Below are 57,671 nucleotides of genomic sequence, written 5' to 3'. Positions count from 1 at the left end.
CGACAGAAACTTTCACGACTAGTATTTCTTGGAAGGAAATCCGTTTCAGAGTAAGTGACTTTACAGGTGATAGTTTCCGCTTCAACCTTGAGTTAGGCTTCCAGCCTGGTGTCACTTATTTTTTAGATATCAATAATTTGTATGTCTATGATTTGGAAGGTGATCCAGTCATCAATAACCTGATTTCAGGTGGTGACTTTGAGTCAGGCATTGCTTGGGGTGGATGGGGTAATAACTCTGTTCGTGGTGTTACAGAAGAAGGTATGGGGGTTGGGAATAGCGGCCGTGCTTTCTTTGTGACTAACCCTTCCCTTACCGGGGGATTCTGGGAAGTGCAAACCCTTTATCAATTAGCAGCTCCTGTTACAGAAGGTGATACCTATCGCTTGAGTTTCTGGGTAAGAGGTGATGCTGAAGGTGTGATTCGTCCTGAATTGCAAAGCCCGAACTTTTCTTCCAATGGCTTTGGGCAAGTATTTGTTACCCGTGATTGGAGATTTGTTTCCATTACTACCACAGCAACAGCTGCTGATAGAAATAGGTTTATCATCAGTTACGGAGAGTTTGCAGGTACGGTATACATAGATCAAGTTGTACTAGCTAGTGAATCATTTACAGGTGGGTCTACTACCATCGTGGAGAAAACAGCAACTGAAAAGACCTCCATAATTGGCACCCAAATGCAGCGTTGGATCAGTGAATTTGTTTCTCAAACCAAAAATGATATTAAGGTAAGAGAGGTTGTTTCTGAACCAATTCATCCATCCAATAATGGACTGATTCGTACAGGCCAAGGACTTACCCTTGCAGACGGAGAGTTCTACTGGCAAGACTTCATTGGTAAAGACTATGCTGTCGATGCTTTCAAATTGGCAAGACAGCATGGGAATCCAGATGATATTTTGTTCATCAGTGAGAGTGGTATGGAGTCCAATCTAAGCAAGGCTGAGGCACTTATTGATTATGTTTCCTACATAGAAGAGAATGGTGGCAAAGTCGATGGAATTGCAGCCAAGATGGTTTTGAATCTAAACTCCAACATGCAAAACGTATCCGAGTTGTTGAGAATGTTGGCTGCTACAGGTAAGAAGATTAAAATCTCTGATTTGGAGATCCGTCTGAATGATTCCCAGCCATCATTGGTAGCTTTGATTACACAGGGAGACATGTATAAGCAAGTGGTAGACCTTTATTTATCCTTGATTCCTATGAATCAGCAATATGGGATTTCACTTGCTGCGCCTATCGACGGTACTGATTCTGCTAGATCGGGTCTTTGGAATTCTGCATTGACACGTAAGCATGCATATGCCGGATTCGCAGAAGGAATTCAAAAGTAATTGAACAATTGGACAGGGAAGTACTTAGTGTCTTTCCTGTCCTTTATTCAACTAAGTAACCAAAAAAATCTGACCTAGCCAGTCTCTTAGCCACTATTTAACTCCATAATCATGTTTCGCTTTAAGCCTATTCTCATAGGTTTCCTGATACTTTTTTTCTCATGTAATACCATCGAATCTGATGATTTGCAGGAGGTAGTACAGGAAAATCCCAATGATTCCATAGATGAAGAGCCTACCAATGTATCTTGGCCACTCCCTACCCCGGAATTAAAAGTGCAGGGAAGGCATTTGGTAGACCCTTGTGGTAATGAGGTGCTCCTTCATGGAGTTGCTATCACTACAAGCCCTTGGTTTAATGGTGGACATGTTGGTATCTGGCGATGGAATGATTATGATGTAGGTGGATGCCTTAACTATAATCGGGCTGTCATGAATACGCTATCAAAGGGAAATGGGGAATGGTATCTGAATATGGTCAGATTGCATATGGATCCTTATTGGAGCAATGAGCCTGGACCTCCCTTACCTGAGCATGACATATCAAGATTTAGTTTTGCAAGATTTGTAAGGTCCATAGAGGAGGTGGTTTTGCCTTTGGTAGATCATGCAGAGAGTAGAGGAATGTATGTGATTTTGAGACCTCCGGGCGTCTGCCCCCAAAGAATTGCGGTTGGGGATGAGTACTTTGATTACCTGATGAGAATTTGGGATCATATTTCAAAACTGCCCCAATTGAAAAACCGCAAGCATGTCATGTTTGAACTTGCCAATGAGCCTATAGAAATTTTAGGTACTAATGGAATATATGGAAGCGATACCCAACCTCATTTTGATGCACTGAAGCTCTTTTTCCAACCTATGGTGGATTTGATCAGAGCTAATGGAGCCGAAAATGTACTCTGGATTCCTGGATCAGGTTACCAGTCTCATTATAGAGGCTTCCCTAATAATCCTATAGAGGATGATAATTATGGCTATGCTGTCCACATTTATCCAGGATACTGGGGACAGGATAATAATGACCCGATCACCTTTAGAAGAAATTGGAATACCCATATCAAACCAGTAGCAGACATTGCTCCTATCGCCATCACAGAGATTGATTGGGGTCCGGAAGAATATTTGGTTTGGGGTAAAGGGGGCGTAACAGGTACTCCCGGTACTTGGGGATTTGGGGCCAACTTTAAAGTTTTGGCGGATGAGTCAGGGAATGTGAGTTGGAATTTATTGATGCCTGAAAATCTCATCCATAATGCTGATCCGCAAGGTGACATCGCTTACAATAGAAATCCGGAAGCTTGTGCTTACCCGGTTTACAATTGGTTTAGAGCATACGCTCAAGAAAAAACTATCTGTGGATCTTGATTTACCCAGTTATCACTAGAAGAAAAAATAAGAAATTATGAAAACAACACATCTGAGAAAATTTGCCCTAGTATTATCGGTGGTAATACTTGCGTCATTTTCAACCCAGGATTTTACTGGGAATGATGATGACTTCTTTCTTCAATCAGCTTTTGAAGGAAAGTTTCTTTTTGGTGCAGCGTTAAATACGAGTCATATTAACAGAACTGATACCAAAGGCTTGGAGGTGTTGAGTCAGCACTTTAATTCGATTGTTGCCGAAAACATCATGAAAAGTGGATTGATGCAACCTTCGGAAGGGAACTTCAATTTCACCATGGCCGATAAATTTGTTGAGTTAGGGCAAGAGGGGAATTTTCATATAGTAGGTCATACCCTGATCTGGCATTCTCAAGCACCAAGATGGTTTTTTACCGATAGTGAAGGTAAAGATGTCAGTCCAGAAGTATTGACCCAACGAATGAGAGACCATATTCATACCGTAGTAGGTAGATACAAAGGGAAAATCAAAGGTTGGGATGTGGTAAATGAAACAATCCTAGACGATGGTTCTTGGAGAAATAGTAAATTCTATCAGATTCTGGGAGAAGACTTTGTGAAATTGGCCTTTCAGTTTGCCCATGAAGCTGACCCAGAGGCTGAGTTGTATTACAATGATTATTCCATGGCCAACCCTGGAAAAAGAGAAGGAGTAGTCAGAATGGTCAAAAATCTTCAAGCGCAAGGCGTGCGCATCGATGGTATTGGCATGCAAGGACATATTGGGCTGGATTACCCTACGGTGGATGAGTTTGAAAAAAGTATTTTGGCATTTTCTGAGTTAGGTGTTACTGTGATGATAACAGAACTTGATCTCAGTGTTTTGCCGTCTCCAAGAAGAGATATGGGAGCAGATGTAGCCACCAATGTTGCCTATCAACAAAGCTTAAATCCATATACGGAGGGGCTTCCAGAAGATATTCAGCAGAAATTTGATCAACGTTACCGAGACTTCTTTGGCCTGTTTTTAAAGCATCATGATAAAATTTCCCGAGTGACACTTTGGGGGATTCAGGATGGAGATTCTTGGAAAAATGGATGGCCGGTAAGAGGGCGTACAGATTATCCTTTATTGTTCAATAGAGATTATACCCCCAAAAGCGTAGTGAGTGATATCATCACTATGGCGCGAGCGCAACAATAAATAATCTATCATTTAGTGAATTTCTGACATGGTAGAAACGCGCACCTTTTCATTTATCCTTAGTTTTCTTCTCGTTATTATTGGTTCTGAAGCTTTTGCTCAGCATGCTATAAATCCAATAATCCACGCAGATGTTCCCGACCCTTCTATCATAAGGGTTGGGGATGTCTATTACATGAGTAGCACGACGATGCATATGAGTCCTGGATTGCCAATTATGAAATCTACAGATTTGGTCAATTGGGAATTACTCAATTATGCATATGATGTATTGGATAATGGTGATGATTTGGCTTTGGATAATGGAAAATCCATGTACGGAAAGGGCTCTTGGGCAAGTAGTCTTCGGTATCATGATGGTATTTATTATGTCAGTACTTTTTCAGGGAATACCAATAAAACCTATATCTACACGACGGATGATATTGAGTCAGGAAATTGGAAAGCAACTTATTTCAGTCCTTCGCTTCATGACCATTCCTTATTTTTTGAGGATGATAAGGTCTATATGATTTGGGGAGGTGGTGAGATTAAAATCGTCCAACTGAAGCAAGATCTTTCGGGTATTAAGAGGGAAACAGAGCAGGTTTTAGTAGCAAAAGCACATGCGCCTATTGAAAAAGAAATCATGCTTCATGCAGAGGGTTCCCAAATGTTTAAAATCGATGGAAACTATTACCTCTTCAATATCGCTTGGCCACGTGGAGGCATGCGAACAGTCCTGATACACAAAGCTGACAATCTTTTTGGCCCATATGAGGGGAGAGTAGCCTTGGAAGATAAAGGAGTTGCCCAAGGTGGATTGATAGATACGCCTGATGGTGATTGGTTTGCCTATTTATTCCGAGATTTTGGGGCGGTAGGGAGAATTCCTTATTTGGTCCCCGTGATATGGGGACAGGGTTGGCCTATCCTAGGAGTTGATGGTCAAGTTCCTATGGAATTAACTCAATTGCCTGCGCAAAAAACATCTATTCCTTCCATTGTGGCTTCTGATAATTTCAAACGTTCTGAAAATGAGCCGGATTTGCCATTGGTTTGGCAATGGAATCATAATCCTGTGGAGAAACTTTGGTCAATTAACAGAGTAGAAGGTCTGATTTCTTTTCATACAAATAGAATAGATGATTCTTGGTTGTCCGCAAGAAATACGCTTACTCAACGAACCTTTGGCCCAACGAGTGCGGCAGAAGTAACCTTGCACTTGAATCAATTGAAAGAAGGGGATGTCGCTGGTCTTGGGCTCTTGCAAAAGCATTATGGCTGGATTGGCGTGAAAGTAAAAGATGGTCAAAAGGTTTTACAATTGGAATTGATTGAACAAGAGAATCCGATCATATATGAAGGAAAAAAGATTGCAAGTGACCGAATAAGATTTAAAGCTTACGGCGATTTCCAAGATCGAAAAGATCTAGCCAGCTTCTTTTACAGTGAAGATGATGGTGAAACTTGGACCCAACTTGGGCCTCAACTAAAGATGAGTTATACCCTCCCTCATTTTATGGGATATCGTTTTGCGCTATTCTATTACGCCACAAGTGACCCCGGTGGGAAGGTTGATTTCAGTGATTTCAGAATTTCCCAGTAACCTATAACCTATTAAACCCAGATATACCGATGATTCATACCCATGTACTTTTAAGGAAATCAATGTTTTTATGGGCCTTATTGCTCATACAAACAATAGCTTTCGCACAAAACCCATTAGTTAGACATCAGTTTTCCGCAGACCCCAGTGCCAAAGTTTTTGGGGATAGAATATATATTTATGCTTCACATGATATCCGCTGTGAACATACTCAAGGCAGACCTGATTGGTTTTGTATGGAAGATTACCATGTGTTTTCTTCTGATAATTTGATTGATTGGGATGACCATGGCATGGCTTTGCATCAATCGCATGTGCCTTGGGCAGATCAGGAATCATATAGTATGTGGGCACCTGATGGGGCAGAGAAAAATGGAAAGTACTATTTCTTTTTTCCTTCCAAAGCCAAAGGACATTTAGAAAGACAAAACGATCCAACAGTCAATGGTTCTGCTTTCAATATTGGGGTAGCTATAGGAGATAATCCGGGCGGTCCATTCACTCCAGAACCAACGCCCATTCCTCAGGTATATGGCATAGACCCAAATGTATTTATTGATAAAGATGGACAAGCCTACTTGTATTGGTCACAGCATGATTTTTTTGTTGCTAAGCTGAAGGACAATATGTTGGAATTGGCTGAGGAGCCAAGAATCATTGAAAATATTCCGTCCAAAGGTTTGAAAGAAGGGCCGTTCTTGTTTGAAAGAAATGGAATTTATTACCTAACCTATCCAAGAGTAGAAAATCAAACCGAGCGTATTGAATATGCAACTGCGCGTCATCCCTTAGGTCCATTTGAATACAAAGGTGTGATTATGGATGAATCACCTACCGGTTGCTGGACCAATCATCAGTCCGTAGCCAAGTTCAAAGGGCAATGGTATTTCTTTTACCATCATAATGATTTTTCTCCTGATTTTGATAAAAATCGCTCTATCCGAGCTGATAGCTTGTTTTTTACAGCTGATGGTTTGATCAAAAAAGTAATCCCAACTCACCGGGGGATCGGTATTTCAGAGGCGAATCGTCGGATACATCCTGATCGGTACAGCTCCAAAAGTACCCAAGGCTATGCGATTGAATTTCTGAATAAGGATGTGCCATTTGATGGGTGGAAGTCAGTTTTCACTCAGAACAATTCTTGGGTGCGGTATAACAAAGTTGATTTCGGAACTAGTCAACTGGGAGCAATCAAGGTAAAAGTAAATGCCGATACTGAGGGGATACTTCAAGTGCGCTCAGCTTTGGAAAATGGGAAAATCATTGCAGAAATACCTATAAAGCCAAGCAATGGCTGGGTAGAAATACAAGAGTCTACAGCTGCCCAAGTAAATGGGCTACATGATTTGGTATTTGTCTATAAAGGCAGCGGAAACTTAGCGTTGGATTGGGTCACCTTTCTATAACTTAAATCGAGACTATTTGATTCATGAGTATCGACATACGTAAATATAGTTTGATTTGTCTGCTGATTTTCAGTTTGAGCGCCTGTGCTGTTAAAGAAGAGGTTACAAGCCAAGATTGGAAGTTGTGGTATGAACAACCTGCTAGTCAATGGGTAGAGGCTTTACCAATTGGCAATGGGCGACTAGGTGCCATGATTTTTGGAGATCCTTCGCGTGAATTGATTCAATTGAATGAAAATACTTTCTATGCAGGACAGCCTCATGAAAATGATAATCCAAATGCTCTTGGTGTATTGAGACAAGTACAGGAGTTGATTTTTGAGGGAGCATATGTGAAAGCACAACAATTGGTGGATGAGAATTTTTTCAGTGGAGTCCATGGGATGCCCTATCAAACTATTGGGAATTTAAGAATTACCCATCAGGATAGCAGTCAGGTTTCGGAATATTACAGAGAGTTGGATTTAGAAACCGGTATCGTCCGAACGGAATTCCAAAAATCAGGCGTGAAAATTTCTTCCGAAGCTTTTGCCTCTTTCCCTGATCAGGTATTAGTGTTTAGACTCAAAGCGGATGAAGTCAAAGCACTTAATTTCACTACTTCCTTTGATAGACCGGGGAGTTTAATGGTTTCTACAACATCGGATGCATTGGTATTTACCGGAAAGTCCTCCGATCATGAGGGGATCAAGGGAGCAGTAGTTTTCGAAGGCCAAGCTAAATTTATACTTCCCAAGACAGGTGAGCTTCGGGTTAAAGATGATCATATCCAAGTGATTGATGCAGAAGAGGTACTCATTTTCATTGCAATTGCGACCAATTTTGTCAACTATCAGGACATCAGTGAAGATCCTGCTGCTAAAGTCAACGAGGTTTTAGCCAAGGCGACTTCGAAAGATTATACTATCCTTCTTCAAGATCATCTAACTGATTACCAAAGTTTATACAATAGGGTAAGTTTGGATTTGGGGGTAACTCCAGCTGCTGATCTTCCCACAGATAAGCGGATCGAGCACTTTGCTTCAGGTGAAGATCCGCATTTGGCAGCATTGTATTTTCAGTTTGGCAGGTATTTGTTGATTGCTTCATCCAGACCCGGAGGGCAGCCAGCCAATTTGCAGGGCATATGGAATTACCAACTGCATCCAGCTTGGGACAGTAAATACACGGTCAATATCAATGCGGAAATGAATTATTGGCCAGCTGAAATTACCAATTTATCTGAACTCCATGAGCCTTTCATACAGATGGTGCGGGAATTATCGGAGTCAGGTCAGTCCACAGCCCAAAATATGTATGGTGCGAGAGGGTGGGTGCTCCACCATAATACGGATTTATGGAGAGTTACCGGCCCAATTGATTTTGCAGAATCAGGCATGTGGCCATTAGGAGGAGCTTGGCTCGCGCAACATCTGTGGGAGAAATATGAGTTTTCCGGTAATGAGGCATTCTTGTTACAAGTTTACCCAGCCTTGAAGTCAGCTGCTCTATTTTTTGTTGACTTTATGACAGAGGATCCGGATACAGGGTATTGGGTAGTCTCTCCTTCAGTTTCCCCTGAAAACGTTCCTTATCAGCATCACAGAGCAGCTGTGGCTATGGGGAACACCATGGATAATCAGCTCTTGTTGGATTTGTTCCGAAAAACTATCGCTGCCGGTGCTATCCTCAACGATAATGATCCAGAGCTTGAGGTGATGAAAGAGCGTATGGCAGCCCTTCCTCCAATGAGGATAGGGAAGTGGGGGCAGCTGCAAGAGTGGTTCTTTGATTGGGATAATCCCGAAGATGATCATAGACATGTGTCGCATCTGTATGGACTTTATCCATCCAATCAGATTTCACCTTATCGAACTCCAGAATTATTTGAAGCGGCTAAAGTTTCTCTTCAAGCGAGAGGAGATGTCTCTACAGGCTGGTCTATGGGATGGAAAGTTAATTTATGGGCTCGATTTTTAGATGGAAACCATGCATTGAAATTGCTCAAGGATCAGCTAAGTCCAGCTATTCTTCCTGATGGCAAACAAAAAGGAGGCACCTACCCTAACTTATTTGATTCTCATCCACCCTTCCAGATTGATGGAAATTTTGGCTGTACCGCCGGAATTGCCGAAATGCTTTTACAGAGTCATGATGGTGCTATTCATATTCTTCCTGCCTTACCTGATGCATGGAAGAAAGGCAAAGTGTCAGGATTGAGGGCTAGAGGAGGATTTGAAGTAGCGATTGATTGGGAGAACTCTCAAGCAAAAGCTATCCGTATCCATTCTAATTTGGGAGGTACTTGTATCATTAGATCGTATCATCCTTTGAAAGGGAAAGGGTTACAACTGCTTTCAGGGGAAAATTCAAATCCTTTTTATACTGTTCCTGAAATTAAGCCATTTGTAGATGATATGAGCAAATCCAACTTACCGGAATTGAGGAAAATCTACGAATATGAGATAGCAACCAAAGCAGGTGAAATTATTCAATTAACACAGAAGTAAATTGTTATGGGAAAAAGTTTGATGGTTTGGGTATGTGTATTCGGTCTTGTTACTGTTACGGGATATTACTTGATTGTAGATCATTTACCCTCTTTGCAAGTATTGACTCCTGCAAAAAGAATGAATGTACAGGATGGAGTAGATCCCAATTTCTATGTTTTTTTAGCCTTTGGACAGTCAAATATGGAGGGCTTTTCCCCTTATGAAGCTCAAGATCAGCAGACATCTGAGCGTTTTTTAATGATGGCTGCGGTTGATTGTCCGGAGCTTAATAGAGTTCAAGGGAGCTGGTATCCGGCCGCAGCCCCAATTACCCGCTGCAACACAGGTATCAGTCCGGTAGATTACTTTGGAAAAACCTTGATAGCAAAGCTTCCTTCACATATTAAAGTTGGTGTAATCAATGTGTCTGTAGGAGGAACGAGAATAGAACTTTTTGATGAGGATGAACGAGCGTCTTATTTACAGGATTCTCCGGACTGGTTAAAAAATACCGCTAGTCACTACAATGATTCTCCTTATGATAGACTTGTCTCTTTGGCCAAAGAGGCACAGAAAAAAGGAGTTATCAAAGGGATTCTTCTTCATCAAGGAGAATCGAATACAGGGGATGCTATGTGGCCAATGAAAGTAAAAAAAGTCTACGATAGACTTTTGCGGGATTTGAATCTACCTCAAGATAGTGTTCCAATTTTGGCAGGAGAAGTGGTCGGAGAAGCCCAAGGGGGGAAATGCGCATCCATGAATCCTATTATTCAATCGCTGCCAACGTACATTCCAAAAGCATATGTGATTTCATCCCAAGATTGTGAGGCTATAGATGATGGCTTACACTTTTCTACAGCAGGCTATAGGGAATTAGGTAGCCGCTATGGAGAGCAAATGTTGGATGTGTTAACTAAATTAAACTAAATCAAACCTATTACTGAATGAAAAATTATCGAATTTGTTGGTTATTGATTACGTGCATGTTGTTCTCATTTGGGCACAGTTTCGCTCAAAGAAATGCACAGAAAAATCCGATTTTCAAGTACGCTACCTACGAAGGCAAAGATCAAGTGTACATTGATAACCCACTTGGACCAGATGAGTTCTACAACCCAATTCTTCAAGGTTGTTATCCTGATCCTGCTATCACCCGCAAAGGAGATGATTATTTTATGGTCGTCTCGTCGTTTGTAATGTTTCCGGGGGTTCCGATTTTTCATTCCAAAGATTTGGTCAATTGGACTCAGATTGGCCATGTATTAGATAGGAAATCTCAACTGAAAGTTTCTGAGGCACCTATTGCCTTGGGTATTTTTGCTCCGGATATTAAGTATAATCCTTACAATGATACGTTTTACATGATTACCACGCAGTTTGCAGGGGATTTTGGAAACATTGTGGTCAAAACCAAAGACCCGTTTCAGGGCTGGAGTGATCCAATTAAATTGAAATTTGATGGAATCGATCCTGGGATGTTTTTTGATGATAATGGAAAAGCCTATGTTGTTCATAATGATGCTCCAGACCCCGGAAAAGAGCGGTACGATGGACATCGGGTAATTAAAATCTGGGAATATGACTTGGAAAATGACCAAGTGATCGAAGGAACCGATAAAATTATTGTAGATGGGGGAGTAGATCCTTCCAAGAACCCTATTTGGATAGAAGCCCCGCATATTTACAAAAAGAATGATGCTTATTATTTGATGTGTGCAGAAGGTGGCACAGGAGGCAATCACAGCGAGGTGATTTTTAAGAGTGACCATCCGATGGGGCCATATATTCCTGCACCTTCTAATCCTATTTTGACGCAGCGATATTTTGGTAATCGAAGCAATCGTGTGGATTGGGCAGGGCATGCAGACTTAGTACTTGGTCCAGATGATAAGTATTATGGGGTCTTTTTGGGAATTAGACCAAATGAAAAAAATAGAGTCAATACGGGAAGAGAGACCTTTATCCTACCAGTAGATTGGTCAGGAGAATGGCCGGTATTTGAAAACGGACTTGTACCGATCCAACCAAAATTAAAAATGCCTGGAGGTGTGACTGAAAATAAAACAGGTCAAGACGGCTTCTTCCCCAATGGAAATTTCACCTACACAGAGAGATTTGATGGAGACAAGTTGGATTTTCGCTGGATTGGATTGCGTGGACCTAGAGAGGACTTCTTGAAGATGACTAAAAATGGGGCTGAAATCACACCTTTTGCAGTCAATATGAAAGAAATGAAGCCTACGTCAACACTTTTTTACAGACAGCAACACAAGAATTTCTCATTTACAACGGAGCTGGATTATAAGCCAAATTCAGAAAAAGATTTAGCGGGTATTGCCTGCGTACAAAGTGAGTCTTTTCACTATGTATTTGGTGTGACAAAAGTTGGTAATGATCACGTGTTGCTGTTAGAGCGTACAGAGGCAGAGGGCAGAGGGAGAAGTAGAAGCGTGAAGTCCCAAGTCTTGGCAAGTGTTAAAGTAGACTTATCCAAACCGATTTTCCTGCAAGTGAAAGCAACCGGAGATGATTTTGAATTCGCATATTCATTGAATGGGTCGGACTTCTCCACACTTGGTGGTGTCGTATCAGGAGATATTTTATCTACCAATGTAGCAGGAGGATTTACCGGAAATATGATTGGCTTGTATGCAACCTCCGCCAATGATATTAGTGTGAAATAGCACGAAGATTTGATTTAATGCACATGTTGAACCCAGTAAAATGATCTTGTTATGTTGATTACACTTAAGAATTTAGCTAAGTCTTCCCTAGTAGTGTGCTTACTTTTCTATGCATTGGCTACTAAAGCTCAGGATGGGACCATTTACCCACTTGAAACCCCTGAAGAACCCAATGCCATCCCTCTCAATACAGGAGATGTAAAAGATCAACCCGCTTCGGAGACTTGGTTTCGTCAATGGGGTGACCCAATGGCACGTAATATCACAGCGGCAACACTTACCCCTTTCTTTCCAGCGCCTGGAAAAGCCAATGGGTCGGCCGTGATTGTGGCTCCTGGAGGAGGATTTCGATGGCTTTCTATGGATAATGAAGGCTGGAAAGTAGCAAAAGCCTTGGCAGATCAGGGAATCACCGCTTTTGTACTCAAGTATAGACTTCATCCAACGCCAGAGTCTTTGGACGGATTTAGAGATTCTATGAATAGGACCTTTGATGAAGCTTCCAACGAAGAGCCAAGACCTCGTCCTGTGCAACGGGATCTTTCAGACCAACTAGAAGATGCTGAGGCTGCCTACGCAATGATTGTCGAGAGAGCTGAAGAGTGGGGTGTGGATACAGACAGAATTGGGATGATTGGCTTCTCTGCTGGAGCTGGCCTGACCATGCACTGCACGCTAAATTCTCAAACTATGAAATTGGCCTTTATAGGCCCAATTTACGGTGGCATGGGACCTGTCGAGGTGCCAAAAAATGCGCCTTCAATGTTCAATGTGATTGCTACTGATGATTTTCTTTTCCGTGGTCAATTTGGAATTATCGATTCATGGTATAAAGCAGGTGTTCCAGTTGAATTTCATCTCTATCAAAACGGCGGTCATGGGTTTGGGTTAGGAAACCCCAACAGAACGAGTAATCGCTGGTTTGAGGCCTTTATGCATTGGCTTGATGTCAATCGTTTTCTTGTAGCTAAGTCCTCAATATGATGAACCTAAAAGATTTGTCAAAAGTCTAGCAATAGAAATAAAAAATCTCACGAATAAACCTATTCTATGAAAAAGTTATCACGTTTCTCTGTTGGGAAAAGCTTAATGAAATTAGCGTTTGGATTGGTCATCATATCTGCATCTATATCCTGTGCCCAAGAGGAAACCCAATCTAGTCTTATCCAAGATGGAAAATATGTCCATACAATACCAGGTAACCCGTATTTACCTCTTTGGGAACATGTGCCCGATGGAGAACCACGGGTTTTTGAAGACCCAGATAACCCTGGTAAATACCGTGCTTATATCATTGGTTCACATGATGTGAGGTTTGATAGTTATTGTGGCCCGGATATTCGAATGTGGTCAGCACCCGTAGAAGATTTGACTCAGTGGAGAGATGAGGGGGCTATTTTTACTTATGAGATAGATGGCCAATGGGATGTGATGTATGCCCCAGATTTGGTCGAAGTCAAACGCAAGGATGGTACTAAAGAATACTATTTGTACCCACACAGTAGAGGCCCAGGCAGAGAGGCAATGGTTGCCAAAGGCTCTAGGCCTGATGGACCTTTCACGCCGATCAATATGACTGAAGATGGCCAACGGACCGTTCCTGGAAGTATTTTAGGATTTGACCCAGCGGTTTACATCGATTATATCACGGATCCAAATGATCCTGATTACGAAATTGGATTCAGGGCCTACGGATTTTGGGGCTTTCAGAGGTCTTTAGCAGCAGAGCTGGATCAAAATACTATGTATTCTCTGAGACCTGGCACCGAAGTAATCCCTTACTTTTTACCAGCAAGTAGTCGATATGGAGCATTGAGAGATCCTGCTGGTACAACTTACCCAGCTATTTACGAAGGGGAAGATTTGGGTGCTTTTAATTTCTTTGAAGCTTCTTCTATCAGAAAAGTAGGAAACAAATACATCACTGTATTTAGTGGCTACTCTGGTCCTGAATATGGAGTAAGCAGCACCAACTCAACGTTGAGGTATGCCGTAGGAGACTCCCCTCTGGGACCATGGAAAAGTGGAGGGGTTTTGGTCGATTCGAGAGGTCCTGTTTTAAATGAAGATGGATCTGCAATTATTCTGACCAATGGAGGGCACAATACCCATGGAAGTATAGAAGAGATCAATGGCCAATGGTATGTGTTTTATCATAAGCCACCAAGAGGCTTTGGATTTGCTCGTCAACCTGTAGTTGCTCCGATCACCATTGAAGTGGATGAAACACCTGTAGCAGAAGGTGGAGGTGCTAGAATCCGCGCCTTTGACCCGTATGCGCCCAATCAACAATGGACAGCCAAAGATAGTGAAGGTAGAGAGTACACAGGAGCTGAAGTGACCTCAGAAGGATTTCATGTCTTCGGCTTAGATCCTTATCGTTATTATTCCGCAGGCTATGCAGCTTACTTGTCAGATATCAGCATTCAACAAGATTCATGGGATATTTGGGATAACCACATGTCCATAGCTCCAGTGAAAAATGGGCATATCATCGGCTACAAATACTTTGGTTTTGGTGGTTTGGCAGAGGATAAATGGGGCTTGAAAGCATTCGAAGGTACCAAAGAAGGAAATCAAACAGCTTTCAACTTATTCCTCACTCCTAAGACAGATAAAGCCTTCAAAGTCAATGTGTGGCTAGATGGTCCTTATGCAAATGAAACGTGGAAAGGAACTAAAATTGGTGTAATCGAGATCCCTGCCAACGCCAAGCAGGAACCCACTCAATTTACTATCGATGTGGCGCAATATGTGGATCAATTGGATAGAAAACATGCTATTTTCTTGGTTGCTGAGGCAGATGCTGATGAAGGATTATTCGAATTACTTGGATTGGGTTTCAGTGCGAAAGGTAAAAAACTCAATAGACCTGTTTCTCCTCAGATTAGCATTGCTGTGAATGGACAAACTGTAGAAGTTCCAACTACTCCTGTAAGATCTACCAATGAAAATGGTATCGTAGGGTATGACCTTTACGAAGTAAAAGCTAGTCTTGAAGAAGGTGCAACAAGTCCCAAAGTAACCGCGAAATCAGATCATCCTGGTGTGAAAATTTCGATTGAGCAAGCCAAAGATAAGGATGGGGTAGCAATAGTTTCTTGCGATTATCGGGGGGTAATCAAAAGGTATCAAGTGAAATTCAACTAAGCTTATAAATGGTTAATTTTTCAGCCCAAATGAGGAAAGATTAGCTAATCTCAATCTTTCCCAAAGTTTAAAACTCTGGGAAAGTTTCTTCCAACTCTCAAACCTAAACCACATGAAAATAGTCTTCAAATATATGTTAACAATAGCGTTCAGTCTGTATTTTCATATAGGCTTCTCGCAGAATCCTATCATCAAGGACTTTTTTACAGCTGATCCAGCGCCGATTGTGTACAAGGATACCGTGTATCTATACACTAGCCATGATACTGCCTCTGTCACGTCGACCAATTATGAAATGAAGGATTGGCTGGTCTTTTCATCCACAGATATGGTCAAGTGGGAATATAGAGGAGCTCCTGTGTCACCCAAAACCTTTTCTTGGGCTACCGGAGATGCTTATGCCGCCCACTGCACCGAGCGAGATGGGAAGTTTTACTTCTATGTGTCTACATTTCACAAACAAGATGAAAATAGTCAAGGAGGGGCAGCAATTGGTGTGGCCGTAGCTGATAGACCAACAGGGCCATTTGTAGATGCCATTGGAAAAGCATTGGTGGTCAATGAAATGACCAAGGATAATGAACATGGTTGGGATGACATAGACCCCGCTGTATTCATAGATGATGACGGTCAAGCATATATCTATTGGGGTAATGGAAGTCTTAAATGGGCAAAGCTGAAAGATAACATGATAGAAATGGCTGGGCCAATCAATTATTTGAATCCTGAAAATTTCATCGAAGGACCTTGGGTCTACAAGCGCAATGATTTGTATTACTTATTGTACGCCAGCAAAGGAGAAAAAGCGGAACAAATAGATTATGCGATTTCCTCAAGTCCGGAAGGTCCTTGGGAACATAAGGGAACGATCATGGAAAGTGTTCCGAATAGTTTTACAGTCCACCCTGGGGTAATTTCCTACAAGGGTAAGGATTATTTCTTCTACCATAATGGTGCATTACCTACCGGAGGAAGCTATAGGAGGTCAATTTGTATTGACTACATGTACTATAACGAGGATGGAACCATTCAAAAAGTCATACAAACGAAAGAAGGGGTCAATGCGGTTCGATAGTCTTTTAGTAACTAGATTCTTTAGGAACATTCCACTTGGGATCAATAGGCAACTTGGAGCTTTTCTAGTACTTCTGTGTCTCCTTGGGCCATCCCTTGCCTGTGCTCAAGAAAAAGCCAAGGTAGATAGCCCTAATGGTCAAGTTAGTGTCCAAGTGTTTCTGGAGGAGGGTAAAATATTCTATTCGGTAACCTTTGAGCAGAAATCTATGTTGGAAAAATCTCCTTTGGGACTGGTAACGAATGCAGGGTCATTTACTCAAGAATTATCATTTGTTAAATCCAATACAGGAGAGGAAAAGAAATCTTACACCCAAGACAGAATTAAGCAATCCTTTATCCAATATCACGCAAATACCCTAACATACACTGTAAGAAACAGTGCTGATCAAGAGATTTCGGTTCATTTTCAAGTTAGTGACAATGATATAGCCTTTCGATATGAGCTGCCCATGTGGGGAGAAACCAAGGGGATAGTAGTGGAAAGAGAACTTACTGGCTATAAGTTTCCATCAGCTTCCACGGCATTTTTGTCCAACATGATGCGCCCAATGACAGGGTTTGCACGAACTGCTCCAAGCTATGAAAGTGGATATGTAGCAGATGAACCTATAGCAAACACCAATGCCCCTTTTGGGTATGTTTTTCCCAGCTTGTTCAAAATCGGTAATGATGGCTGGGTTCTTTTGTCTGAGACAGGGGTGGGCAGTAACTATACGGCTTCACATTTGAGTGCTATTCAGGAAGGGGTTTATACAGTAGCTTATCCTCAAGCAGAGCAAAACAATGGTTTTGGTAGTTCGGGAGCACAATTGGGACTTCCCAGCCATACTCCTTGGAGAACAATTTCTTTAGGAAGTTCCCTGAAGCCAATCGTTGAAACTACCATTCCTAATGATGTGGTAGATCCTTTGTATAAGCCATCTACTAACTACAAGTTTGGAAAAGGTACTTGGAGTTGGATTGTGTGGCAGGACAATAGTATGAACTATGAAGATCAAGTAGCCTACATTGATCTGGCCGCTGCCATGGGTTTTGAATACATTTTGATCGATGCATGGTGGGATGAAAGAATCGGATATGATCGAATGGAGGAGTTGATTCGCTATGCAAATAGTAAAAATGTAGACGTATTTCTTTGGTATAATTCAAATGGTACTGTTAACGATGCATTTCAAACGCCTTTGCATAAAATGAATACTTCATTCGCTAGAAAAAAGGAAATGAAGTGGCTAAAAACAGCGGGTGTTAAAGGATTAAAAGTAGACTTTTTTGGCGGGGATAAGCAAGAAACCATGCGCTTGTATGAAGACATACTCGTAGAAGCGAATGAGCATGAATTGATGATCATATTCCATGGCGCAACCTTGCCGAGAGGTTGGGAGCGTATGTACCCTAACTTTGTTGGGAGCGAAGCAGTCATAGCTTCCGAAATGTTGATTTTTGTTCAGGATACTCGGGAAAAAGAGGCCTTTTATGCCACGCTTCATCCATTTATTCGAAATTCCGTCGCAAGCATGGAGTCTGGGGGAGTGTTGCTCAACAAGTTTCTTAACAAAGGCAATCGTCAAGGACAAGAGCGCTTAACCACTGATGTATTCCAGTTAGCGACAGGAGTGCTCTTTCAAAACCCTGTACAAATGTTTGGATTGACTCCTAACAATTTGGAAGATGTAGAGCCATTTGTCTTGGACTTTTTGAAAAAGTTACCGACTACTTGGGATGAAACCCGCTATATCGCAGGATATCCAGGTAAGTACAGTGTAATAGGCAGACGACTGGGAGAGCATTGGTATATAGCAGGTGTCAATGCGGAGAAAACACCTCAAACAGTGAAGTTACAGCTACCGATGATTCAAGGGAAAAAGGTTTTGCTTTACAACGATGATAAAGCCAAGCAGCCAACCTTGCAGACAGTAGATGTTGGGAAAAGTGGAGAGTTTACGATCACTATTCAACCGAATGGAGGCTTTGTTTTGACTAATCACGAATGATAAGTGAATGAAAATGATGATGGTTAGAAAATATATCACGGCTTTGATTTACAGCTTTTTGCTGGGTACTAGTGTTTGGGCACAAAATCCGATTATCCAAACGTCATACACTGCAGATCCTGCTCCTTTAGTGTACAATGATAAGGTATATCTATACACCTCCCATGATGAGCCAGAGTCTACCTGGTTTACAATGAATGATTGGAGACTATATACTACAGAAGATATGGTCAACTGGACAGACCATGGATCGGTACTTTCTTACAAGGACTTCCAATGGGGGAAAATCAATGCTTGGGCTCCACACGCCATAGAGCGAAATGGTAAGTTTTTTCTGTATGTACCCGTCACTGATTTGAATAATAGGAACGGGATTGGTGTAGCGGTATCGGATAGTCCTTATGGGCCCTTTATTGATCCACTAGGTAAGCCATTGATCAGTAATAGCAGTGCTGATATTGATCCTGCTGTTTTTATTGATGATGATGGGCAGGCCTATATTTATTGGGGTAACCCAGTCTGCCACTATGCCAAGCTCAACGAAGATATGATCTCGATTGATGGTGAAATCGGGCAATTCCCCAATACGGTGGAATCTTTCGGAAAAAGAAAAGCAGAGGATCCTAGAAGACCAACTACCTATGAAGAAGGTCCTTGGATGTATAAACGTAATGATTTGTATTACCTGCTGTTTGCGGGTGGGGAACTGCCAGAGCACATCGGCTATTCAACCGGTCCAAGTCCTCTAGGTCCTTGGACCTATCAAGGTGTATTGATGCCTGCAGAGGGCAGAAGCTTTACCAATCATCCTGGGATCATAGATTTCAGAGGAAAAACCTATTTGTTTTACCATAATGGTGCGCTTCCTGGAGGAGGGGGCTTTACACGATCCGTGGCAGTGGAGGAAGTTGAATTTAATTCGGATGGGACGATTAAGCCCATGAAAATGACAGCCGGAATTACTAAAAGTCTTGGCTCAATCAATCCTTATGTGAAAAATGAAGCAGAAACGATTGCTTGGTCCGAAGGTGTCAAAGCAAGAAGTAATGCTGTGGTTGGGAATTTTGTGGTAGCAACCACCCAGGATTCCTACATAAAAGTAGTTGGAGTTGATTTTCGTGATCAGGAACCTAGCAAATTTTACGCTAGGGTAGGGACGACACACAATGGTGGTGTAAGTATGGAAGTTAGAGTAGGAAGTAAAGAAGGTCAATTGTTGACGGAGGTATCTGTTCCGTTGACCGGAGGGGACGATCGATGGTCGATCGTGAGTGGGGATGTTGCAAATGTTAGCGGAGTGCATGATCTGTATTTTGTATTCAAAGGCAAAGCACCAAGCAATATCTTGTATTTCGATTATTGGAGATTTACAGCAAAATAGTCTGAAAAGGCAAGTCTGGTAAATCTCAAAAGAGTAAATATTAAAAAAAGAGTACCATTAAACCTTGACCACAAATGAAAAATTACAAGTTTCACTTTTCAATGTTGGCAGCTATTATGCTGCTAATCATTAGTTGTTCATCTCCTGAGGATGTTGATCCTGATCCGATTGATAATTCAAATCAGCCAATTCCATTAAAAGAGTTGTTTAAAGACCATTTTCCGATCGGAGCGGCAGTTACTCCCAACCATATGGACTCACGTACGCCGCATGGTCGAGCCTTGATACAGCATTTTAATAGTTTGGTTGCTGAAAATGTAATGAAGCCTGACGCTTTACAGCGCGTCAAAGGGACATACACTTGGGCTAATGCAGATAGAATTATCCAGTTTGCCAAAGAAAACAATATGTTGGTAAGAGGGCATACGTTGACTTGGCATTCTCAAACACCGGATTGGTTTTTTTACGATGAAAATGGAGAACTTCATACACCTGAAGTTGCTATGAAACAATTAGAAGAGCATATTACGGCAGTTGTGTCTCGCTACAAAGGCGATGTCTATGCTTGGGATGTAGTGAACGAGGCCATGTTTGATTGGGATCCAAATGGTCAGATCATCTACAGGGAAGATTCTCCTTGGTATAAAATCATGGGGCCAGCTTACATCGACTCAGCTTTCGTGTATGCGCATAGAGCTGACCCTGATGCGAAATTATTTTACAATGATTACAATTCAATTTTTAGCTGGAAGCGTAATAAAATATTTGATTTAGTAAAGCGCTTAAAAGATAATAATATCCCTATCCATGGAGTAGGTTTGCAAGGTCATTGGAATGTGGGTACATCTATTCAAGATCTCCGGACTACCTTGGAGCTTTTTAGAGGATTGGGCGTAGAAATTCAGATTACGGAGTTGGATTTATCTGTTTATTTATCACCAAATGAGCCTGGCTCTACAACGTATACCGAACAGTTTAATATGAGGCAGCGGATTGCCTATCCTGAAATATTCAGGGTCTTATTGGACTATAGCGATGTTATTACTGGTGTTACATTTTGGGGTATTGGTGATGATGCCTCTTGGTTGGATACTCCGGGGAGAAAACATTTCCCGTTCTTGTTGGATGAGCAATTGCAGCCAAAACCTGCCTATTTGGAGGTTCAAAGGCTAATTAGGAGATAAGTAAAATTAGTAAGGGAGCATTTGGCTGGATAAAGCTAGGTGCTCTTGTTTTTTAATTACCATAAATCAAAGAAGATGAAAAAGGTAGAATCCAATAAAGATCAATCATTTCAAGAACCTACCAGACGAGGGTTTTTGAAAAAAGGAGCCTTGGCTTTAGGGGCTATCCACATCATTCCTAGCCATGTACTTTTTTCCAAACCAGAAATTAGAAACAAAGCTGGTGAAATTGTTCAAATGGCATCCAAGGTTCCAAGTGATAGAGTAAATCTAGCCTGTATTGGTATAGGAAATAGGGGAGAGCAAGTGATCAATGATTTTGATAGAACAGGATTATCCAATGTTGTGGCACTTTGTGATGTGGATATGGGGGCTTCTCACACCAGAGCAATAGTAGAAAAACACAAGAAAGCAGCTCGTTTTACAGATTTCAGAGCCCTTTTCGATCAAAATGAAGTTCAGTTTGATGCAGCGGTCATTTGTACGCCTGATTTTTCCCATTTCCCGATTACCATGCATGCCTTGAAATCCGGAAAGCCGGTCTATGTAGAAAAGCCTCTAGCAAGAACATTTCAGGAAAATGAGTTATTGATGCAAGCAGCTCAGAAATATGGATTAGTTACACAAATGGGTAATCAAGGGCACTCGGAGGCCAACTCTTTCCAATTTAAAGCATGGAAAGATGCAGGAATTATCAAGGATGTAACCTCCATTGCTTGCCATATGAATAGTAGAAGAAGGTGGCATGGCTGGGATACTAGTATGAGTAGTTTTCCTAAATCAGAGCCAATCCCCGAGACCCTTGACTGGGATTTATGGCTCACGACTGCTGAACATCATGATTTCAACAAAGATTTTGCCAATGGTCAGTGGAGGTGCTGGTATGAATTTGGGATGGGTGCTTTAGGAGACTGGGGCGCACATATCATGGATAGTTTTCATAGATACTTAGAGTTGGGGCTTCCTGAGGAAATCAATGCTGTGAAATTAGATGGCCATAACCCATTGTTTTTTCCACAGGCAACTACACTTGATTTTAAATTCCCCAAAAGAAAAGAAATGCCAGCAGTTACGGTGACTTGGTATGATGGCTTGGAGAATTTACCAATCTTACCTGAGGGATATGGTGTTTCTGAATTGAGTGCGGATATACCTGCTGCTGGTACGGGTCAGATTGAGCAGAGAACCTTGAATCCTGGGAAAATCATTTACAGCAAAGAACTTACGTTCAAAGGAGGGTCTCATGGTAGTACGCTTTCTATTATTCCAGAAGAAGCTGCCAATGATATGAAGAGTAGCCTTCCAGAGGTGCCAAAAAGTTCTTCTAACCATTTTGCTAATTTCTTACTCGCAGTAAAAGGAGAAGAAGAGACAAGATCTCCATTTGAAGTGACCGGACCACTGAGTCAGGTGTTCTCACTGGGAGTTTTAGCCCAGCAGATGAATGCTAACTTAAAGTTTGATCGGGAAAAGAAAGTAATCACCAACCACGATCTAGCCAATCAACTCCTGAATGGTACCCCGCCGAGAAAAGGATGGGAGGAGTATTATAAGGTGTGAGAGAAAGGAGGACCGAGCGTTAAGAAAAGCTATTTTTATAGCTTTTTAGCGAGGGGCCAGGTTGCGGGGAAGGAATTTAAAAGGAAGAAGCAAGAAACAAGAATCAAGAAGCAAGAGACAAAATCAAGAGCCAACTTAAGACAATGAGAGATTTTATGGGGTAGAGATTGATATATGCTGACGCGATATAAGTTGATATATGCCTAGCGGCGATATATTAAGGTCTTGTAAAGAGTCAATTATTCTAAAAAAATGTCAAGTATTTTCAGGACGAGACAAAGAGACAGAGAGATGCTGGAATCGAGTGACATAAATCTAAAATCTCCCCGATCCCTCGGGGCTAAGATCTAAAACAACCCTCCCTTTGTGTCTTTGTACCAAAAACTAATACAATCAACAATAAATAAATCCAAACAACCCATGAAAGCACTTAAAATTACGGCTATATTGCTCAGCTTGGCGATTTCAAATTTGGCAAGTGGGCAATCAGATTACTTGATTGCACCAGAGGGCTTTGATAAGCCTGTATCTGGCAATCCACAAGGCGAAGTCAAAGAGTTTATGTATCCCTCGCAAACAGTCGGAGTCGATAGAAAAGCGAATATTTACCTGCCGCCGAATTATGATCCAAATCAAGCGTATCCTGTGCTTTACTTATTGCATGGCATAGGTGGAGATGAGCGTGAGTGGCTTGATCATGGTACTCCAAATGTGATCCTAGACAATCTTTATGCATCGAATAAAGCTAAGCCTATGATTATTGTGTTGCCCAATGGTCGTGCTATGAAAAATGATCGTGCAGAAGGTGATATTTTCGGAGCTGAACCGGTAAAAGCATTCACTACTTTTGAAGATGATTTGTTGAAGGATTTGATTCCTTACATTGAGAAGAATTATAAAGTGAAGCCAGGAGTGGAAAATAGAGCTGTTGCCGGTTTATCCATGGGTGGAGGTCAATCCATGAATTTTGGATTGGGCAACCCAGAGCATTTTGCTTGGGTAGGAGCGTTTTCTCCAGCACCAAATACTAAGAGAGGAGATGCTTTGCTTCCGAGACCTGAAGTCACTAAGTCTAATTTGAAGTTGTTGTTTTTGAGTTGTGGAGATAAGGATAATTTGCTGAATGTAACCACAGGGGCGCATGAATTCTTAACAGAAAAAGGTGTTCCCCATTCCTACCGAATCCTTCCCAATCACTACCATGACTTTAAGTATTGGAAAAATGAGCTGTATTTCTTTGCACAAGAGATATTTTAGGGGAGAGTAGTTAACCTGCGCTTTTTTTGAAGCGTAGGTTAACTCAGTCTAAAGACTTGATAAAATCGAATTTTAAAAATCATTTTTTCAATTCCCTTTGTTAAACCATTGAAATGTTATAGTCGTGGAAATAAAGTAATTGGAATATTTTGTAAATTAGCTCTATGGAGACCAAGGATAAAAAAAACTTCTTGAATGAGCCAGAGGCTACCTATGATAGGTTCAGCTATGCAGACTATCTGACATGGGAGATGGATGAAATGGTAGAGCTGATCAAAGGAAAAATCTTTAGGCAGGCTGCTGCACCAAGGAGAATCCATCAAGAGGTTAGTTTAAAAGTTGCTAGAAAGTTGGCTCAATTTTTCGAAGGTAAAAAATGTAAAGTGTTTATAGCACCGTTCGATGTTAGGCTTCCGATCAAATCCAAAAAGAATGAAGATATTTTTACTGTGGTGCAGCCTGATATTTGTGTAGTGTGCGATTTGGATAAGTTAGATGAGATGGGCTGCCTTGGAGCTCCTGATTTAATTGTTGAAATACTTTCTCCTAGTAATAACCAAAAAGAATTGATCCATAAATACGAGGTTTACCTAGAAGCAGGCGTCCAAGAGTACTGGATTATCCATCCATCAGAAAAAACCCTGTTCATTTACACATTATTTGAGGGGAACTACCTCCCATCTAAGCTTTACACTATGGGGCATATAGTTCCTTCCGCTGTCATCAAAGGCTTCGAATTAGACCTAGAATGGGTTTTCAAAGATCTAGATTAAAAAAATCCAAAATCTAAGATCTTCCCGACCCCTCGGGGCTAAAATCTAAGATCTAAAATTACTCCAAGTGAACCAATGCCAAAGACTCCCAGCCACTCAAATCTTTGTTATGATTCACTTTTTCCATGGCTTGGGCGATTTTGTTTTTGAAAGCCCAACAGGTTTCTCTTCTTAACTCCAAAATATCTGATAGTTCATTGAGTGTTAGATCCACATCTTTTCTATTGGAAAGGTATAGGATGTAGAAGGCTTTTTCGATTGGGAACTTGAGTTTGTGGAACAAGGTATCAACTGTCGGAGATTCTAGGTAATTACAATTTTTACACCTTTTACCAAAGTTGTGAGTTTCCTGAAACTTATTGTAAGAGCACTTTTTGCAATGATATCCATCTTTCCATTTTAAGTCGGCCAAAAACTTCAAACAGGTATCTTTATCAGGGAAAACTTTCTTGAATTCTTCAAATCCAAGACCTTTCATCAAAGCCAAGCTTTTGGTGATTTCTTCCACAGAGGATTTTAATTCTGCGTTGTTTGCTTGTAACAGGTTATTCATTTCTGTTACTTTTTTATTAAGCTCCTCCAATTTTTGGTTGGTAGCTACCAATTCTTCATTTTTTTGAGCCAAATCTGAAGCCATTCGCTCTATTTTCTCTGTACGTGCTCTTACCTTTTCTTTAAGCTTGCTATTCAATTCCTGAGTTAATTGATTGTTTTTTTCAAGTACAAGTGTTTTTTCTTCATTAGCACGTATAAATTCATCCTGAAGAAATTTAACTTGATTAAAGATTGAAAATGAGAACAGTAACATTTCCAGAAAAATAACGGGATATACCAAGTACCAATTGAGAACAGGGTTTTGAAATAATTCAATACTTCTGGAATAAGTATAAATGATGACTAAAAATAAGCAGGCATAAGCGAAGATATATGACCAAGAATGGATTTCTTCTTTGATCAACTCTTTAAGACCAAATACAAATGGGATTAATAAAATCAGGATCGTAATCACTAAATAAGTAATATAATTTAACTCATAAAAGAAAAGCTGATTACAGAAGAAAATGAGTTTAAGAACAATCGCCCAGTTAGTAAACTTTAATACCCGATGGCTTTTGGTATATTTTTGTACAAATCGATTGGAGAAAAGTAAGGTTGCCACGATTATGAAAAATTCAATGACATATTGATTATTAAGCTGATTTAACCAAGGGTTGTTAGGCCAGAAATATTGAAACCCTAAACCATCTCTTCCCAGTGAAAACCAGATATAGGATAAAATAAGACCTGGAAAATAGAGATATAAGGAATCTTTTAGCTTGAAAAATAAATATAGATTAAGGATAAATATTAAAATCAAAACCCCATAATAAATTCCTAAAAGAAAGTATTCATTAAGGGAATGGTTAAGGAATCTTTCGTTGGTCCTCAAGTGGAAACTGAATTCTTGATTATAGCTCCTGTATATTTTCAGATAGTAAGTCTTTTGTTCCTTAGGCCTAATATCTAAGAAGTAATTGAAATTTTTGTGATGGATTTTGCGTGAATTAAAAGGTAATTGGAATCCAGCTTCATATGTTTCAAAAGTTCCGTTAGAATTGGGGAAGAAAAATGTGATTTTTTTTATGTCAAAACCCCAAGATTCAAAATACCAACTATTGTCTTCGGCTTGCTGGTTGTTTTTAACAGTTAAGCGGACCCAAACTGGAGAATTATAGTTGTCGTAAATTATGTGAGCATCGTTAACTTTGTTGAAATTCTTTTGAAACGAGGGTTTTGAAATATCTTCAATAGTAAACACCCCTAAAGAATCTAAGAAAAAATCTAACATGGTACTTACTTTCATTTGTGTAAGTCCATCTTGTAGTTCAATTATAGTAGGCCGAGACTGTTCTTTTGCATGTGCTTCTTTGTTCCACAAAAGCATCAAACTGAACAGGAGAATGAATGCTATATTTTTTATGAAGCTCACTTGATTTGATTTAGAAGTTCGTTTAATGAAGTAATCTAATGTAAACACTTATTGAAATTAACAAAATTCAACGATTTATTATCAAAATATGGATTTAAGTGAAATTTGTCATCAAAAACTTATAAATCATTTGTTGTTTTTGATTTTTTTCAACTAAGCATACCTTCTTTTTTGTTAATTTTAAAGAAGTTGCAATTTTTACTTGACAGTTATTCTAGTTGGTGCAATCTATTTGAAGATTTTAATTTTCAGTTGGTATACTTAAAAGAGCTTTAATAATTTCCTCTTTTTCTTGATAATTTCTGTCGATGACTAAAGGATAAGCTGTCCTCCTTGGCATAGGCCAATTATTCAGCCAACTAGCACCATCATGAAGTCCCCAAAATGTCACCCTCGAAATCTTGTCTTGATGCTTGACAAAAAGCTCAAAGAGCTCTTGATATCTTTTGGCCAACTTTGCTTGAACTTCTTCAGGTAGGCCGTCTTTGTAAATGTTGTAGGAATCATCTTGAGGAAATGTTGCGTCTATATCCGCTCCATGTCTGTTAACAGGGTTAGGCAACAAGTCAATATCTAGCTCGGTGATCATCACTTGAAAACCTGCTTCTGCAATTTTGACAATGCATTCCTCGATGATTTCCAAAGAGGGAGATTCTAATCCATAATGTCCCTGCATGCCGATGCCATCAATTTTGATTCCTTCCGCACGCATTTCTTTAGTCAGTTCAATTGCAGCATCCCTTTTGGCAGGCTTCCACATATTGTAATCATTGTAATATAATTCTGCCTCTGGGTCCACTTCGGATGCTTTGATAAAAGCGCTTTTAATAAAATCTTTTCCAGCGATTTCATACCATTTGGATGGTCTCATTTCTCCATCATCAAGTATGGCTTCATTGACTACATCATAACCCATAATTTTGCCTTTGTAACGGCCCATAATAGTCTCGATATGGTTTTCCATTCGAGCAATCAGCTGATCCTTTGGAAGGTCATTTCCTTTTTCATCTTGGTAAACCCATGCGGGTGTTTGGTTATGCCATACTAAGGTGTGTCCCACAATTTTGGATTTTGTTCTTTCAGCCAAAGACACTAGTTGGTCCATAGCTTCAAAATTGTATTGATTAGGCTGTGGATGAATAAGCGCCCATTTCATAATGTTTTCAGGAGTAAGACTATTGAAATGTTTGCTAATCAATACTTCTGCTTGGGAATCATTTCCCTGTCCGATGATTTGACGTTGATTGATTGCAGCGCCAATGTCAAAAACTGGTTCAAAGTGATCTTTCAAGCTTTGCGAGTGTAAAGAACCGATAAAGAAAAAAAGAATAAGAAAGGTGAATAGGTTTGATAAAATGGTTTTCATAGTATTATCATTATTATGGGCAATCATTCATTAAGTGTGGTTATTAAAAGCCTATAGAGTTTCCTCCGTCTACAGCTAAAGAGGTTCCAGTTACATAATTAGATGACTCACTGGCAAAATAAAGGGCTGCTTCTGCGACATCCTTTGCTTCTCCCAATTTGCCCATAGGCGTACGGGAAAGTACTTTGTTTTTTCTTTCTGGATCATTATTCAAAGCTTTAGCGGACATATCTGTGGCAATGAATCCAGGGGCAATACAATTGACGCGTATACCAAAAGGGGATAATTCTACTGCCATTGCTTTGGTCATGCCTTCGATGGCTGACTTGGAAGCTGTGTAGGCAATAACTTTGGGTATTCCATATTTGGCCGCCATGGAAGAAATCATAATAATAGATCCACTCCCTTGTGACTTCATGATTTTAGCTACCTCTCTGCTCAAAGAGAAAACCGAGAATAGGTTGGTATGAATGATATGGTGAAAGTCGGCATCACTTACATCCCAAAAATCCTTCTTAAGATTGATGCCGGCATTATTTACCAAAATATCAATCTTCCCATGCTCTTTTACGATGTCTTGGACTAATGAAGGGATCTGCTCAAGCTGACCTAAATCGAAAGAGATGCAAATCGCCAATTCCCCAAGGCTGGCTTTTGCCTGGGTTAATTTTTCTTCATTTCTACCAATGATAATCGTTTTGATTCCAGCCTCGATAAATCGCTGACTGGTAGCTAGCCCTAACCCTGATGCTCCACCGGTGACGATGGCTACTTTTTGCTGTTGCTCACTCATGGTTTAAGTTCATTATGATTAAATACCTGGAACATGATGAGGTTTGAAATTCATGTAGTACTCTAAACTGTGCTTTGGGGATTCCACACCTGCGGGTAATGGCATTTTTGAAAATTGCCCAAAATAAAGCAGGCAGGCATCTCTCCACCATGCGGCTTCTTCGGCCTGAATGGTTAGGAAGGACAATACATGATTGAAACGTTTGTCATCTACATACTCACGCATATTTTCCCATGTAACGATATTGGCTCTTGCTTCTTCAACCCCTTTCTGATATTGTTTGGCAAGGTTGTTCCAGAGTGATTCACCATTTTGAAGCGGTTGAATCCAGTCTACCTGATGAAACCATAGCAAATATTTTTCAGGAACGGTAGCTAAACTTCCCCACTGATTTTGTAATTCAGAAGCATATTGACTGAGAGCATTGCTTCCTGTGTAGGTTCTATTAAAACCTATACCTTTTTCATTCGCTTGATGGTAGTAAGTTGCGGTCCAATCGGCTCTTCTACCTCCTGAGACCCAAGGCCCAGGTCCGTAATGATGGCTTGCAGCCATGATATGGTGTAATCCAAGAGGAGTCATGTAATTGACGACCATTTCTCTACTGTTCATCATTACATCAGTCATGGTTTTTACAAATGTTGCATCAGTGCTAAATGTTAATTTTAGCCATTCTTCAGCGATTTCCTGAGAAGCTTGGTAAGGATTCCATGCCAATCTTCCGAAAGCAAACCAGTTAGCCTGATGGAAGTGATGTCCCGTCCAGTTGCGATCTGTGCCGATGTTGGATACGCCTGCCATAGCAGTTATTGCATACTGATGTAAACTCCCATCTATCACCTTAGCAACTTCGCTGCCTTTTCCATTAGCATAGGTGTCGTCTTTCAGTACTTCTTCAAACATGGGGGCAAGGAAAGCTAGGTGCGTGTCATGCCCTAAATATTCTTGTGTGATCTGGAATTCCATCATCAATGGAGTATTTGGCATTGCGCCGAATAAGGGATGAAATGGTTCTCTTGGTTGAAAATCAATAGCCCCATTTTTAACTTGAATGATGACATTGTCCAAAAATTTTCCATCCAATGGCTTGAATTCATTGAATGCTTGCTTATGTCGGTCATCAGGAGTGTGCTCGTTATATACAAATGCTCTCCACATGACAATGCCCTCATGTGGAGCCAAGGCACGGGCCATCATATTGGCTCCGTCGGCCTGGGTTCTCTTGTAATTATGTGGACCTGGCTGCCCTTCTGAGTCTGCTTTGACTACAAAGCCACCGAAATCGGGAATGTATTGGTAAATTTCTTCTGCTTTTTGATTCCACCATGCCTGCACTTCTGCATTCAAAGGGTCAGCGGTTTGTAAACCACCGATTTCAATAGGAGCAGAAAAACGTGCTGTTAAATAAACTTTGATGCCATATGGCCTAAAGGTATCGGCTAGGGCTTTGACTTTTTCTAAATATTCAGGAGTTAGGATAAGTGCATTAGCATTTACGTTTGTTAACACCGTACCATTGATACCAATAGAAGCATTTGCCCTTGCATAGTCATGATATTGCTGGTCTATGTGTCTAGGTAATCGGTGCCAATTCCAAATTGAAAATCCCGCATATCCTCGCTCTACAGTTCGGTCAAGGTTATCCCAATGGTTCAAAACCCTGTGCTGTACTTTTGGTGACTCAAATATTCCTTCTTTTGGTATGCTTGTGCCAGTCTGAATGTGCTGTAGCAGCCTAAATGTCCCGTATAGTAGACCAATATCGGTCTTTGCTGAGACAATTAGCTGTTTACTTTCTAGATTATGGAATATAGCAAATCCATCAGAGGCTAAAGAATTAATCCCTGGATTAGAGATATTTTTTGCAGAGAGGTCTCCCGCCTTCCCAATCACAAGTGAAGGTATTGAGTTTTTAATTTCTGGATGACTTGAAATCATTCCGCTGGAAGCATATGCAATTTCTTTTTTAATAATGCTTAGTGTGGCAGAATTCCCTATAACCTCATAATTGCTTAGGAAATTGACCTGCCATTCTTGCGGTGCTTGGATGGAGTAATATTGAAGCCAAAGCTTGTATCCATCATTGGAAAATCCTGATAAGTTGAAAAGTACAATAAAAAAAAGCGTGAGTGTAGGTTTCATTTGGTTTTTAGGCTTGATGTTATTGAGTATACGAATCAGAATTTATTTGAAATCGATTACATTTATATACGGTCAAATTTGAAGTTGAAAATAACTTCCAGTAGCTATAATAAACGATTTAAATAAATTCATTGAAGTAAACCTTCGAAATTTATAAAAAAATTATGAAATCGGTTGCATTTTTTTTCAAAATCTTTCAACTTTAAATTGCTTAACCATATGAAGACATGAAAAAGATTCTTTTGATTTTCTTGCTTTTACCTCAACTCTTGTACGCTCAGATTCAAGTGAGTTTTCAAAAACCTGATCAACAACGATTTTTTGAAGTCGCAGGAGAAAGTTCTGCCGCTTTGATTGTTTTCGACCAGTCAGAGAATGCACTCATTCATAAATCCGCAAATTTTTTGGCAGAAGATATTGAAAGGGTGACAGGTAAGAAAATATCAGTCAAAGGTTTGGATTCTTCGCAAGACTTGGATGGAGTTAGTTCTAGCAATATCATAATTGTGGGGACTGTAGATAAAAGCAGTATTCTTAAAGCATTGGTTTCTTCCGGTAAATGGGAGGATGGTGAACTTCTCGGACAGTGGGAGCGTCATAAAATCCAAACGCTTGAACAGCCATTTGCGGGAATAAATAAAGCATTGGTGATTGCAGGCAGCGACAGGAGAGGGGCTGCATATGGGGTTTTTACCATCAGTGAAAAAATCGGAGTTTCTCCTTGGTATTGGTGGGCTGATGTGCCGGTGATTAATCAGCCTGAGATTTACATTGAAGACTGTAATTATCTCTCCAAAAGCCCTGCGGTGAAGTATCGGGGGATTTTCATTAATGATGAGGCTCCTGCTTTTACAAACTGGGCTTTTGAAAAGTTTGGGGGGATTAATCATAAAGTCTATGAAAAGGTTTTTGAACTGCTTCTTCGGAATAAAGCAAATTTTTTATGGCCATCAATGTGGTTGCCGACGATGTTTTATGTAGATGATCCTTTAAATGCGCAGACAGCCGATGATTTTGGGATTGTGATGTCTACCAGTCACCATGAGCCAATGACTCGCGCGCATCAAGAGTGGGAAGAATTCGGGGATGGTCCATGGAATTATGTTACCAATGGTGAGAAATTGCGGGAATTTTGGAAAGGTGGCGTAGAAAGGATTGGTGATTTTGAGACAATGGTGACGGTAGGCATGCGGGGAGACGGTGATGACGCCATGTCTGAAGAAACAGCCGTTGATTTATTGGAAACCATCATCCGAGATCAGCGGAAAATATTGGAAGATGTTACTCAAAAACCAGCAAAAGAAACACCACAAGTATGGGCTATTTACAAGGAGGTTCAGGATTATTACGATAAAGGTATGCGAGTGCCTGAAGATGTTACCATCTTATTGAGTGATGATAATTGGGGGAATATTCGATATCTCCCTAAGTTAAATGAATCCAAAAATGGCACTAAATACGGAATGTATTATCATTTTGATTATGTAGGTGCTCCAACTTCTTACAGGTGGCAAAATGTTACCCAGATAGAACGAGTGTGGGAGCAGATGAAGCTTACCTACGAATATGGAGTCAATGAAATTTGGATAGTCAATGTAGGCGATATCAAGCCGATGGAATTGCCTATAAGTTTCTTTTTAGATTTGGCTTGGGATCCAGATGCTATACATGCAAATGATTTACCTGATTATTATGTCAATTGGTCTAGGCAGCAATTTGGTGAACCGTTTGCTGAGGAAATCGGGCAATTGTTGGCATTGTATACCAAATATAATTCCAGAAGAACTCCCGAAATGCTCACCCCTGAGACCTACAGTATTGAAAATTACCGGGAAGCAGATAGAATTGTAGCTGAATTCAATGAGCTTTTGCGAAGAAGTACGGCTGTATATGAACAGATTCCTCCAGTGTACAGGGATGCTTTTTACCAATTAGTACATTCACCCATTGAGATGTGTGCTAACCTCAATGAAATGTATGTGTCAGCTGGGAAAAACAGATATTATGCTATAAGAGGGGCTGTAGCTGCTAATTACTATGCGGACAGAACCAAGGAGCTTTTTGAAAAAGATGCAGCGCTCAAAAAAGAATATCATGCTATGAATAATGGGAAATGGAATCATATGATGTCGCAAACGTATATTGGTTATACTAGTTGGAATCATCCTCCACTCAACATGATGCCTGCTGTTTCGTATGTTCAAGTTCCTGAAAATGATCAATTAGGCTATCTTGTTGAACATGGTGTTCCTCCACGTTGGGGATGGTTAGGAGTAGAAGGGAGATGGGGTTTTAGCAGAAATATGCCAGTATTTGATCCTATCAATGATCAATCGTATTACTTAGATATTATCAATAGAGGACCTCGGGAAATAGAATACTCACTAAAAAGTAATCAAGACTGGATCAAGGTTTCTTCAGATGCTGGTTCGGTTTTATTTCATGAAAAATTATTTGTAACCATAGATTGGGAACGAGCGCCCGCTGGCAAAGCTACGGGCGAGTTGATTCTTTTAGGAGCAGGCAAAGAGTATAGTATACAGGTGCCGATAAACAATTTACAAGTAAAAGCGACTGGGTTTATTGAAAATGAAGGTGTAGTGGCTGTGGAGGCAGCTAATTTTAGTCGAAAAGCTGATGGGGAGAGTTCCCAATGGACTGTTGTGCCTAATTTGGGTAGAACGGAAGCTTCTCTGATTGTAGAGCCAATGAACCCAGATAAGCAGGTTTCAATAGAAAAAGCTCCGATGGTAGCCTATGACTTTACTACTTTTAGTTCAGGGGCTATCAGTGTACATGTGTATGTTTCGCCCACCCAAGACTTCAAGCGTGAGGGAGGTTTACAATTTGCCATTGCTATAGATGACGAAGCTCCACAAATCATCAGTATCAATGAAGGAGAGTCGGTTCCTGACTACAAATATGCTACTTGGTGGATGCGGTCTGTCGGAGATAATGTCAAAGTGAAAATCTCAAAACACACCTTAGCATCTCTAGGAATACACACACTTAAAGTTTGGGGAATCGACTCTGGAGTGGTTATCCAAAAGATAGTCATTGATACTGGTGGATTAAAACCTAGTTATCTGGGGCCAAATGAAAGTATACTGGTCAAGTAATCCTTATATAATAGATGCAAATTAATAGTTAGTTCTATATGTAGTCTGCCAAAATGACACGCCAATCCCTTTGGAACAGCGCTTGATAAGTTTCTACATTATTAATGTATTTCAAAACTTAAAATAGAAGAGCTATGCAGGAAAAAGGTACGATCTCGATACATACCGAGAATATTTTCCCTATCATCAAGAAGTTTTTATATTCCGATCATGAGATTTTCCTTCGGGAATTGGTGTCCAATGCCGTAGATGCCAGCCAAAAAATCAAGCGATTGGCTCAACTAGGGCAGTATAGCGGTGAGTTGGGTGACTTGACAGTAGAAGTATCTTTCGACCAAGACAAAAAGACCATCACCATCTCTGACAGCGGTCTTGGGATGACTGCAGAGGAAATTAAGAAGTACATCAACCAAATCGCCTTCTCTGGCGCTACGGAGTTTGTGGAGAAATTCAAGGATGCCAAAGATGCCAATGAAATCATCGGTAAATTCGGTTTGGGCTTCTACTCTGCATTTATGGTAGCGAAACAGGTAGAAATCAATACCCTTTCTTACCAAGAAGGCGCTACCTCTGCCCGCTGGACCTGTGATGGAAGTACAGAGTTTGAAATCTCCGAAGGTGACAGAAAAACACGCGGTACAGACATCATCCTTCATATCAACGAGGATTCTGAAGAGTTTTTGGATAAGTGGAAATTGCAGGGGATTTTGGATAAATACGCCAAATTCTTACCTATCCCGATCAAGTTTGGTACCAAGTCTCAAAGCGTAGAAGATGGTGTAGATGACAAGGGTGAGAAAAAGTGGAAATCTGTGGAGGTGGATAATATCATCAACACTACCACTCCTATTTGGACCAAATCTCCTAACGATCTGAAGGATGAGGATTATTTAGCTTTCTACAAGGAGTTATATCCGATGAGCGAAGATCCATTGTTCTGGATTCACTTGAATGTAGATTATCCGTTCAACTTGACGGGGGTATTGTATTTCCCGAAAGTGAAAAATGATTTTGAGTTCCAGAAAAACAAAATCAAACTTTTCAGCCGTCAGGTATTTATTACCGATGAGGTGAAGGATATTGTACCAGAGTTTTTGATGTTGTTGCACGGGGTGATAGATTCCCCAGATATTCCGTTGAACGTGTCCCGAAGCTTCTTGCAGTCTGATGGCAATGTAAAAAAGATCAACAACTACATCACCAAGAAGGTGGCAGACAAGTTGGCAGAATTGTTTAAGAAAGACCGCAAGGTGTACGAGGAAAAATGGAATGACATCGGTCTATTTGTGAAGTACGGAATGATCAGCGAAGAGAAGTTTGCTGAAAAAGGGAAAGACTTCACCTTGTTGAAAAACACCAATGGAGAGTTCTTCACTCCAGCAGAATACAAAGAAAAGGTAAAAGCCCTTCAGACCAATAAGGAGGAGCAAGTGGTATACTTGTACGCTACAGATGTGGCCAAGCAAGATGCCTTTATTCAGTCAGCCAATAAAAAAGACTACGATGTCTTGGTGATGGATTCACCGATTGATAGTCACTACATTCAGCACTTGGAAATGAAGGAGGAAAAAACCACCTTGAAACGAGTGGATTCAGATGTAGTAGAGAAGTTGATTGTTAAAGACGATGGTTATGCCAATCTGTTGACAGAGGAACAGTCTACTCAGGTAAAGGAAATCTTCGAAAAAGCTATCGGAAGTCAGACCTACAGTGTGGCAGTAGAAGGCTTGAGTCCAGAAGAAATGCCAGTGACGGTGACAATGGATGAGTTTATGCGCCGCATGAAGGAAATGGCCCAGATGGGTGGAGGTATGAGTTTCTACGGAGCCATGCCGGATAATTACAAAGTAGCGGTCAATGGTAATCACCCTTTAGTAGATAAGATCCTCAAAACCGAATCAGCAGAAGAAAAAGAGAAATTGGCGAAGCAAGCATTTGATTTGGCTCTTTTAGCGCAAGGATTATTGACAGGTAAGGATTTGACCGCCTTTGTGAAGAGAAGTGTGGAGATGATATAATCGAGGTCTTTAAGACTTCAAAGATTTACATAATAGAAGGCCTTTGGGTGCAGTTAGATGTACTCAAAGGTCTTTTTTATATCCCAATATCAACAAGTATCCATGAATATCTTTTCATCCCACAGATATTTTGCTTATGCAAACTATGGTTGATGAGAATTTTTAGTGTATAGTAAGTTGCATGGTTTTTTGGGTGAGTATTATTTGTGATCTGGGGCTTAGGTATAATTATTTCCCAAAAATCACTATTTTTGATAGTATCATTTGATACTATCAAAAAAATGAAACCTCCATACGATCTTACACCTGCAATCCTCAAGCTCATTACTTCTATTTCAGAAAAAATAGGAGCGGTCAATGCTAAATTAATTGTTAGCCAAAATCCGAAACTTAGAAAGCAAAATCAAATCAAGACTATTCATTCATCTTTAAGTATCGAAGGAAATACCTTATCTGAAGATCAAATTACTGCCATTGTCGAGAATAAAAGAGTGGTTGGGCCTGAAAAAGATATTCTTGAAGTCTTAAATGCATTGGAGGCGTATAAGAATTTGAAACAATGGAAGTCTTCTTCAGAAAAAGACTTTTTGAAGGCTCATAAGATGTTGATGAATAAATTGATAGAGGTTCCGGGCAGATATAGAGCAAAGGGGGTAGGAATTGTCAAAGGTTCTAAGGTTGAACATCTTGCTCCTCCTGCTTCTAATGTTCCTTTCCTCATGAAAGAACTTTTTACATACCTTAAGGATAAGTCTGAGCTACCTTTGATCAAAAGCTGCGTTTTTCATTATGAGATGGAATTTATTCATCCATTCATGGATGGAAATGGTAGAATGGGTAGGCTTTGGCAAACGGTTATTTTGATGGAGAATTACCCGTTATTCGAATTTCTTCCATTTGAAAGTCTCATCGCTAAAAATCAAAAGGAATACTACCAGGCTCTTTCTGCAAGTGATAAGGAAGGGAAGTCAACACAGTTTATTGAATACATACTTTTGCTAATTCAGCAATCCTTAGATGAACTTCTTGAAAGCGATACAAAAAAGCTTGATGGAACAGAAAGACTCGAAGTTTTCTTGGAACAATCAAGGGATATGTTTTCTAGAAAAGAATATATGAAGTTCCACAAGGAGCTATCTTCCGCTACGGCAAGTAGAGATCTCAAAAATGGAGTAGCGCTTGGTTTAGTTACAAAATCGGGAGATAAAAAAACAACGCTCTATCAAAAGAAATCTTGAAGTCATTTAGATAGTAAGCCCTTATTTTCCATCCAACATATCATCTGAATCCCTCCCAACAGCAAGCCATTCTTACTCAAGAGATTTAAGATCAATGGGATGGAAATAATCATGTATTGGTAATGGGAGCGGTGAGGAGTAAGTGATTAGTGGGTAATAAAATTTTTTATACTGTAAATCAATGGTTTATGAATTTTATTAAAAAAAAATAATTCTGAATATTTGGAAGTTAGTTGCGGGGGGGGCTATATTAGTTCAAGTTTTTAGCGCTAAAGACTTTTTAAATCAATGTTTTACAAAATCCTATTCAAAACCATGAGTACTAAGTTATTCTTTAAATCAATTTTAGTTCTATACGTATTAGCAATTTCTTTTTCTTGTGTTAATCAGGATGAACTTGAAGGTCAAATAGAGCTTTCTAAAAATGAAAATGAAGAAAATAATAATTATGCAATTATTAAATCTTTTGATTATTTAGTGGAGAATCATCTGAATAATGCGAATTTATCAGAACAAGAATTATCACTTCTTTTTTTCGAGCAGGTGAAAAAAAATGGAGGTGTTTTAGTCTCTTTAGATAAAAATTTTTTTCAGAATAATCGGATAAATTATGAAGATTATTCATCTAATTTCCATTATTTTTTGTCAAAAATAAAAGAGTTACCCGATTTTGATCATGTTGGATACTTTATTGAATTAGAAAATCTTATAGTATTAGCTGAAAAAATATTTCCAATGAAGAAGAGAAAAGGATAATTTTAAGTAAGTTAATGTTCTTAAATGAGTTTATGAAATGGATGCAATCAAAGGCTGTTCTAAATGGTAACATTAATTATAGGATGTTAGGTTGTGATGGTTGGTGGTCATGCTGGGGTAAATGTGCTGCTAGTATAGTTGGGGGTGCTATTACTGGAGGTGTGGCAGGTTGTGGGGTTGGAGGTGCTGTAGGCGGAACTGTTGGAGCAGGAATCGGTTCTTTGGCAGGAGGTGTGGGAGCCTTACCCGGAGCTGCTGCTGGTGCTATTTCTGGCTGTGCTGCTGTAGGATTAGCTGGTGCTGTGGGAGGTGGTTTAACGGGGGCAGCAGTGGGTTGCTAAAATTTATATTGATATGAAAACATACCATAACTATATCAACATGGATTTAAAATCAAAATTGAAGTTTTTAAAATTTATAGGTTATACATGTGCTCTAGTCGCTGTAATCACTAGCGGCGATACTTTAGCAAATACAATTCAAACCTTACATACTTCTGAATCATGGAAGTTTTATGCTGCATTAGCGGGTTTTACTATTTTCTTGTCCATGTTGATAATATTGATAATGGTTGACTTGGCATTGGTGATTACACCTGAAATTGTAAAACATTTCAAAGGTAAGCTTGGATTGACCTGAGGTTTCACTAGAAAGAGTAATAACTTAATTTTGTTGTGAAGCCTCAAGTAGGTTTTGTGACAACTTGTTGTTTGGCCCTCGGTTAGGAGAGGATACATTTATTTTAGTGCTGTGTAAGTTGAAGACATTGGATTAAATAATACAAGAGTTTAGGGAAGCGCCCAAGTTTTTTACAGGATACAGAAGTAAACACCTTTTCAAAAATTCTTGTATTTTTGGCCATGCTATCCAAAAAAACCAAATACGCTTTCCATGCCCTTACTTATCTGGGCAAAAACAGAGATCAAAAGACCGTATTGATCCAAGACATCTCCAATGAATATGGGATTTCCCATAAATTTCTGGAAAACATACTCTTGGAATTGAAGAAAGCAGGTATTCTCGGTAGCAAAAAAGGAAAAGGTGGGGGATACTACCTTATCAAGGATCCAAAAGATGTTGCCTTATCCAAGGTCATCCGATTACTAGATGGGCCTATCGCATTACTTCCATGTGTGAGTTTAAATTACTATGAACCTTGTGTAGAATGTAAAGACGAAGCGGCATGTGGCCTGAATAAAGTGATGATTCAAGTGCGTGATGAGATGTTAAATGTATTGGAAAACAAGACCTTAGCGGATATTTTAGATAAAGAATAAAATTTTTTCCCTTTTTACCCTATAAAATAAATAGGTTTTATATACTTTTGTGAAATACTTGTTTACGAATCTATGATACTCGATCAACCAATTAAGCGATGGTTTATTAATAAAAAAGGTCAGGATACCAATGTTAAAAGCTTCCTGAAATCCATTTCCTGGCGCATTGTAGGTACGTTGGACACTATGGTCATTTCTTACTTTGTGACAGGAGAGCTGATGATGGCGATATCCATAGGTTCGATCGAGGTGATTACCAAAATCGCTTTGTATTACTTGCACGAACGTGCATGGGAAGCAGCAACCAAATTAGAAAAAGATGAGCCTACAGAAGAGTTTGCATGAGTTAGAGGCAAGCATCGCTAATCTCTCCTTGGAAGAAGAGTTGCAGGTTTTGGCCAACTATTTCCAAGGGAAAATAACCTTTTCTACCTCCCTAGGGCAGGAAGATCAGGTGATCACTCATTTGATTGCCTCTCTGAATTTACCCGTCAGTATCTTTTCATTAGATACTGGACGCCTCTTTCCGGAGACCTTGGATTTGTTAGCGCGCATACAAGCGAAGTATAAACTTTCTATTAAAGTGTATTATCCCGATACCCAACAAGTGGAAGACTTAGTGCTTCAACAGGGTATCAATGGTTTCTACGAAGGAGTAGAGCAGCGGAAGAATTGCTGTTTTGTGAGAAAAGTAGTTCCTTTACGAAGGGCATTGGAAGGGAATCAAATCTGGATTACTGGTTTGAGAGCTGAACAAAGTCCTAATCGAGCCAGTATGAAGCGCTTAGAATGGGATGAAGCCAATCAAATCATCAAATACAATCCTTTAGTAGACTGGACCTACGAACAACTCTTGCAATACATTCAAATCCATAAGATTCCTTACAACCCATTGCACGATAAAAACTTCATCAGCATAGGCTGTGCCCCTTGTACCCGAGCCATCCAGCCCGGAGAAGATGCCAGGGCAGGTAGATGGTGGTGGGAAGAATCGAAGAAGGAGTGTGGATTGCATGGAGGGGGGAGAAGCGAGAGTTTAGATGCGAGAAGCGAAAAAGAATGAAATGTACCAAGTACCAAGTACAAAGTACCAAGGTGGGATCTGTGTGGAATTATGAAATGTGACCTGTAAATATTTGTCATAGTTATAAATGCCAAAGAAACAATCAGCACACTAGCCTTCGGTTTCTACTGAAGAAAGAGAACAAAAAAAATCAGGTAATTCCATCAATTGACCTGGGGTTTAATTTGCCAAGAAGAAACAATAAGATTGAAAAAAATGAAAAAAGTCTCAAAAACTTTCAGGAAAAGAAATCTAAAACTTAGTCCTACTAGTAGCAAGCAAGTCTAATCTCTAGATTCTCGCCTCCTGCTTGCAGCAGGCAAGTCTCGCTTCTCATTCAAAAAATCTAAAATCTAAAATAACATGTCCACCATATATTTCAATCCTAAAGAATCCGAATCCATCCACATCCTTAGGGAAGTGGCGGCGCAGTTTGAGCGACCGGTTTTGCTTTTTTCGGGAGGCAAGGATTCCATTACTCTGGTGCGTTTGGCGCAGAAGGCTTTTTATCCTGCGAGGATTCCTTTTCCACTATTGCACATCGATACGGGACACAATTTCCCTGAGACTATACAGTTCAGAGATGAATTGGTAAAGGAATTGGGATTGGAACTGATCGTTCGCAATGTGCAGGATTCCATCGACCAAGGAAAGGTTCGTGAGGAAAAAGGCCGCTATGCCAGTCGCAACACCTTGCAAACCACAACCCTGTTGGATGCCATCGAAGAATTCAAATTTGATGCCTGTATCGGTGGGGCAAGAAGAGACGAAGAAAAAGCAAGAGCAAAAGAACGTGTATTCTCCGTAAGAGATGATTTCGGACAGTGGGATGAAAAAAACCAACGCCCAGAACTCTTCGATATGCTCAATGGACGCATCGAGCAAGGACAAAATGTGCGGGTTTTCCCGATTTCAAATTGGACAGAATTGGACGTATGGGAATATATCAAAACCGAAAACATAAAAATCCCTTCCATTTATTTCTCCCATAAGCGTAAAGTATTCTTCCGCGATGGCTTAATCTGGACAGCTAATAAACATGTGTATAGAGAGCCTCATGAAGAGGTAGTAGAAAAAATGGTGCGCTTCCGTACGGTAGGAGACATGACCTGTACCGCAGCGGTATTATCCGAAGCGGATACCCTTGATACAGTGGTAGAAGAAATCCGTCAGTCAACCCTTTCCGAAAGAGGCGCCAGAATCGATGATAAACGCTCAGAAGCAGCCATGGAGAAGCGAAAAAAGGTAGGGTATTTCTGAGAAGCGAGAGGCGAGAAACGAGAGTTTAGACTCAAGAAACAAGAAACAAGAAACAAGAACCAAGAGACAAATTCAGGTTAAAAATCAATCGTTCCTTTCAAAACCAGCGAATCTATGGAATTTATCCAAACCCATTATTTCAACCTTATTTCTAGTTATTTCCACTTTATTTCCCTTCGAGAATAATCGTATTTCTACAAAATTCAAACCCTAGCGCCTTTGCGCCTTTGCGAGAAAAAAACAACGCGTATGGAAAATAGAAAATTGATAAAAATAGCTACTGCAGGATCCGTAGATGATGGGAAAAGTACCTTAATCGGGAGATTATTGTACGATACGGGTTCTTTGACCACCGACAAATTAGAGGCAATTGAAAAGACCAGCCGTCAGCGGGGATTTGATTATTTGGACTTTTCTCTAGCTACCGATGGATTGGTGGCGGAGCGGGAACAAGGCATCACCATCGATGTGGCTCATATTTATTTCAATACAGATAAGACCAACTTTATCGTAGCGGATACACCAGGGCACGTGGAGTATACCCGCAATATGGTTACAGGGGCCTCTACTTCCCAAGTGGCCATCATTCTAATTGATGCCAGAAAGGGAGTAATAGAACAAACTTACCGACATTTCTTTATCAGTAATTTACTCCGCTTGAGTCACGTAGTGGTAGCCATCAACAAAATGGACTTGGTGGGTTATGATGAAGATGTGTTTTTGAAAATCAAAGCGGATTTTGATGCGTTGGTGGAGAAGAGTAACTTCCAAACGGAGCAAATTACCTTTATTCCCATTTCAGCACTCAAAGGTGAAAATATCGCCAAGAAGTCCGCTGAGATGCCTTGGTATGTAGGCAATACCTTGTTGGATCATTTGGAAGTATTGGAGCCAGAAGATTTGCAAGAGCAGGCATTTGCCAGATTTCCTGTTCAATACGTAATTCGCCCTAAAACCGATGCTTTTCATGATTTCAGAGGTTTTTCGGGAAAATTGTATGGAGGAAATCTAAACGTTGGCGATCAGGTAACTATCCTTCCATCCTTCACGGAATCAAAAATCAAATCCATTCAGTTATTCGATCAGGAATTGGAAGTGGCTGTTCCAGGAGCCTCCATTACCATCACTTTGGAAGATGAGGTGGATATCAGTCGGGGCGATATGATTGTCAAGTCTTCGGAATTACCCAGTTCAGAGAAAAGCATCACAGCCACCATCTGTCAGGTCAATCACAAGCCTTTGAAAATCGGTCAAAAATACACCTTACAGCATGGTGTGAATAGGGTATTGGCAAAAGTGGAGTCCATCCAATCCAAGATCCAAACCGACTTCAGTGGAGAGGAAAGCACCGAGGCGTTGAAATTAAATGATATTGGCAAGGTGAGCTTCAAACTCAGCAAAGCCATTCACTTCGACCCCTATCAAGTGAACCGTTCGAATGGGAGCTTTATCCTGATCGATGAAGGTACGCATGATACGGTGAGTGTAGGGTTTATTTTCTAGTGTACAAAGTACCATGTACCAAGACAGTTCGAAAGTATTGTACCATGTACCAAGTACGAAGTACCAAGATAGTCGAAAAGTAATTATATTTTACAACTTGAATATTAGGGTTTTAGAAACCACTAGGTTTCTAAAATTCTTGGAAGATTTACAATAAAACCAAATCGTAAACTCACACGAAATCCATACTTGGTACTTGGTACATTGTACTTGGTACTTTCAAAAACTCTACTTAACCTATAGACAAAACTAACAATGGAAAGCTTTAGAACCGAGATTGAAAACCCCCTTGTCGAAAAGGATATTATTGAATTGGAGCGGAAGATCCGGCTATTTCGGGAGGGGAAAATAGATGAAGAAAAATTCCGCAGTCTGCGCTTGGCGCGTGGGGTCTATGGACAGCGGCAGCCGGGTGTGCAGATGATCCGTATCAAATTGCCTTATGGACGTGTTACGGGTAATCAGCTAAAACGCATTTGTGATGTGTCGGATAAGTATTCGACTGGAAAACTCCACATCACCACCCGACAGGATATTCAGATCCATTACGTGAGTTTGGACGAAACCCCTCAACTCTGGGCCGAACTGGAAAAAGATGATGTGACCTTGCGTGAGGCTTGTGGAAATACGGTTAGAAATGTGACCGCTTCCGAAGTTGCGGGAATCGACCCTAACGAACCTTTTGATGTGACTCCTTATGCGGATGAGGTATTCAAGTATTTTCTAAGAAATCCAGTTTGTCAGGAAATGGGTAGGAAATTTAAGATATCTTTTTCCTCTTCCGATGAAGATACAGCGCTTTCCTACCTGCATGATCTAGGTTTTATTCCAAAAGTAAAAGTAGCAAACGGACAAGAAATCAGAGGTTTCAAAGTATTGCTAGGTGGTGGTCTCGGTTCCCAGCCTCGGCATGCAGATACCATTACTGATTTTCTCGCTACGGAGGATTTGATTCCTTTTATAGAGGGAGTATTGCGAATTTTTGACAGATTTGGAGAGCGCTCCAGACGCTTGAAGGCTCGGATGAAATTCTTGATCAATGAGATTGGTATAGAAGCTTTTCTGCAATTGGTTGAAGAAGAGAAAAAAGCCTTACCGTATAAATCTTATCCTATTGATGTAGATGACTACGAAGCAAGTAAAAGCCTTCCCAATCCCGAATTGGAAGAAGTTGCCGAACCACTTGATCTGGCTTACGAGCAATGGAAACTGACGAACGTCGTTCCACAAAAGCAGGCTGGATATGTAGCCATTGGAGTGAAAGTGTTATTAGGGGATTTTACAACTGCCCAGGCAAGATTTATTGCAGATCTAGCCAAGCAGTATGCCAATAATGAAATCCGTTTTACGCTCAGACAAAACTTACTGATCCGGGATGTAAAAGAGGAGTTGGTTCTTTATTTTTACCAAGAGTTGAAGAAAATCGGTTTGGCCGATTATGGCTACAATTCTTTAGGGGATATTACCGCTTGTCCGGGCACAGATACCTGTAATCTGGGAATTGCCAGCAGCACTGGTATAGCTAGGGAGTTGGAGAAAGTGATTGCTCAAGAATATCCTCAGTACATGAAATCTCAAGAATTGACCATCAAGATTTCTGGTTGTATGAATGCCTGCGGACAGCACAATATGGCACATATTGGTTTCCAGGGCATGTCCTTGAAAGCAGGCAAAACCGTTTTTCCTGCCTTGCAAGTATTGTTGGGTGGAGGAAATTTGGGAGATGGCAATGGACGCTTTGCGGATAAGGTGATCAAAATCCCGAGTAAAAGAGGACCTCAAGCTTTGAGAATATTGTTGGATGACTTTGCCCAACATCAAGAGGCTGGAGAAGATTTCCTTCACTACTACGATCGGAAAGGACAAATGTACTTCTATGATATCCTCAAGGGTTTGACCGATACGGATACCCTTACTGAGGAGGATCAAGTGGATTGGGGAAATGAAGATGCGTACAAAGTGGCTGTAGGAGTAGGGGAGTGTGCTGGGGTGGTAATCGACCTGGTTGCTACCTTGTTGTTAGAAGCTCGGGAGAAGTTGGATTTATCCAAAGAGGCTTTTGTGGAAAAACGTTGGTCTGATAGCATTTACCATACTTATGCTGCTTTGGTCAATGCAGCTAAAGCCATCTTATTGTATGAAAGCAAAAGCACCAATTCCTATGCGAATATTGTGAATTTGTTTGATGAGACCTTCGTGGACACTGGCAAGATAGCCATCGAAGGAACACTCAAGGACATCATTTATCAAATCAATCAACAGGAACCTTCAGAAGCTTTTGCCCGATCCTATTTTGAGGATGCAGGAAAAGTGTTTGAAGCCATCAGTGCATACAGAGAAAAGGAGGTAATCGCATGAATCAGCTCACCAAACCAAAAGTCACGCTCGTAGGAGCCGGTCCAGGCGATCCCGAATTGATCACCTTGAAAGCAGTTTTGGCTTTGAATAAAGCCGATGTGGTCTTGTACGATGCTTTAATTGACAAATCCTTACTCAAACATGCACCTGCTCAAGCCATCAAGATCTTTGTTGGTAAGCGTGTGGGCAAACACTCCTGTCCTCAGGACGAGACCAACAGACTTTGTGTGGAGTACGCACTGAAGCATGGGCATGTAGTCCGACTTAAGGGAGGTGATCCTTTTGTATTCGGTCGTGGTTCGGAGGAGATTGACTACATCGAGGCTTTCGGGATTCCCACCGAAGTGGTACCGGGCATTACTTCTGCGGTGGCAGTTCCTGCTTCCATAGGAATTCCTGTAACCAAACGGGGTGTTTCCGAGAGTTTCTGGGTCATCACTGCAACTACAAGTTATGGGGAACTTTCTCGAGATATCGCCATAGCTGCTCAATCCACGGCTACTGTTGTCATCTTAATGGGTACCAAGAAACTACCCGAGATTGTAAAAGCTTATAAAGCAGCCGGCAAATCTGATATCCCTGTAGCCATTATCCAAAACGGCACCACCAAGGAAGAGCAGTTTGTCGCAGGCACCATCCAAGATATCACCTCCAAAGCCCACCAAGCAGGCATCGCCGCTCCTGCGATTATTGTGATAGGAGAGGTGGTGAAGGAGAGTTATCGATTGAAGGAGGTTTATGAACAAACGATTAATATAGGTCATTGAATAACCTACTTAGTATAAATGATATTTATGGATATTGGATATTGGGATTCCCGTCTTACCGACAAATGCCTGTATTTAAATGGATCTCACTAATATCCCAATATCGCAAAGCAAGTATCGACCAATATCAATTCTAACTTCTCGCAACGCTCGCAAAGGAGAACGCAACGGACGCTAAAACTGAGGTTGCGCCCGTAGCGTATTTCGTAGTGCTCGCTGCGTGAACCAAAAAGAAGAAATCATATTTTCACCAAATTTCAATAGTAAATAGTTCGTATTTCCTCGGAAAATCCAAGTCTTGCATCTTGTTTCTTATTTCTAAGTGCTGATTTTCCCAACCCTGCAACCTGGCTCCTCGCTAAAAAGCTATCAAAATAGCTTTTTATAACGCTCGGCCCCCTCTCGCATCTATCCTCCCGCATCTAATCGTCTACAACCATGAACCACTTATATCCCATCTTCCTTAAAGTCCACCAACTCAACGTCCTCCTAGTCGGAGGTGGTTTTGTTGGTACGGAGAAACTCTCCTTTTTACTCAAAAGTAGCCCTGAGGCTCATGTTACCGTAGTATCCAAGGAATTTAATGAAGAGTTTTTGGAGCTTGCTCAGTCAGCTTCTCATGTTACGCTCATAGAAGATGCTTACCATGAGAAGTATTTGGGAGGCAAACATATTGTTATCGCAGCCACCAATTTCCCGGAAGTCAATAAACAGATCCATGGTGAGGCCAAGGAGCGCTTTATTTTAGTCAATGTAGCCGATACCCCTGCTTTATGTGATTTTTATTTGGGAGGGATTGTAACCAAGGGGAACTTAAAAATTGCCATCAGCACCAATGGCAAATCCCCGACCACAGCCAAGCGTTTGCGGGAGCTTTTTGAAGAAATCCTTCCCGAAGAAATTGATGAGTTGTTGGAAAACCTGAATGCCTATCGTGCTACCCTCAAAGGTGATTTTGAGTACAAGGTCAAGACAATGAATGAAATCACGGGGATGCTGGTGGAGAAGGAGCGAGCGTAGATTTCTAGGGTTCTCGCAACGCTCGCAACGAAATGACGCAACGCTCGCAAAAAATATTATTTACTCTTAGCGTACGTGGCGCTCTTCTTTGCGCTCGTTGCGTGAACATATTTCAGTAATGTTCTATAGAAGATACAACATCTTTTATTTTGAACATGGTTATGTAAAAATTTTTAAAGTTGGAATTCATAGATTAGTTAATAACTTATGAGAAAAATAATGAGGTTCACGCAACGCTCGCAACTATGTGGTTTTTTTCTTAGCGTTCGTGGCCTTTATCTTAGCGCTCGTGGCGAGAAATTTAAACCCAGTTCTTAATTTTTCGTTCAAAAAGGCAATAACTTATTCTGAAAATTTTCGCTTATGAAGACAATACTTTCTTTAGTCTTGCTTTTGCTTAGCTTTTCTTTTTCAGTCCAAGCGCAGGAAACGCTAGGGGGAATACGGATCAACGCTGGCTTACCTACCGCTGATTTCCGCTCGGAAGTGGACAGTCAATGGTTTCCCTCTCTTAACCTTGGAGTTCTCCAACAGCTTGCAAATACTCCCATTTACCTAGGTGGGGAATTCGGATACATGCTTTATGGAACAGCGGTTCATAGGAGTAGAGAAGTGGTTAACGGCACCGATCAGCGATTCAGGATCCGAAGAAATAACAATGCCATTCATCTCTCAGGAGTAGTTCGTGTCATGCCGGATTTCGGGATAGGGGTTCGACCTTTTGTTGAAGGACAATTGGGGGCCATTCATACCTACACTCGATCTAAGGTCAGGGAAAACAGACTGGCTGAACCATTTGTGTCAGGAACTGAGGTGTATGATTGGGCTCATATGTATCAATTGGGAGGCGGCTTGATGATACCCTTAGAAAAGGATGGAGATACATTCCTGGAACTGAGAGTAAATTACATGCAAACAGGCATCATGGATTTCCTTACCAGCCGTGACGCGAGCTATGACAATCAAGGGACAGTCACTCTCAATACCCGAAATGCAGCCTTTCAATTGCTGAGTCCCAGCCTTGCTGTTAAGTTTAGGTTTTGACGCTTTTGAATGCTAGCAACGGTTGAAGTATTTTTTTTCTTAACCTTCATATCCATTATAAAGAAGGTTTGATCAGAAGACAGATAAGAGTGGAGAGGTGAACAGTCTCTCACAGATAAAGCTGATTCAACCGATTTAGCACAGATGTAATTTATTTCAATTGTGCTTTCAAAAAACCCTGTATTTTCACCTCACGTGTCTTTTCACCTCAAAGGATTACCGCTCTCATCGAATTCAGAAAAGAAATTTAATTCATTCATATGGGGAAAACTATTTCACTAAAAATTTGAAAGTAGGCAAATGGTTCTGCCTGAATACTTAATGTTATGAAAATATCCCTTTACTAATTTTTCTATTTCTAAACAGGTCTCTTTTATTTGGACAGTCCCAAGTCTTTCCTAAATTGAGCCATCATCTATCCACGCTCAATAAATGAAAAAACATCTATGCTTATTTTGGGTCTTTTTCCTGTTTGCAATCCACTCCCTTCAGGCCCAAACTACCCCCGATCTTCAAAAGCTCGATGCCTATTTTGAACAGATGGTCAAAGACTGGGATGTTCCGGGAGCCAGTATTGGCATTGTTCAAGATGGACAATTAATTTTCACCGGCAACTTCGGCACCAAGACAGTTGGTAAAAATGAAAAACCCGATGAACATACCCTCTACGCTATCGCTTCCAATTCCAAGGCCTTTACTTCGGCTGTATTAGCAATGCTGGTACAGGAGGGAAAACTAAATTGGAACGATCGGGTAAAAGATTATCTGCCTTATTTTTCACTTTTTTATGATCCCTGGATAAGTGCGCATGTTACCATCCGCGACCTGCTAAGTCATAGGGTGGGCCTGGGAACCTTTAGTGGAGACGTTATCTGGTACAAAAATGAAGGTTCCGCCGAGGATTTTATCAAAAGGGCAGGAAAGATGCCACAAGCTTTCGACTTCAGGGGAGGTTATGGTTATTCCAATTTAATGTATGTAGCAGCAGGTGAAATCATCCGAACAATTACCGGCAAAACATGGGGAGAAAATGTGCAGGAACGCATTCTCCATCCTTTAGGCATGGACAGGACAATTACTACAGCTAAAGACCTGGATAAAAAAGGGAATTATGTCACTGCCCATGGCCGAGAGGAAGCAAAAAACTTCCCCATTGAATTTGAAGACTGGGAAAGTATCGCTGCTACTGGTGGATTGATTTCTTCAGTAAGCGATGTGGCCAAATGGATGATCTTCAATATGAACCATGGGATTATCGGACAGGACACGCTGATCTCAAGTAGCAACCGCAACCTGATGTGGACCATGCATAATGTCAACATGGTGGATCACACCCAGCCAAACGACCTGGGCAGGCATTTCAGTGGCTATGGACTGGGTTGGAATATGGGTGATTTCCATGGAAAATTCATGGTAGGCCATACAGGGGGATACGACGGCATGATTACAGCCGTGACCATGATTCCTGAAGAAAAGTTGGGTGTAGTTGTCCTGACCAATGGCCATCAAAGTCCCATCATGGCGGCAACCTATTATGCTTTTGACCAATTTTTAGGAACAGGAAATAAGGACTGGTCCGCAGATTTGCTCAAAAGGAGTTTAGCCAACCAAGCCAATGACACCCGCATCGAAGACATCAAAAAAGCCAGAGTTCTTAATACAAAGACATCCGTCCCTTCTTCCCAATTTATAGGAGCCTATAGCTCAGACATCTATGGCATAATCGAAGTCAAAGAAGAAAATGGCGCTTTGCGCATATATTTCGAAGATGCTCCAAGACTGAATGCCAGCTTGAAACACTGGCATTATGATACCTATGAAATCATCTGGGATGAGAAACATGCCTGGTTTAACTTCGGTACCCTTCAGTTTATTCTCAATAATAAGTTGGAGGTGACAGGAATGGACTTTAATGTTCCCAATGATGATATTTTCTTTGAGGAATTGAAACCGGTAAAAATCAACCCATGATTAAAATTCTAGGAATCCCCTTTGATGCTAACAGTTCCTTCCTTAGAGGACCGTATTTGGCTCCTCCAAGAATACGCCTAATGGCAAGTGAAGGATCTGCCAATAACTACACGGAAGAAGGAGTGGAAATCCTAGCAGGTAGGGATTTTCAAGATTTAGGGGATTTATTGTTTGCTAGTCAAGATCCCCAAAAGGCATACGAGTACATCAAAACATCCGTCAGCAAAGCCATTGCTGATGGTAGCAAACTGTTGAGCTTGGGAGGAGATCATTCCATTGCATACCCCGTTATTGAAGCGCATGCACTGAAACATGGTCCTTTGCATGTATTACAATTGGACGCGCACGGCGATTTGTATGAGGATTTTGAAGGCAATCCCTATTCCCATGCTTCTCCTTTTGTCCGATTATTGGAAAAAGGCTTGCTTAAATCTCTGACCCAAGTCGGCATCCGAACCTTGACTCAACATCAGCGGGAACAGGCGGCCAAGTACAAGGTCTCAATCCTTGAAATGAAAGACTTTAGCATGGATTTCATACATACCTTAGAAGGGCCGCTGTATATTTCCCTGGATATTGATGTATTAGACCCTGCGTTTGCGCCGGGAATATCGCATTATGAACCAGGTGGCATGAGTACTCGGCAGCTGCTCGATATCATTCAGACTATCAAAACACCCATTATTGGGGCAGATTTGGTTGAGTACAATCCTGTTCGTGACCATCATGACATGACAGCGATGCTGGCGTTCAAGTTGATGAAAGAGATGATTGGTAAAATGAAGCAATAAAAAAGCCCTGCTTAAGCAGAGCTTTTATCGTTCTCGAGGAGAACTCATCGCAATCACCCTATTATGATTGTCTTATTGGCAACCCTTATTTTTGAGAATTGATCAAGTAAGGGGTTTTGCCGTCTGTAATGATGATTTTAGTATTTGGAGAGTTGGCAAGCTCTCGGAATGCTTCGATACTCCTCAACTCAATGATTTCCCTCACAAGTCCTTCGGCTAAGATTTTTTGTGCTTCACGGGTACCTTCTGCTTCAATTTTACGTCTTTCGGCTTCTTTTCGCTCACGTTCCAAAATGTACTCCATTTGCTGCGCCTCTTGTTCAGCTTTCAATTTACGCTCAATGGCACGGCTTAGCTCTGTTGGTAAGTTGATACTCTTCATCAGGACACGCTCAACAACGAAACCTCTTTGTCTTAAAGACTCATGCATTCTTTCCTGAATTTCTTTTTCAATTTCTGAACGCATCCCTGAGTGCATGTCTTTGGCCATGTACTGTGCCGTAATATCTGCAGCCGCAGAGCGGAATACATTTAAAATCAACACACGCTCATAATTCTCTCCGATGTCTTCCAAGATAAAAGGTACCTTATTCTTTTCAATGCTGTAAAGAATTGAGATCTCTGATTCAATGGTCAACCCTTCTTTACTTGGAAGTGGTAAGCGGATTTCTTGATTTACGGTACGAATAGGGACTTTTATCACTCGTGTAGTAAATGGATTAAATCCTACCAATCCAGCGTCAAGAGAGGTGTCTGAAAGTTTTCCGAATCTACTTTTGACACCCACTTCTCCCTGACGGATGACAGCACAAGAACTAAGGAAAAATATTCCCAAAAGGCTAGCTAATAACAATCGGTTTTTCATGGTACATATTCTATTGGTTTAAGTGTTCATACGGAATAATCTTTCTTTGAGGTTGCATTAACAAAAATTAATTTTAAAATAATTTTTCCAATGAAACAAAGTGTCTGAATTTCCGTTTTTTGTAAAATAATTCAAGCAGTTGTAATTAAATGATTTAAAACTAATTTTGGTAGCTAACACCTTAGTCCCTATTTTTGAAGGTCATCAATCTCCTCGCACGTGAAAAGAATCGCAATTTTGGCTTCCGGTAGTGGTTCGAATGCCGAAGCAATTACCCGATATTTCCAAAACTCCGATAAAGGTATAGTAACTTTGATCGCCAGTAACAAATCGAATGCTTATGTATTGGAGCGAGCCAAACAGTTGGAAGTACCAGCTGTGATTTTTTCTAAACAAGAATTGGAGTCAGGAGTATTGACCCAGCTATTGCTTGAGCAAAAGATAGATTGGGTAGTATTAGCTGGTTTTTTATTGAAAATTCCCGAAAATTTAATCCAAGCATTTCCTGATAAAATTGTCAATATCCATCCAGCACTTTTACCCAAGTTTGGCGGAAAAGGCATGTACGGTATGCGGGTGCACGAGGCTGTAAAGGCAGCGGGAGAAACCCATACTGGGATTACCATTCATTTGGTGAATGAACAGTATGACGAAGGTAAAATCATTTTTCAAGCAGCAGTGGAGGTGACATCTGAAGATACACCGGAGAGCATTGCTTCCAAAGTTCATGAATTGGAATATAAATACTTTCCAAATGTGATTGAAAGTCTGCTTTAATCTATTGATTTTCCTACCTTTGCCCTTTGAAAAATTTTCCACCAAAATATAGCCACAAAGTCCCGACCAATTCCTTTGTGTTCTAGCGTCTTTGTGGCCGTCAAAAATCATGGCTACCAAAAAAATACAATCTGCTTTAATTTCCGTCTATTACAAAGACAATCTTGAACCCATCATCGCTCAATTGAAGGCCCAAGGTGTAACCATTTATTCCACGGGTGGTACACAGCAGTTTATCGAAGAGCAAGGTGCTACAGTTGTTCCTGTAGAAGAGTTGACCGGGTATCCGTCCATCTTCGGTGGAAGGGTGAAAACCTTGCATCCAAAGATTTTTGGAGGGATTCTTCACCGTCGGGAAAATGATTTTGATGTGGCGCAGGCTGCTGAATTTGATATCCCTGCTATTGACTTGGTGATAGTGGATTTGTATCCATTTGAAGAAACAGTTGCTTCCGGTGCATCAGAAGCAGATGTGATTGAAAAAATTGATATTGGCGGAATTTCTTTGATCAGAGCTGCTGCCAAAAACTTCAAAGATGTAGTCATCATTGCTTCCAAATCTCAATATGGTGAATTGGAAGCCCGCTTGAAAGCACAAGATGGAGCTACTACTTTGGAAGATAGACGCTACTTTGCAGCTCAGGCATTCCAAGTGTCTTCCAATTACGATACCCATATTTTCAATTATTTCAACCAAACTGAGCAAATCCCTGCCTTAAAAGTGTCTGAGTCCAAAGCGAAGGCCTTAAGATATGGAGAGAACCCTCATCAGGCAGCTCACTTTTATGGTGACTTGGAAGCCTTGTTTGAGCAATTAAATGGCAAAGAACTTTCCTACAATAACTTAGTAGATATCGATGCTGCCGTTGCCTTGATTTCTGAATTCAAGGGAGAGACTGCATTTGCCATTTTAAAGCATACCAATGCCTGCGGTTGCGCTACAGCTGATAGTGTAAAAGAAGCTTATCAAAAGGCATTTGCTGCTGATACTACTTCTGCATTTGGGGGTGTGTTGGTTACCAATCAGCCTGTAGATTTGGCAGCTGCTGAGGAAATGAACAGCTTGTTTTTCGAAGTGTTGATTGCACCGGCCTTTGATGCAGATGCATTGGCTGTATTGAAGGGTAAGAAAAATAGAATTCTCTTGCAACAGAAAATGGACTTGCCAGGTACCAAGCAAATCAAGACCTTGTTGAACGGGATTATCGAGCAGGATAAGGATTTACAGACCGAATCGAAGGCTGATTTCAAAGTAGCCACCAAGCTCGCTCCAAGCGAAGAGGAACTAGATGCCTTGGTGTTTGCTGCTAAAGTTTGTAAGCACACAAAGTCCAATACCATTGTTTTGAGCAATAGCAATCAGCTATTTGCTTCAGGGGTAGGGCAGACCTCTCGTGTAGATGCTTTGCGTCAGGCAATTGAAAAGGCAAAAGCTTTTGGGTTTGATTTGAAAGGTGCTGTAATGGCATCCGATGCTTTCTTCCCATTCCCAGATTGTGTAGAAATTGCGCATGAAGCAGGTATCACAGCGGTGGTACAGCCGGGAGGCTCCATCAAAGACCAGGATTCCATCGATTTCTGCGATGCCCATGGCATGAGTATGGTGATGACAGGTGTAAGACATTTCAAACACTAAGAGTTGAGATAAAAATAAACCAAGGCTGTCCTCGAATTGAAGGCAGCCTTTTTTTGTAAATTTTCAGTATCGTTCTCTGAATTTGAATAAATTTCACAAATCATAAGCTACTGCATATTTATCTTTATTTTAGCGAGATGAATTTTAAGATTCATTTTCCAGCGAAATAAAAATGTCCATGATGACAGCTTCAGAAGTCAGAAGACTATTTTTGATTTGACACTTACTACAAAATTTAAAGTTTCTATACCCATCAACAAGAAATGGTTGTGAGAATGAAAAGGTATTGAGATAGTTTATAAAGACTCACGAGTAGATGTTACGGTCCCCTTCAAAAAGAAAAAAATCTTTGTAAGAAGGGTTATTTGCTCTATTTAAATCACCTCGAATCTCCCTCTTTTTAATTTTATCAAGTAATTTGCAAACTAAATCTGTTATTTTGTGTGGTTATTGGTTTAGGACTGCCTAGACTCTGATAAATCAATTATGAAACATTCTTCAAATCTGAAAATTTATAATACCCTTTCCCGGGAAAAAGAAGCTTTTGAACCACTAAATGCACCTTTGGTAGGTATGTATGTCTGCGGACCTACGGTGTATGGAGATGCACACCTTGGGCATGCCCGACCAGCGGTCACTTTTGATACGGTTTACAGATACCTATCTCATTTGGGTTACAAAGTCCGCTATGTCCGGAATATCACAGACGTGGGGCATTTGACAGGTGATGCGGACGAGGGAGAAGATAAAATTGCCAAAAAAGCCAAGTTAGAACAACTTGAACCCATGGAAGTAGCCCAGCAATATACAGATACCTATCATCGGGATATGGAACTGCTCAATACCATCAAACCAAGTATAGAGCCTAGGGCCACCGGACATATTCCGGAGCAAATTGCCTTAGTGCAAGCTATCTTAGAAGAAGGTCTTGCATATGAAGTCAATGGTTCGGTATATTTTGATGTATTGAAATATAATGAGCGCGAGAAATATGGAAAGTTATCAGGTCGAGTTTTAGATGACTTAATGTCGGGGACACGAGATTTGGATGGACAAGGTGAAAAGAGGAATGCAGCTGACTTTGCCTTATGGAAAAAAGCAGCTCCCGAACACCTGATGAAATGGGACTCACCATGGGGCATGGGATTTCCTGGTTGGCACTTGGAGTGTACGGCCATGTCTTCCAAATATCTTGGAAAGCATTTTGATATTCATGGGGGAGGAATGGACCTGATGTTCCCGCACCACGAATGTGAGATTGCACAGGGGAATGCCTGCAACCACCAAGATCCCGCCAAATATTGGATGCACAACAACATGATTACCATCAATGGACAGAAGATGGGCAAGTCATTAGGGAATTTCATTACCCTGCAGGAGTTGTTTACAGGAAATCACAAGTTGTTAGAGCAGGCTTATAGTCCCATGACCATCCGTTACTTCATGTTGACGGCTCACTATCGCTCTACCTTGGATTTTTCCAATGATGCACTAAAAGCTGCTCAGAAGGGATATAAAAAAATCATCAACGGTCTTAAAATAGCCAAAAAACTGGGATACGTAGCAGAAGATATTGCTGTAGATGAAAATCAGGTAAAGCAGGTGACCTCAAGTATACAAGCTGCTTACCGTGCTATGGATGATGATTTTAATACAGCACAGGCCATCGGGCATTTGTTCAATCTTTTGAAAAAAATCAATTCCATCTACACAGGTCAGCTTAAATCCGCTCAATTAGGAGAGGAAGTATTTACGGAAATGCTTCAAACATATATGCTTTTTGTTGAGGAGATCTTGGGTATCCGTGAGGAAAAATCCGATGTGCAAGAGGACTTGTTACAGGTCTTGTTGAAGCTATATGCTGAAGCAAAAACAGCCCGAAATTACGATAAAATCGATGAAATCAGAGCGGCTTTGAAAGCTATGGGTTTTGTGGTAAAGGATATGAAAGATAAAATTGATTGGGCATATGAAGAGTAAATGTTGGATAGGCATAGTTGCCGTACTATTGCTTTGGTCCTGTGCCAGTGAAAAGCAAAGCGATCAAAGTCAAGTAGCTTTAATACTAAGAGATGCTCCTGAGTTTTCGGCTGATTCTGCCTATCAGTTTATCCAGCGACAAGTGGACTTCGGTCCCCGGGTTCCGAATACTCCCGGTCATGCTGCCACCAAGCAATGGTTGATAGCTCAGTTTAAATCCTATGGATGGGAAGTTCAAACGCAGGAGTTCCAAGCAACCACATATGATAATCTTACTTGGGATCTCACCAACATCATTGCCAGTTACAATCCCAATGCGAAAAAGCGGATTTTGTTAGGAGCTCACTGGGATACCCGAAGAATTGCGGATAAGGATACAGAGCGGATGGACGAACCCATAGATGGAGCTAATGATGGAGGTTCTGGAGTGGCCGTATTACTTGAGATTGCCCGAGTGATTGGTACGGGTTCAGATAAACCAGAAGTTGGTATCGACATCATTTTATTTGATGGTGAGGATGATGGAGAGCCTGAACATGTAAACTTCAGAAATAATTCTAAGGTTTGGTGGTGCCATGGATCCCAATATTGGTCTAAAAACTTACATGAACCAGGTTATACGGCCTATTTTGGTATTCTGGTTGATCTTGTTGGGGCAAAAGGAGCACGCTTTTACAGAGAAGGGTATTCCATGTATTTTGCTAAAAATATTGTGCAGAAAGTATGGAATTATGCAAGTGAATTGGGTTTTTCTGACTTCTTTATTCAAAGGGACAGTCCTGAAATTATGGACGATCACCTGTTTGTCAATAGAGATGCCAAAATACCTATGATCAATATTATTGAATATTCTCCTCAAACGGGTTTTGGATTTTACCATCATACCCATTTGGATACTATGGATATCATTGATAGGCGTACCTTGAAAGCAGTTGGGCAAACAGTTTTGTTCAGTCTTTATCAGGAATAAAATATATTTTCCCTTAACCACACTCACATGAAAAAAGGGCATCAGGTTACCATGAAAGAAATCGCCAAAAAATTGGGGGTTTCTGTCTCTACCGTTTCCAGAGCATTGAAAGATTCACCCGAATTGCATCCGGATACTAAGAAGAGGATCGTGGAAATGGCGGAAAGCATGAATTATCAGTATAATTTGCTTGCGCAAAGTCTACGGATCAGTAAGACCAAGGTATTGGGTGTAATTGTGCCGGAGTTGACTTCTCACTTTTTTTCCTCCAATATTTCAGGTATTCAGGACACTGCATCCAAGCGGGGGTATAATGTGATGATTTGCCAATCCAATGAATCATTTGAGCAGGAAAAAGCAAACTTACGTACGCTCGTAGCTGCACAGGTGGATGGTTTATTGATCAGCTTGAGTCGAGAAACCAAGAGTTACGAGCATCTGCATAATTTGTATGAGCGTGAAATACCATTTATGATGTTTGATAGGGTTACGGAGGAAATTCCGGTTTCCAAAGTGACCGTAGATGATGCTCATGGAGCTTATTTGGTTGTGGATCACTTATTGAAAGA

Annotated in this window: 44 protein-coding genes (2 of these 44 running past the window's edge); 39 read left to right on the top strand and 5 right to left on the bottom strand. The window is 40.7% G+C overall.

Annotation, left to right across the window (positions count from 1 at the left end; translation table 11 throughout):
* From IE080_RS05730 to IE080_RS05650, 17 genes are all read left to right on the top strand, one after another.
* Positions 1 to 1,340 carry the 3' portion of an endo-1,4-beta-xylanase gene (locus IE080_RS05730; RefSeq protein WP_189579501.1) on the top strand. 769 nt of this gene lie to the left of the window's left edge, so only the last 1,340 of its 2,109 coding nucleotides appear in the window; the start codon falls outside the window, past its left edge; it ends in the stop codon at positions 1,338 to 1,340.
* A 111-nt stretch (positions 1,341 to 1,451) separates the two neighbouring features.
* Positions 1,452 to 2,708 (top strand): cellulase family glycosylhydrolase, encoded by a 1,257-nt coding sequence (locus tag IE080_RS05725; protein ID WP_189579500.1) that lies wholly within the window; start codon positions 1,452 to 1,454, stop codon positions 2,706 to 2,708.
* 37 nt (positions 2,709 to 2,745) lie between these two features.
* Complete coding sequence (locus tag IE080_RS05720; RefSeq protein ID WP_189579499.1) at positions 2,746 to 3,891, top strand: endo-1,4-beta-xylanase; 1,146 nt, start codon at positions 2,746 to 2,748, stop codon at positions 3,889 to 3,891.
* A 28-nt stretch (positions 3,892 to 3,919) separates the two neighbouring features.
* A complete protein-coding gene (locus IE080_RS05715; protein WP_189579498.1) occupies positions 3,920 to 5,479 on the top strand; it encodes a glycoside hydrolase family 43 protein in 1,560 nt (519 codons plus the stop codon).
* A gap of 29 nt (positions 5,480 to 5,508) precedes the next feature.
* Complete coding sequence (locus IE080_RS05710) at positions 5,509 to 6,888, top strand: family 43 glycosylhydrolase (RefSeq protein ID WP_189579497.1); 1,380 nt, start codon at positions 5,509 to 5,511, stop codon at positions 6,886 to 6,888.
* A gap of 23 nt (positions 6,889 to 6,911) precedes the next feature.
* On the top strand, positions 6,912 to 9,377 hold the full coding sequence (locus IE080_RS05705; protein ID WP_189579496.1) for a glycoside hydrolase family 95 protein: 2,466 nt from the start codon (positions 6,912 to 6,914) through the stop codon (positions 9,375 to 9,377).
* 6 nt (positions 9,378 to 9,383) lie between these two features.
* Positions 9,384 to 10,289 carry a sialate O-acetylesterase gene (locus IE080_RS05700; protein ID WP_229800518.1) on the top strand — a complete coding sequence of 302 codons (906 nt, stop codon included), beginning with the start codon at positions 9,384 to 9,386 and terminating at the stop codon, positions 10,287 to 10,289.
* 17 nt (positions 10,290 to 10,306) lie between these two features.
* The gene (locus IE080_RS05695) at positions 10,307 to 12,046 is read left to right on the top strand and encodes a glycoside hydrolase family 43 protein (RefSeq protein ID WP_189579495.1); all 1,740 of its coding nucleotides are present in this window, start codon (positions 10,307 to 10,309) and stop codon (positions 12,044 to 12,046) included.
* A gap of 51 nt (positions 12,047 to 12,097) precedes the next feature.
* Positions 12,098 to 13,030: an alpha/beta hydrolase gene (locus IE080_RS05690; RefSeq protein ID WP_189579494.1), complete on the top strand. Its 933-nt coding sequence runs from the start codon at positions 12,098 to 12,100 to the stop codon at positions 13,028 to 13,030.
* A gap of 66 nt (positions 13,031 to 13,096) precedes the next feature.
* Positions 13,097 to 15,196: a glycoside hydrolase family protein gene (locus IE080_RS05685; protein ID WP_189579493.1), complete on the top strand. Its 2,100-nt coding sequence runs from the start codon at positions 13,097 to 13,099 to the stop codon at positions 15,194 to 15,196.
* Between the two features lie 112 nt (positions 15,197 to 15,308).
* Positions 15,309 to 16,271 (top strand): glycoside hydrolase family 43 protein, encoded by a 963-nt coding sequence (locus IE080_RS05680; protein WP_229800517.1) that lies wholly within the window; start codon positions 15,309 to 15,311, stop codon positions 16,269 to 16,271.
* On the top strand, positions 16,258 to 18,264 hold the full coding sequence (locus IE080_RS05675; RefSeq protein WP_189579492.1) for a glycoside hydrolase family 97 protein: 2,007 nt from the start codon (positions 16,258 to 16,260) through the stop codon (positions 18,262 to 18,264). Before IE080_RS05680 ends, IE080_RS05675 begins: the two co-directional genes overlap by 14 nt.
* Before the next feature lie 16 nt (positions 18,265 to 18,280).
* Positions 18,281 to 19,645, top strand: coding sequence for a glycoside hydrolase family 43 protein (locus IE080_RS05670; RefSeq protein ID WP_189579491.1), 1,365 nt, complete (start codon positions 18,281 to 18,283; stop codon positions 19,643 to 19,645).
* Positions 19,646 to 19,719: 74 nt separating this feature from the next.
* Positions 19,720 to 20,829: an endo-1,4-beta-xylanase gene (locus IE080_RS05665; protein WP_189579490.1), complete on the top strand. Its 1,110-nt coding sequence runs from the start codon at positions 19,720 to 19,722 to the stop codon at positions 20,827 to 20,829.
* 75 nt (positions 20,830 to 20,904) lie between these two features.
* Positions 20,905 to 22,389 carry a Gfo/Idh/MocA family oxidoreductase gene (locus IE080_RS05660; RefSeq protein WP_189579489.1) on the top strand — a complete coding sequence of 495 codons (1,485 nt, stop codon included), beginning with the start codon at positions 20,905 to 20,907 and terminating at the stop codon, positions 22,387 to 22,389.
* A 420-nt stretch (positions 22,390 to 22,809) separates the two neighbouring features.
* A complete protein-coding gene (locus IE080_RS05655) occupies positions 22,810 to 23,646 on the top strand; it encodes an alpha/beta hydrolase (RefSeq protein WP_189579488.1) in 837 nt (278 codons plus the stop codon).
* Positions 23,647 to 23,810: 164 nt separating this feature from the next.
* A complete protein-coding gene (locus tag IE080_RS05650; protein ID WP_189579487.1) occupies positions 23,811 to 24,419 on the top strand; it encodes a Uma2 family endonuclease in 609 nt (202 codons plus the stop codon).
* 58 nt (positions 24,420 to 24,477) lie between these two features.
* On the opposite strand, the gene IE080_RS05645 is transcribed toward IE080_RS05650, so the two are convergent.
* The 4 genes from IE080_RS05645 to IE080_RS05630 all read right to left on the bottom strand — a co-directional run bounded on the left by IE080_RS05645 (position 24,478) and on the right by IE080_RS05630 (position 30,689).
* Positions 24,478 to 26,388, bottom strand: coding sequence for a 7TM diverse intracellular signaling domain-containing protein (locus tag IE080_RS05645; RefSeq protein ID WP_229800516.1), 1,911 nt, complete (start codon positions 26,386 to 26,388; stop codon positions 24,478 to 24,480).
* A 241-nt stretch (positions 26,389 to 26,629) separates the two neighbouring features.
* Entirely contained in the window at positions 26,630 to 27,754 is a 1,125-nt protein-coding gene (locus IE080_RS05640) for an endo-1,4-beta-xylanase (RefSeq protein ID WP_189579486.1), read from the bottom strand.
* Positions 27,755 to 27,797: 43 nt separating this feature from the next.
* Positions 27,798 to 28,547: an SDR family NAD(P)-dependent oxidoreductase gene (locus tag IE080_RS05635; protein WP_189579485.1), complete on the bottom strand. Its 750-nt coding sequence runs from the start codon at positions 28,545 to 28,547 to the stop codon at positions 27,798 to 27,800.
* A gap of 18 nt (positions 28,548 to 28,565) precedes the next feature.
* Positions 28,566 to 30,689, bottom strand: a complete 2,124-nt coding sequence (locus IE080_RS05630; protein WP_189579484.1) for an alpha-glucuronidase family glycosyl hydrolase — start codon at positions 30,687 to 30,689, stop codon at positions 28,566 to 28,568.
* A 227-nt stretch (positions 30,690 to 30,916) separates the two neighbouring features.
* Between IE080_RS05630 and IE080_RS05625 the strand changes: the two genes are divergently transcribed.
* The 17 genes from IE080_RS05625 to speB all read left to right on the top strand — a co-directional run bounded on the left by IE080_RS05625 (position 30,917) and on the right by speB (position 50,874).
* Positions 30,917 to 33,808 (top strand): glycosyl hydrolase 115 family protein, encoded by a 2,892-nt coding sequence (locus IE080_RS05625; protein WP_189579483.1) that lies wholly within the window; start codon positions 30,917 to 30,919, stop codon positions 33,806 to 33,808.
* Positions 33,809 to 33,942: 134 nt separating this feature from the next.
* On the top strand, positions 33,943 to 35,826 hold the full coding sequence (htpG, locus tag IE080_RS05620; protein ID WP_189579482.1) for a molecular chaperone HtpG: 1,884 nt from the start codon (positions 33,943 to 33,945) through the stop codon (positions 35,824 to 35,826).
* A 281-nt stretch (positions 35,827 to 36,107) separates the two neighbouring features.
* On the top strand, positions 36,108 to 37,064 hold the full coding sequence (locus IE080_RS05615; protein WP_189579481.1) for a Fic family protein: 957 nt from the start codon (positions 36,108 to 36,110) through the stop codon (positions 37,062 to 37,064).
* Between the two features lie 315 nt (positions 37,065 to 37,379).
* Positions 37,380 to 37,820 carry a hypothetical protein gene (locus tag IE080_RS05610; protein ID WP_189579480.1) on the top strand — a complete coding sequence of 147 codons (441 nt, stop codon included), beginning with the start codon at positions 37,380 to 37,382 and terminating at the stop codon, positions 37,818 to 37,820.
* 32 nt (positions 37,821 to 37,852) lie between these two features.
* The gene (locus IE080_RS05605; protein WP_189579479.1) at positions 37,853 to 38,161 is read left to right on the top strand and encodes a hypothetical protein; all 309 of its coding nucleotides are present in this window, start codon (positions 37,853 to 37,855) and stop codon (positions 38,159 to 38,161) included.
* Positions 38,162 to 38,174: 13 nt separating this feature from the next.
* Positions 38,175 to 38,459: a hypothetical protein gene (locus IE080_RS05600; protein WP_189579478.1), complete on the top strand. Its 285-nt coding sequence runs from the start codon at positions 38,175 to 38,177 to the stop codon at positions 38,457 to 38,459.
* Positions 38,460 to 38,680: 221 nt separating this feature from the next.
* Positions 38,681 to 39,097, top strand: a complete 417-nt coding sequence (locus IE080_RS05595; protein ID WP_189579477.1) for an RrF2 family transcriptional regulator — start codon at positions 38,681 to 38,683, stop codon at positions 39,095 to 39,097.
* A 72-nt stretch (positions 39,098 to 39,169) separates the two neighbouring features.
* Positions 39,170 to 39,442, top strand: coding sequence for a DUF2061 domain-containing protein (locus IE080_RS05590; protein WP_189579476.1), 273 nt, complete (start codon positions 39,170 to 39,172; stop codon positions 39,440 to 39,442).
* Positions 39,417 to 40,160 (top strand): phosphoadenylyl-sulfate reductase, encoded by a 744-nt coding sequence (locus tag IE080_RS05585; protein ID WP_189579475.1) that lies wholly within the window; start codon positions 39,417 to 39,419, stop codon positions 40,158 to 40,160. Before IE080_RS05590 ends, IE080_RS05585 begins: the two co-directional genes overlap by 26 nt.
* 363 nt (positions 40,161 to 40,523) lie before the next feature.
* Positions 40,524 to 41,420, top strand: coding sequence for a sulfate adenylyltransferase subunit CysD (cysD, locus tag IE080_RS05580; RefSeq protein ID WP_189579474.1), 897 nt, complete (start codon positions 40,524 to 40,526; stop codon positions 41,418 to 41,420).
* Positions 41,421 to 41,669: 249 nt separating this feature from the next.
* The gene (locus IE080_RS05575) at positions 41,670 to 42,923 is read left to right on the top strand and encodes a sulfate adenylyltransferase subunit 1 (protein WP_189579473.1); all 1,254 of its coding nucleotides are present in this window, start codon (positions 41,670 to 41,672) and stop codon (positions 42,921 to 42,923) included.
* Positions 42,924 to 43,178: 255 nt separating this feature from the next.
* Entirely contained in the window at positions 43,179 to 45,281 is a 2,103-nt protein-coding gene (locus tag IE080_RS05570) for a nitrite/sulfite reductase (protein WP_189579472.1), read from the top strand.
* The gene (cobA, locus tag IE080_RS05565) at positions 45,278 to 46,048 is read left to right on the top strand and encodes a uroporphyrinogen-III C-methyltransferase (protein ID WP_189579471.1); all 771 of its coding nucleotides are present in this window, start codon (positions 45,278 to 45,280) and stop codon (positions 46,046 to 46,048) included. Before IE080_RS05570 ends, cobA begins: the two co-directional genes overlap by 4 nt.
* Before the next feature lie 438 nt (positions 46,049 to 46,486).
* Entirely contained in the window at positions 46,487 to 47,068 is a 582-nt protein-coding gene (locus IE080_RS05560; protein ID WP_189579470.1) for a precorrin-2 dehydrogenase/sirohydrochlorin ferrochelatase family protein, read from the top strand.
* A gap of 363 nt (positions 47,069 to 47,431) precedes the next feature.
* Positions 47,432 to 48,112, top strand: a complete 681-nt coding sequence (locus tag IE080_RS05555) for a hypothetical protein (protein ID WP_189579469.1) — start codon at positions 47,432 to 47,434, stop codon at positions 48,110 to 48,112.
* A gap of 432 nt (positions 48,113 to 48,544) precedes the next feature.
* Entirely contained in the window at positions 48,545 to 50,083 is a 1,539-nt protein-coding gene (locus tag IE080_RS05550) for a serine hydrolase (protein ID WP_189579468.1), read from the top strand.
* On the top strand, positions 50,080 to 50,874 hold the full coding sequence (speB, locus tag IE080_RS05545) for an agmatinase (RefSeq protein ID WP_189579467.1): 795 nt from the start codon (positions 50,080 to 50,082) through the stop codon (positions 50,872 to 50,874). The genes IE080_RS05550 and speB overlap by 4 nt, the downstream gene beginning before the upstream one ends.
* An 85-nt stretch (positions 50,875 to 50,959) precedes the next feature.
* On the opposite strand, the gene IE080_RS05540 is transcribed toward speB, so the two are convergent.
* Positions 50,960 to 51,739 carry a prohibitin family protein gene (locus IE080_RS05540; protein ID WP_189579466.1) on the bottom strand — a complete coding sequence of 260 codons (780 nt, stop codon included), beginning with the start codon at positions 51,737 to 51,739 and terminating at the stop codon, positions 50,960 to 50,962.
* 219 nt (positions 51,740 to 51,958) lie between these two features.
* Here IE080_RS05540 and purN point away from each other — a divergent pair, with 219 nt between their 5' ends.
* The 5 genes from purN to IE080_RS05515 all read left to right on the top strand — a co-directional run.
* Complete coding sequence (purN, locus tag IE080_RS05535; RefSeq protein WP_189579465.1) at positions 51,959 to 52,516, top strand: phosphoribosylglycinamide formyltransferase; 558 nt, start codon at positions 51,959 to 51,961, stop codon at positions 52,514 to 52,516.
* A gap of 109 nt (positions 52,517 to 52,625) precedes the next feature.
* Positions 52,626 to 54,152, top strand: coding sequence for a bifunctional phosphoribosylaminoimidazolecarboxamide formyltransferase/IMP cyclohydrolase (purH, locus tag IE080_RS05530; protein WP_189579464.1), 1,527 nt, complete (start codon positions 52,626 to 52,628; stop codon positions 54,150 to 54,152).
* A gap of 486 nt (positions 54,153 to 54,638) precedes the next feature.
* Positions 54,639 to 56,132, top strand: a complete 1,494-nt coding sequence (gene cysS, locus IE080_RS05525; RefSeq protein WP_189579463.1) for a cysteine--tRNA ligase — start codon at positions 54,639 to 54,641, stop codon at positions 56,130 to 56,132.
* Positions 56,122 to 57,102 (top strand): M28 family peptidase, encoded by a 981-nt coding sequence (locus IE080_RS05520; RefSeq protein ID WP_189579462.1) that lies wholly within the window; start codon positions 56,122 to 56,124, stop codon positions 57,100 to 57,102. Before cysS ends, IE080_RS05520 begins: the two co-directional genes overlap by 11 nt.
* 27 nt (positions 57,103 to 57,129) lie before the next feature.
* Positions 57,130 to 57,671 carry the 5' portion of a LacI family DNA-binding transcriptional regulator gene (locus tag IE080_RS05515; protein ID WP_189579461.1) on the top strand. 487 nt of this gene lie beyond the right edge of the window, so only the first 542 of its 1,029 coding nucleotides appear in the window; it begins with the start codon at positions 57,130 to 57,132; its stop codon lies beyond the right edge, outside the window.

The sequence above is a fragment of the Mongoliitalea lutea genome (genome assembly GCF_014652135.1).
Classification (GTDB): Bacteria; Bacteroidota; Bacteroidia; order Cytophagales; family Cyclobacteriaceae; genus Mongoliitalea; species Mongoliitalea lutea.
The sequence above is the reverse complement of the archived record's forward strand: the minus strand, read 5'-3'. Positions and strand labels throughout refer to the sequence as shown.

Excerpts from the sequence above, each read along its gene's own strand:
- IE080_RS05725 (WP_189579500.1), top strand. The coding sequence starts at position 1,452 with ATGTTTCGCTTTAAGCCTATTCTCATAGGTTTCCTGATACTTTTTTTC.
- IE080_RS05720 (WP_189579499.1), top strand. The coding sequence starts at position 2,746 with ATGAAAACAACACATCTGAGAAAATTTGCCCTAGTATTATCGGTGGTA.
- IE080_RS05715 (WP_189579498.1), top strand. The coding sequence starts at position 3,920 with ATGGTAGAAACGCGCACCTTTTCATTTATCCTTAGTTTTCTTCTCGTT.
- IE080_RS05710 (WP_189579497.1), top strand. The coding sequence starts at position 5,509 with ATGATTCATACCCATGTACTTTTAAGGAAATCAATGTTTTTATGGGCC.
- IE080_RS05705 (WP_189579496.1), top strand. The coding sequence starts at position 6,912 with ATGAGTATCGACATACGTAAATATAGTTTGATTTGTCTGCTGATTTTC.
- IE080_RS05700 (WP_229800518.1), top strand. The coding sequence starts at position 9,384 with ATGGGAAAAAGTTTGATGGTTTGGGTATGTGTATTCGGTCTTGTTACT.
- IE080_RS05695 (WP_189579495.1), top strand. The coding sequence starts at position 10,307 with ATGAAAAATTATCGAATTTGTTGGTTATTGATTACGTGCATGTTGTTC.
- IE080_RS05690 (WP_189579494.1), top strand. The coding sequence starts at position 12,098 with ATGTTGATTACACTTAAGAATTTAGCTAAGTCTTCCCTAGTAGTGTGC.
- IE080_RS05685 (WP_189579493.1), top strand. The coding sequence starts at position 13,097 with ATGAAAAAGTTATCACGTTTCTCTGTTGGGAAAAGCTTAATGAAATTA.
- IE080_RS05680 (WP_229800517.1), top strand. The coding sequence starts at position 15,309 with ATGAAAATAGTCTTCAAATATATGTTAACAATAGCGTTCAGTCTGTAT.
- IE080_RS05675 (WP_189579492.1), top strand. The coding sequence starts at position 16,258 with ATGCGGTTCGATAGTCTTTTAGTAACTAGATTCTTTAGGAACATTCCA.
- IE080_RS05670 (WP_189579491.1), top strand. The coding sequence starts at position 18,281 with ATGATGGTTAGAAAATATATCACGGCTTTGATTTACAGCTTTTTGCTG.
- IE080_RS05665 (WP_189579490.1), top strand. The coding sequence starts at position 19,720 with ATGAAAAATTACAAGTTTCACTTTTCAATGTTGGCAGCTATTATGCTG.
- IE080_RS05660 (WP_189579489.1), top strand. The coding sequence starts at position 20,905 with ATGAAAAAGGTAGAATCCAATAAAGATCAATCATTTCAAGAACCTACC.
- IE080_RS05655 (WP_189579488.1), top strand. The coding sequence starts at position 22,810 with ATGAAAGCACTTAAAATTACGGCTATATTGCTCAGCTTGGCGATTTCA.
- IE080_RS05650 (WP_189579487.1), top strand. The coding sequence starts at position 23,811 with ATGGAGACCAAGGATAAAAAAAACTTCTTGAATGAGCCAGAGGCTACC.
- IE080_RS05640 (WP_189579486.1), bottom strand. The coding sequence starts at position 27,754 with ATGAAAACCATTTTATCAAACCTATTCACCTTTCTTATTCTTTTTTTC.
- IE080_RS05635 (WP_189579485.1), bottom strand. The coding sequence starts at position 28,547 with ATGAGTGAGCAACAGCAAAAAGTAGCCATCGTCACCGGTGGAGCATCA.
- IE080_RS05630 (WP_189579484.1), bottom strand. The coding sequence starts at position 30,689 with ATGAAACCTACACTCACGCTTTTTTTTATTGTACTTTTCAACTTATCA.
- IE080_RS05625 (WP_189579483.1), top strand. The coding sequence starts at position 30,917 with ATGAAAAAGATTCTTTTGATTTTCTTGCTTTTACCTCAACTCTTGTAC.
- htpG (WP_189579482.1), top strand. The coding sequence starts at position 33,943 with ATGCAGGAAAAAGGTACGATCTCGATACATACCGAGAATATTTTCCCT.
- IE080_RS05615 (WP_189579481.1), top strand. The coding sequence starts at position 36,108 with ATGAAACCTCCATACGATCTTACACCTGCAATCCTCAAGCTCATTACT.
- IE080_RS05610 (WP_189579480.1), top strand. The coding sequence starts at position 37,380 with ATGAGTACTAAGTTATTCTTTAAATCAATTTTAGTTCTATACGTATTA.
- IE080_RS05605 (WP_189579479.1), top strand. The coding sequence starts at position 37,853 with ATGAAATGGATGCAATCAAAGGCTGTTCTAAATGGTAACATTAATTAT.
- IE080_RS05600 (WP_189579478.1), top strand. The coding sequence starts at position 38,175 with ATGAAAACATACCATAACTATATCAACATGGATTTAAAATCAAAATTG.
- IE080_RS05595 (WP_189579477.1), top strand. The coding sequence starts at position 38,681 with ATGCTATCCAAAAAAACCAAATACGCTTTCCATGCCCTTACTTATCTG.
- IE080_RS05590 (WP_189579476.1), top strand. The coding sequence starts at position 39,170 with ATGATACTCGATCAACCAATTAAGCGATGGTTTATTAATAAAAAAGGT.
- IE080_RS05585 (WP_189579475.1), top strand. The coding sequence starts at position 39,417 with ATGAGCCTACAGAAGAGTTTGCATGAGTTAGAGGCAAGCATCGCTAAT.
- cysD (WP_189579474.1), top strand. The coding sequence starts at position 40,524 with ATGTCCACCATATATTTCAATCCTAAAGAATCCGAATCCATCCACATC.
- IE080_RS05575 (WP_189579473.1), top strand. The coding sequence starts at position 41,670 with ATGGAAAATAGAAAATTGATAAAAATAGCTACTGCAGGATCCGTAGAT.
- IE080_RS05570 (WP_189579472.1), top strand. The coding sequence starts at position 43,179 with ATGGAAAGCTTTAGAACCGAGATTGAAAACCCCCTTGTCGAAAAGGAT.
- cobA (WP_189579471.1), top strand. The coding sequence starts at position 45,278 with ATGAATCAGCTCACCAAACCAAAAGTCACGCTCGTAGGAGCCGGTCCA.
- IE080_RS05560 (WP_189579470.1), top strand. The coding sequence starts at position 46,487 with ATGAACCACTTATATCCCATCTTCCTTAAAGTCCACCAACTCAACGTC.
- IE080_RS05555 (WP_189579469.1), top strand. The coding sequence starts at position 47,432 with ATGAAGACAATACTTTCTTTAGTCTTGCTTTTGCTTAGCTTTTCTTTT.
- IE080_RS05550 (WP_189579468.1), top strand. The coding sequence starts at position 48,545 with ATGAAAAAACATCTATGCTTATTTTGGGTCTTTTTCCTGTTTGCAATC.
- speB (WP_189579467.1), top strand. The coding sequence starts at position 50,080 with ATGATTAAAATTCTAGGAATCCCCTTTGATGCTAACAGTTCCTTCCTT.
- IE080_RS05540 (WP_189579466.1), bottom strand. The coding sequence starts at position 51,739 with ATGAAAAACCGATTGTTATTAGCTAGCCTTTTGGGAATATTTTTCCTT.
- purH (WP_189579464.1), top strand. The coding sequence starts at position 52,626 with ATGGCTACCAAAAAAATACAATCTGCTTTAATTTCCGTCTATTACAAA.
- cysS (WP_189579463.1), top strand. The coding sequence starts at position 54,639 with ATGAAACATTCTTCAAATCTGAAAATTTATAATACCCTTTCCCGGGAA.
- IE080_RS05520 (WP_189579462.1), top strand. The coding sequence starts at position 56,122 with ATGAAGAGTAAATGTTGGATAGGCATAGTTGCCGTACTATTGCTTTGG.